Source organism: Niastella sp. sgz303648 (assembly GCF_059587045.1).
In genome coordinates this window covers 115,343-173,013 of sequence record NZ_JCAPSW010000016.1, presented here as the reverse complement: position 1 = coordinate 173,013, position 57,671 = coordinate 115,343, and the positions used below count along the sequence as shown (strand labels likewise).

Sequence of the window (57,671 nt, the reverse complement as noted above, 5' to 3'; positions counted from 1 at the left end):
CAGTTACTGGCCTCTCTGTTACGCACCCCCATTGTTACCAATCATATTGATCTGAATCTGCTGAATACGGCTGCGCTCGACAACGGACAGCTGGATTATATCAAACAACGGTATATGCGTCCGCTGGCTTCATCGCCACTGGCTGCCGGCCGCATTGCCAACGGAACCGATGAACAGGCGGTTAAAGTGCGGTCGAAGCTACAGGAGATCGGCCGTAAATACAATGCCGATATTGAATCCATTGCCGTTGCCTGGCTGGTAAAGCTCGGCGCCCTGCCGCTGATTGGCACCATCAATGAACAGCGCATCAGAAATATTGCCAACGCATTTTCGATCGACCTCGACCACCAGGACTGGTACGAATTGTATGCCGCTTCGCGTGGAGAGCTGTAGCAGTCAATGGGCAATAAGCAATTGACAATAAGCAATAAACATAAGAGTGAGCAGTTTCAGGTTACAGGTTTCAAGTCCCTGTAACCTGAAACTTGTAACCTGTAACTCGCAACCTGGTAACTGGTAACGGGTCACCAGAAACCGGTAACCAATTATCTTAATAACGTTACAGTTCCTTTCCGTGCAAACTGTCCGCCCGAGGGGCATTCCAGCTCGGCAAAATATACGTAAGTGCCTTCTGCTGCCGGATAGCCATTGAAATTACCGTCCCAGCATAACGAACGGTCGCCGGCAATAAAGTTGTTGCGCTCATATACTTTTTGTCCCCACCGGTTATAAATCACCAGGTGTTTTATTATTGAAATTCCTTTAATAATAAACACATCATTTACACCATCGCCATTGGGTGTAAATCCATTGGGTATAGCTACACGGCCTTCATCACAAAATATTTTTACAGTCATATTGTCTGAAGCCTTGCAGCCATATTGATTTTGTACCGTAATGGTGTAAGTGGTTTGCGCCTGCGGCGTACTTACCGGATCGGTACAGTGGGTACAACTAAGATAAGTGGCCGGTGTCCAGTTCCAACTGATCACATCGGGGCTGCCGGTGACATGAAGCTGAGCTTTTTCTCCTACCCAAACTTCAACATCGGTACCCGCTTCAACTGATGGTAATGGTAATATGCCTATGGTTACTTTTGCCGTATCGGTAAAACAATGGTATTTATCTGAGCCGGTAACGGTGTATTCGGTGGTTTCAGCGGGTTGGGCTACCGGGTTTGCAATTTGCGTGTTGTTTAATCCTGAAGTATTATTGATCCAGTTATATAATTCAGCGCCGGTGGCCTGTAATTGAACTGTATTGCCTTTACATACCGAAGTATCTGCATTTACACTTACAGTACCCGGTTGTATAACCGTCACTGTAAGCGGGGCCGCGCTGTAACAGCCAATGGCATCTGTAACTTTTACCGTATAGCTGGTGGTTGTTGCCGGCGATGCTGCAGGAGTGGCCGTATTGGTGTTGCTTAATCCGGTGGCGGGCGACCATTCATACACACTGCCTCCGCCTGCCTGTAAGGTTACAGAAGAACCCAAACAAACAAGTGGTTCAGCCGGTGATAACGTAATAACCGGATTTGCATGAATGTTTATTTTATCAGTCAGTGTAGTGGCGGCGGTGCATCCATTGGGCGTTTCTTTCATCAGCAACATCGGTGAATAAATACCGGGCACATTATATTGATGGGTGGCAAAACTATCAGCCGTTTGTACTACGCTGCCATCGCCAAAATCCCACACATACGAAGCGGTGCTTTGAGTCGAAGCGTTCAGCGTTATCATATGCCCTATACAGCCTTCCGTTGAACTGGTTTGCACATCGGGCTCCGGTTCTTTTATAAATACCGAATCAATATAGGTGCCTGTTAGTCCATTGGGGCCGTATACAAACAAATTAATGATGTATTTGCCGGCCTTTTCATAAATATGAGAAGGATAATTTACATTTTCAAGCGTACTGCCATCGCCAAAATCCCATATTATTTTTGTATAGTTGATCGAGGTATTATTGAATCGCACCAGTACCGGCGGACAACTGCTGGCTGTAATGAAAGAGGTTGTAAAGTTGAATGCTGCATTAAAATTATTTACCACAATCGTCTGCGTATATTCCGACGAACAGGGGTTGGTGGCGTCAGTTGCTACCAGCTTTATAGTATAGGTGCCTGCCTTATCGAATGTATACGACGGGCTATAACCTGATGAAAATGGCACGTCGTTAATGTACCACTGGTAGGTTGTATTAACAACACCGTAGGTATTGGTATTGTTATAAAAATAAACAGTGCTGTTTAACGATACATTGGTTCCCGACGCCCAGAAATATGCTTTTGGTCCTAATGCATTTACTGAAGTGGTTGTGCTGGATGCGGAACATCCGGTGGCGTCTGTTACTTTTAAACTAACATAATAATAACCGGGATTTGAATAGGTATGCGAAACCGTTCCGCTTTGCGTACTGGTTTGGCCATCGCCGAAATCCCACCGCCAGCTTTGGATGGTGGTGTTGGCAACTTTAGATGTATCTTTTAATACCACCGGGTTTTTAAAACATACATTATTGGTTACTACTTCAAATCCGGCCGTGGCGCTTTTTATTTGTAATGGAACATAATTGGTAGTATCGTTACACCCAAAGCCATACGAGGTTGAAATGGCTCTTAAGTTCTGTTTTGCCTTATCAAACAATGTAAGGGAGCCGTTAAAGGTATTGCTCCAGTACCAGTTGTTTGAATTAACTGATATGTAAGAAGTACTTCCGTCGCCGTATTGAAAACTTAAGTAATAATCAGCGGTCCAGATACTGTTATTCTGTGGGTTCTTATCAAAAGGCGACACATTAATGTTAAGTGTGCCATCTGCGCATATGATCGTTTTATCGGCCGTAAGCACGGGGTTTTGTTTAAGCAACACCCGGGCGATGGTGCTGGTAGTTATCACACAGGTATTATTGGTCGCAGAAAGAGACACTGTATAAGTACCGCTTTTAGTATACGTGTGGGTGATAGTAGTTTGGCCGGGCGCCGTGGTGGCTGTACTGCCATCGCCAAAATTCCATGTAATGCTGGTAGCGTTATCTGTTTGCTGGGTGAAAGTAACATCGCCCCTGGTGCCATTACAGGTATTGTTAACCGACAATATATGAGGGAAGGGGGGAAGCACCTTTATATAATTTGTCTTTATTACAGTATCGGTGCACGACCCGTTATAAACAATCAGCTTAATGGTATAAGTACCTTCCTTTGAATATGAATGCACTGCTGCTGAACTATAGTAGAAGCCACTATACCCATCTCCAAAATCCCAGGTATAGCTTAATGAAGGCCATCCCTGCGGTGGCGTTAGGCTCGCAGTGAATATAACGTTGTTATTGCCGCACACCTGTGTTTGCGACGCGGTAAAATCGGCTTCGGGCTTTTTATAAACGGTCATTGAATTATAGTACGCTGTGCCTGTGCAGCCGGCCCGGGTAGTATAATTTAAGCTAACCTGGTAAGTGCCGGGTGTTGTATAGGTATACGACGGGGCTGCGCTGGTTGATGAGTTGCCATCGCCAAAATTCCACTTATACGAAACAATGGGGTCAGATGTGTTGGCTGTAAAACTACATGATAAGGTTCCACAGCCACTGCTGTTATACGTTGTAGGGAAAATGGTTACATAGGGCTTAATGGTTTGAAAATATTTCGAATAGCTGCTGCTGCAACCATCGGTATTGGTAACCTTAAGGTATACAATATAACTGCCATCTGTGGTATAGGTATATACAGGGGCCTGTACTGTTGACTGTACCTTTGGCTGATAATAATTATAATTGAAATCCCATTCCCATTTAACGGCGGTAGGTGTTGTGTCTTTAAATGAAACTTTGGTTGGGGCTCCGCACGAGTCTTTTGTTTCCATGATAAAATCACGCAGGTTGGGAATGTCTTTTACCGATACCTGGTGAACCGCCGAATCGGCACAGGTGCCGAAGGTGTTTAATAGTTTAACGGTATACGTGCCGGGTGTATAAAATGAATACGAAAGATAGTTGCCGTAATAACCGGCGTAGTTATCATCTACCTTCCATACCGAGTAGGTAGGAACGGGCGTGCTTTTTCCTGTAAACGTTGCAGAGCTGTTTTTACAAATGAGCGATGGTACATCAAATTCGGTGCTGTAACTGGCTACATTCAGGTAATTGGTTTGGATGGAAGAGGCCGTACATCCTTCTGAACTGTTTACTGTGAGTTTTACGGAATAAATCCCTTTTTTATTAAAAGCATGGGCAGGATGTGTTGCTGCTGAGTTAGTGCCGTCGCCAAAATCCCAGGTATAGCTTAATGTACCCGGACCGTTGCTGTTGTTCGTAAATTGTACCGCATCGGTTTCCTTACACAATACTCTTTTGTCGGAAGAAAAACCTGCAATAAGTGACGGTAAAATCTGTACAATATCTTTTTTTTGTACTGTATTATAACAGCCGAACGAATTGGTAACCGTTAACATTACAGTGGCTTTCTGAACCATGTTGTAGGTATGCACCTGACTGCTGCCATAACCCTGCTGCGTAATGCCGTCGCCAAAATCCCAGTAATAACTTGCTATGGAGCCGCTGCCGGCCGAGGAATTGCTGGTAAACGTTACCGGTGCCGGCAGGCAGCCTTTAACGGTATTGGCTGTAAAATCAACGGATGGTTTTTTATAAACGGTAATTGTTTGTGTTTTCTGTGCAATTTGACTGCCATCTTCAACTGTAAGTGTAACTGTATAGTCCTGTTCGTTAATGAAAATAGCACCGGGGTTAGGAATGGTGGCGGTATTGCCGTTGCCAAAATTCCATTTATAAACAGCGTTGGCCGAAGCGCCCGTGGTTTTATTGGTAAATGATACAGAAAGGGGGGAGCAGCCGCCGGTTTTATCAACCGTAAAATCGGCTTTTAACTGCGCATAGCCTGTAAGGCTGCATATACACAGGAAAAATACAATATGTAAAAAAGCAAGATTAGCTTTGGTACTACGCTTAATGCACATCGGTTTAGGGTTGCCGCCCTCTGGTTTCAACCAGCAAAATTAGCTGATGAACGTCGCATTCGCAACACCGGTGGTAATAATTTTGGTGAATGGTCAATGGTCAATTGTGAATCGTGAAACGGCAAACGTGAAACGGCAAGGCACTTTGCTATAACCTGTCAACTGTGTCAACCAGTTAACTTTTCAACTTGTTAACCTCAACTTTCTGCTAACCACTACCTCAGCAACGTTACTGTTCCTTTGCGGGTAAATTGTCCGCCCGCGGGGCACTCCATTTCTGCAAAATATACATAAGTGCCTTCTTCTGCCGGATAGCCATTCAATTTGCCATCCCAGCACAGCGAGCGGTCGCCTGCAATAAAATTGTTGCGTTCATATACTTTTTGTCCCCAGCGGTTATATATGATCAGGTGCTTTACGATCGAAATGCCTTTAATAATAAATACATCATTAACGCCATCTCCGTTTGGTGTAAAACCATTGGGAATGGAAACATGGCTTTCTTCGCACATTGTTTTTATGGCAATGCTATCGGTGGCCTTGCATCCATACTGGTTTTTCACTGTTATGGTATAAACAACTGAGGCATGTGGAGTGCTTACCGGATCGGGGCAATTGGTACAACTCAGATAAATTTGGGGCGTCCACTTCCAGTTAACCACATCATTGCTGCCGGTTGCATGCAGGGAAACCGGATCACCGGCCCATACTTCAACATCAGCTCCGGCCTGTATGGCAGGCAGGGGCAGTGCTTGTACAGTGATCGATGCCGTATCGGTAAAACAGCGGTATGCATCTGAACCGGTAACGGTATATTGCGTGGTTTCAGACGGTTGAGCAACCGGGTTAGCAATTTGGGTATTACTTAATCCTGCAGTGTTATTGATCCAGGTATACAATTCAGCCCCTGAAGCCTGTAATTGCACTACATCACCTTTACAAACAGAAGTATCGGATATTACACTTATTGTAACCGGTTGTATCACTGTTACTTTTACCGTGCCGGTACTATTGCATCCAATGGCATCAGCAACTTTTACGCTATACAGCGTGGTTTCAACGGGCGTTGCCACAGGTGAGGCTGTATTTGGATCGCTTAAGCCGGTTACGGGCAACCATTCATAAACGTTACCACCACGTGCCTGCAGGCTGGCATAGGCGCCCAAACAAATAACAGGGTCAACGGGTGTTATGGTTACCACCGGGTTGGCATGAATGTCAATTTTTTCAGTCAGGGTGGTGGCCTTTGCGCAGCCGTTGGTAGTTTCCTTCAATAGCAACGTGGGCGAATATACGCCGGGCCACCTATATTGATGGGTAGCAAAACTATCTGCTGTTTGCAGCATGCTGCCATCGCCAAAGTCCCATATGTATGAGGCGGTATTTTTGCTCGTAGCATTCAGGGTTACCATATGCCCGATACAACCTTCGGTTGAACTGGTTTGCACATCGGCCTGCGGTTGTTTTATAAACAGCGAGTCAATATAAGCACCTTTCAGTACGGTGCCTACGTATACATACAAGGTAATAATGTATTTACCTGCTTTTTCATAAATATGTCTCGGATAGTTTACATTTTCGAGCGTGAAGCCATCGCCAAAATCCCATTTAATGTTTGTATAATTAACAGAGGTATTGGTAAATCGTACCAGTACGGGCGGACAATTACTGGCGGTGATAGATGACGTAGTAAAGCTGAAAGCATAATTAAAATTATTTACTACAATTTGCCGGGTAACTTCGGATAAGCATTGCGACGTAGCGCCGGATGCTACCAGCTTAATGGTGTAGGTGCCGGGCTGTTCGAATAAATAAGATGGACTATTTGCCGAAGAAAACGGAACACCGTTAATGTACCACTGATAAGTTGTATTGTTTACTCCATAGTTGTTGGTCGTATTATAAAAATAAACGGCAGTATTTATATTTACATTCGTTGCCGAAGCTGTAAAGTCGGCTTTGGGGCCCAGCGCATTTATTGTTACGCCTGCAGTAGCAGTAGAAGTACAACCTGCTGCATCGGTTATTTTTAAAGTTGCATTATAAGCGCCGGGGCTGGTATATGTATGCGAAACAAATCCTCCGTTTTGCGTACTGGTTTGTCCGTCGCCAAAATTCCACAGCCAGCTCTGTATAGTATTGTTATACGTTTTGGAAGTATCTTTTAATTCCACCGCGTTTTTGTAACATACATTGTTTGTTACCACCTGAACCCCGGCTGAAACTCCTTTGACCTTGTAAGTTATATAGTTGGAAGTATCCCTGCACCCAAAGTATACCGAAGAGGTAATCACTCTTAATTTTTGCTTTTCTTTTTCAGGGTTCCACACTATGCCTTCGTATACGTTTGTCCAGTACGGGTTGGTTGTATTGATTGCTCCTGCATATAAACTTCCATCGTCGTACTGAAATTGAAGTGAATAATGTGGGGACGATGGGCTGCCCATTGGATTTAGTTCATAGCTGGTAACTTTAACGGGGAGCCCTTCGCCTATACATATAGCTGCTTTATCGGTTGTTAACAATGGCTTTTGTTTCAGCAGAATAGAAACCGGTGTACCGGAACTTGCCGGGCAGGTACCCAGGCTTGTTGAAAGCGTTGCCGTATAATTTCCGGTACTGGCATATGTATGTGTAATAGTTGTTTGCGTTGCAGCTGTGGTTACCGGTGGTGTACCATCACCAAAATTCCAGGTAATATTGGTCGCATTACCGGGGGTGGCATTGAAAATTACTTCGCCACGTGTTCCATTGCAGGTGTTGGAACTCCAGAGATACATTGGGTCGGGGGCGGCAAGTACTGTAATGTAATTGATTTTTGTTATCGTGTCGGAACAGTTACCATTGTAAGCAATAAGTTTAACCGTATAAGTTCCCGGCCGGCTGTACAAATGCTGCACCACCTTATTAACGTTATAACTAACTCCGTCGCCGAAATCCCAAAACAAGCGTAAATCTGTATAGCCCTGATCGGGTGTTAGCGTTGTAGTGAATACAACTGAGTTATTGGCGCATAATGTGGTTCGCGAAGCTGTAAAATCAATGGCCGGTTGCTGGTAAACATTTATCCCATTGAAATACGCAGTGTTTGTGCAGCCGCTTTTGGTTGTATAAGTCAATTTTACCTGGTAATTGCCTGGCTTAATATATGTATGAACAGGTTCTGCATCGGTATATGTGCTGCCATCGCCAAAATTCCAGTTATACGAAACAATCGGTTCCGTTGACGATGCTTTAAAACTGGTTGTTAACGTTTCACAAGCGCTGTATACGGGTGATTTAGGAAATATGGATACATCGGGCTTTATAGTTTTAAAAGATTGCTGAATGCTGTTGGTGCAACCTGCTGCAGTTGTAATCTTAAGTTGTACTGTATAACTGCCATCATTCGTGTAAATATATGTGGGAGCCTGCAGGGTAGACTGAGGTGTGGTAAGTGGAATCATGAAATTCCAGTTCCACTTTACCGCTGTTGAAGTTGTATCCCTGAAGTTAACGGTAACAGGAGCGCCGCAGGAGTCTTTTATATCTATTATAAAACCTCTCAGATCGGGAACCTTATTAACCATAACCTGCTGTACCAGGGAATCGGTACAGGTTCCAAATGTGTTGGTTAGTTTAATGGAATACGTGCCCGCCGTATTAAATGTATAAAAGAGTGTGTTGTTGTAACCGGCTGCAGTACCATTTATCTGCCATTCCGAGGTGTTGGGGGCAGGGGTGCTTTTGCCTGTAAACGTAGTACTGCTTCTTTCGCAAATAACCGGTGGTATATCAAAGGCGGTGCTGTAACCGGCAACATTAATATAACCGGGTTGAACAGAAAAGGCTGTACATCCTTCAGAATTGTTTACGGTAAACTTAACTGTATAAATGCCCTTTTTATTATATACATGCGCGGTATTGGTTGTTGCTGCTGTAGTGCCATCGCCAAAATCCCAGGTATAACTTAACGTACCCGGGCCGTTGCTGCTGTTGGTGAATTGTACTGCATCGGTTTCTTTACATAATATCCTTTTATCGGCGCTGAAGCCGGCAATAAGCCCCGGAACCAGTTCTACAATATCTTTTTTTTGTATCATGTTGTAACAGCCATAGCTGTTGGTAACAGTAAGGCTTACTGTTGCCTTCTGAACCAGGCTGTACGAATGCGCCTGACTATTGCTGAATCCCTGCTGTGTAGTGCCGTCGCCAAAATCCCAATAGTAGCTGGCGATGGTACCATCGCCGGGCTCCGCATTGCTGGTAAACGTTACCGGCGACGATAAACATTGTTTAGCAAGAGGAGTAGTAAAATCAGCTGCAGGTTTTTTATAAACTGTAACAGATTGTGTTTTTGCTGAAGTTTGCGTACTATCCTGAACGGTAAGTGTAATCGTATATGCTTGTTCATTAATAAATATCGCACCGGGATTGGGAGTGGATGCCGTATTACCATTGCCAAAATCCCATTTATAGGTTGCATTCGCCGAAGCGCCTGTTGTTTTATTGGTAAATGATACGGTAAGCGGAGAGCAGCCGCCGGTTTTATCAACCGTAAAGTCGGCTTTTAATTGTGCCAGGCCGGTGAGGCTGCATGAACATAATAGAAAGAATATATGTAAAAAGATAAGATTTGATCGACTGTTGCGATTAATGCACATCGGTTATGGGTTGTTGAAAGTACAGGAATGGCTATACCTGTATCCCGGATTCTGCCGGCAAGATAATTGATGCCAATGGCATTCGCAAATTAATCACGTTACAGGTTACACGCAGCAGGTTACAGGGAGCATCAGGTATAATCACTTCGCGTTAATTGCCTGAAATCTGTAACCTGAAACCTGCAACCTATCTAAGCAAGGTTAACGTTCCCTTACGGGTGAATTGTCCCCCGCCGGGGCATTCCAGTTCGGCAAAATAAACATAGGTTCCTTCTGCTGCCGGGTAGCCATTGAAGTTACCGTTCCAGCATAATGAACGGTCGCCTGCTATGAAGTTGTTACGTTCGTATACTTTTTGTCCCCACCGGTTATAAATCACCAGATGTTTTACTATTGATATGCCTTTAATGATGAATACGTCGTTTATGCCGTCGCCATTAGGCGTAAAGCCATTGGGAATGGCTACGTGGCTTTCATCGCACAATGTTTTTATGGTAATGCTGTCGGCAGCTTTACAACCGTATTGGTTTTTTACGGTCACGGCATAAGTAACCGGCGCCTGCGGCGTACTTACCGGATCGGTACAACTGGTACAGCTGAGCCAGGTTCCGGGCGTCCAGTTATAACTGATCACATCATTGCTGCCGGATGCGTGTAAAGGTACCGGTGTACCGGTCCATACTTCCACATCGGTGCCTGCGTTCACTGCAGGCGATGGATTTACCTGTATGGTTATGGCAGCGGTATCGGTAAAGCAATAATGGGCATCGGAACCGGTAACCGTATATTCGCCGGTAACAGGGGGAGTGGCTATAGGATTGGGAATATTTACATTATCAATGCCGGTGGTATTGTTGATCCATTTATACACTTCGGCTCCGGTTGCCTGAAGCTTTACGGGTTCACCTGCACAAATGCCGGTATTGCCGGTTACCGAAACGGTAACCGGTTGTATAACAGTAATGGTTATATGGCCGGTGTTTTTGCAGCCGATATCGTCGGTTACATTTATTGCATAGGTGCTGGTTTGTGCCGGCGATGCCACCGGGTTGGCTATTGCGGCATTGCTTAAGCCGGTGGCGGGTAGCCATTCATATAGTATTCCGCCGCTTGCCTGCAATGCAACAGAAGATCCCTGGCAAACAAAAGGATCGGCAGGGGTGATGATTACCGTTGGATCGGGCCGTATATTGATTTTGTCAGTAGGCGGGGCCGAACCTGTACATCCGGTGGCCGGGTCTTTCATGATCAGTGCCGGCGAATACAGGCCTGGTGTTGCATACTGATGGGTGGCAAAGGTATCGGTGGTTGATACAATGCTGCCATCGCCAAAATCCCAAACATAGGTGCCGGTATTGGTGGCTGCCGCCTGCAGGGTTATGGCATGCCCTATACAGCCTTGGGTTGAACTGGTTTTAATGCTTGCTTCGGGTTGCTTTATGATAATTGAATCAATATAAGTTCCTTTTATTCCATTGGGCGCGGTTACATACATCGTTATAATGTATTTGCCTGCTTTTTCGTAAACGTGGCTGGGTTGGGCTACATTTTCGATGATAGTGCCATCGCCAAAATCCCAGGTAATACCGGAATAATTTTGCGAAGTATTGTTAAAGCTTACCAACACCGGCGGACAACTGTTGGTCGTTATCATCGTAGTGGTGAAGCGGAAGCCTGCATTAAAATTATTTACCACAATTACCTGGGCAGCGGTTGAGCTGCAACCCGAAACGGTATCGGTGGCTATGAGATTTAACGTATAGGTGCCTGCCTGATTAAAGGTATACGATGCATTGAAGTCGGTTGAAAATGTAATTCCATCTACCTGCCACTGCCAGGTAGTGGCGGGGAGGTTGCTACCGGTGGTAATATTGGTACAGGTAACAGTGGTTGCCAACGGTACATTGGTGCCCGAAGTAGTAAAGGCCGACTGAACGCCGGAAACTTTTATGGGAGGAAGGTAACCGGTGGCGGCAGCTGCACAACCGCTGTTATCTACGACTTTTAATGATACCCAATAGGTGCCGGGGGCTTTATAACTGTACGCAACATCACCGTTGGGTCCTCCGTAAATATGATGGGCGCCGCCATCGCCGAAATCCCAATGCCATTCTTTGATGGTACCGCCAATACTTTTCGATGTGTCTTTGAAAATAACCGGACCATTGTTGCATACACTATTTGAACTTACCTGAAACCCGGGTACCGGCCCTTTAATTTTAAGGGGAACATAATTGGTTGTGTCGGTGCACATAGTAGTGGAACCAACCGAGGAAAGAAATGAGTTGGTAATTATGCGCAGATCTTCCTTTCCTTTTTCAAAATAATTGAGCGTAATATCATACGTGTTTTCAAAATGAATAAACGTATAATTCATGTTGAAATTAGAGCTTCCGTCTTTGTGCTCAATTTTGTTTATCCAGTAATTGTACTGGTTGTTGGTGTAAGGGTTATTTTCAAGATTTGAAATGGTGACCTTTAAAGGTCCTTCGGAGCATACTTCGGTAGCGCTTGCTGTGAGTACAGGATGTTGTTTTAACAATACATAGGCTATGCCCGAATCGCGTACAGAGCATTGTCCGTTGGTGGTGGTAAGTACTACTTTATACGAACCTGTGTTGGCATAGGTGTGTGTAATAACAGGCTGATCGGTTGTAAGGGTAGTGGTGCTGCCATCGCCGAAATCCCAGGTCCAGGTTTGTGCTTTTATTGAGTTTTGTGTAAATGTAACAAGGTTCCTCAACCCATCGCAGGTATTGGCGATGGAAGATATTTTGGGCACGGGGGGAAGCACCTTAATAAAGTTTGTTTTTGTTAATGTGTCGGGGCAATATCCATAACCGGTAACTATTAAGGTAACTGAATAAGTACTGTCTTTGAAATACTGATGATTAACATTCGATGAGTACTGCATACCCGTATTGGTGCCATCGCCAAAGAACCAATAGTAATAAAGGGCGCTGTTGGCGGGAGTTACATTTGCCGAAAGGGTCATTGGTGTATTACCGCAAACAGTACCTGCCGAAGTGAAAATATCATTTATTACCGGCCGGGGATTTATGATGAAGTTAGTAATATAAGAAGTGCCTGTACAACCGTTTTGAAGGGTATACGTTAACGATACCTGATAAGTACCCGGACTGGTATAAACATGTACAGGTTTAGCATCGGTTGAAGTAGCGCCATCGCCGAAGTTCCAGTTATACGATACAATGTTAACCGTGCTGGTTGAGCCAAAACCAATCTGGTATCCGGTGCAATTGCGGTACGATTGCCAGGGATCATCGGGATTGGTTGCATATATGTTTACTTCGGGGCCGCGCACGTTAATGTACTGCTGAAGATCTTTGCTGCAGCCATCGGCATTGGTTACATTGAGGTAAACAATGTAGTTGCCTTTTTGAGTATAGTTTTTAACCGGCGCCTGTACATTCGATGTCGTATTGCCCGAAAAGTCGAAAAATGTCCATGTCCATTTTACTGCATTGGCCGTTGTGTCTTTAAATGCCACATCGGTAGGAGCGCCACATATATTTTTCATTTCGGCCAGAAATCCCTGTGAATTGACTTTTTGTTTGATACTTACCTGCTTTGTTACAGAATCGATGCAGGTGCCAAAAGTGTTTATGAGTTTGATGTTAAAGGTGCCGGGGATATAAAACCAGTAATACAAACTGCTGTTATCGTAGTAGGTCTGCTGATTGTTTATCTGCCACGAATAGTTATTGGGGGCAGGTGTGCTGGTATTATTAAAGATGCCATTCTGTTCGGTGCAAATGAGCGGTGGTACGGCAAAATCCGATTTAAAGGTGGCAACATTCAGGTAATTGGTTTGCGTGGTGGTGGCTGTACAACCATCCGAACTGTTAGCCGTTAATTTTATGGTATAGATCCCCTTTTTGTTGAACGTGTACCGGGGATCTTTTTGGGTAGAAGTATTGCCATCGCCAAAATCCCATATATAGTTTAAAGTACCGGAACCGGTACTTGTATTGGTAAATGTTACAGGATCGGTTTCATGGCATAGAACTGTTTTATCGGCCGAAAAACCTGCTTTTAAAGCAGGCAGGCTGGTTATCATATCCTTTTTGGTAAGCGTGCTGTAACAGCCGTAGCTATTGGTTACAGTAAGGTTCACAGAGGATGTTTGTACCTGGGTATAGTTATGGGGCACGCTGCTGCCGGCGCTTTGCTGGGAGTAACCATCGCCAAAGTCCCAGTAATAACTGAAAATGGAGCCGCTGCCTGCCTGTGAATTACTGGTAAATGTTACCGCAACAGGGATGCACCCTTTTTCAACAGAAGCCGAAAAATCAATTACCGGCTTTTTATAAACGGAGATGGTTTGTGTTTTGGTTGAAGTTTGCGAGCCATCCTGCACGGTAAGTGTAACCGTGTATGTTTTTTCATCGGTATAAACAGCACCGGGATTTACTATAGCCGATGTATTGCCATTGCCAAAATCCCATGTATAAATAGCATTGGCCGAAGCGCCTGAGGTTGTATTGTTGAATGATATTACAAGCGGAGAACACCCACTGGTTTTATCTGCAGCGAAATCTGCTTTTAACTGAGCATAGCCGTTTGACCAGGCAACAGATAAAAGAACACATATATGTACAAATACCAGATTAGTTTTGGCACTACAATAAATGCGCATTGTTTAAGGGGTAATGCGTGTTTAAAATGCCTATGCCTGAAAATCTGGTTTCGTATGACAAGATAGCTGATGAATGCGTCATTAGCAACTGTGGTGGATATTATTTGGTGATTGGAAGCAAGCCGTGCCACGGTTCGTTTTCGCAGAAGGAGAAACCGTGGCACGGCTGTTTTATTCACGATTGCACGTTCACCATTCACCATTGACCACAATTCTGTTATCTTTGTGCTGTTTATGAGAACGTTTGAAGATACTTACCGGCATAAAGGAATGCGAAAGCAACTGGTTGATTTACTGAAACAAAAAGGCATTACCGACGAGCGGGTGCTAACGGCCATTTTACAGGTTCCCCGTCATTATTTTCTCGATTCAGCGTTAGACAGGGTAGCGTACGAAGACCGGGCTTTTCCGATTTCAGAAGGACAAACTATTTCACAACCGTATACTGTAGCGTATCAAAGTCAGTTACTGGATGTAAAACCCTACGAAAAGGTGCTTGAAATAGGAACCGGCAGCGGTTATCAGGCTATTGTGCTGGGCGAAATGGGTGCTCAGGTGTATACCATCGAGCGGCAGAAGAAATTATTTGAGCTGCATCGTGGCTTTATTCTTCGTAATAAATACCCGAACATCAAATATTTTTATGGCGACGGATATGAGGGATTGCCAACCTATGGGCCTTTTGATAAAGTGATTGTTACAGCGGCTGCTCCTTATATTCCTCCCAAACTGATTGAACAGTTAAAAACAGGTGGCAAAATGGTGATACCGGTAGGAGAGGGAAATGTGCAACGAATGCTGCGTTTAACCAAACAACCCGATGGCCATGTTACAGAAGAAATATTCGATAATTTTTCTTTTGTACCTATGCTCGAAGGGAAGAATAGTTGAGTTATAAGTAATAAGTATTAAGTAATAAGAAAATGCAAATTGCATTTACTGATAACTTATAACTTACAGTTTGGTAGTTAGTTCTTTATCTTAAAACTTAATACTTATAACTTAATACTTAACTTGAGAATCGTAATTATAGGTACGGGAAATGTTGCTTCTGTATTGGGAAGAAAAATGCTGGCGGCAGACCATGAAGTGATTCAGGTTTGTGGCCGAAATGCCCTGTTTGCTGCTGAACTGGCCGATTCGCTGGGCGCCGGCTTTACTACCGATATTACCCAACCCGATAAAACCGGCGATTTGTATGTGGTTGCCGTAAGCGATGGCGCTATTGACGCGGTGACTGCCGGTTTACGCCTCGATAAAAAACTGATCGTTCACACGGCGGGTTCAGTGTCGAAAAATGTTTTAAGCCCCTGCAGTAAAAATTATGGCGTATTATACCCGGTGCAAAGTTTGCGCCGCGAAATACCTATACTGCCCGATATTCCTTTTCTCGTAGATGGAAATACCGGAGATGACCTTGCGCTGATCACCGATTTTGCCTGCACTTTATCGAACCAGGTACAACATGCCGGTGATGAACAGCGGTTAAAGCTGCATGTGGCGGCGGTAATGGTAAGCAATTTTACCAACCACCTGTATGCGCTGGCCCAGGATTATTGCCTGCAGGAAAAAGCCGACTTCAATATGCTGTTGCCGCTGATCAATGCCATTGCCGACCGCTTATATCAGTACAATCCCGCCGATGTGCAAACCGGTCCTGCCGTTCGTAATGATGTAAGGACCATTCAAAAACATCTCGAATTGTTGCAGCGCCACGGGCAGTTGCAAAAGTTGTATGCGCTTTTTACTGAGAGCATACAGGCCATGCATAAGAAATAGTTTCCCGTTTCAAGGCTCAGGTTACAAGGCATCTGGTTCAATTACACTCAGTGCATGCCGGCACCCTGTAACCTGAAACCTGTAACCTGTAACTTGTGCCTTCTATCTTGTGCCTTGTTTCTTTTGCTTTGCAGCCTTTTTGCCTTTCTTCTTCTTTTTTACAATTTTTATTTTGACATCATTGCCCGGTTCGTTGAGGTATCTTTCCTTAATAATGCGAATATGATGCGCGGCATGTCCTGCGCATAAAAAGCCCAGTGCGGCTACGCTTACAGGATTGTGGTTGGCGGAACCGGTTTGCCGCAGTTGATCATCATCGAGCGAATTAAAAAAGATTTCGTTGGAAGCGCGAAGCGCTTTGAATTCATCTACCAGGTCGTTCCATTTGCGTTTGGGCGCTTTGGCGGTTATGGCCCAGGTGTTTTCGTCGAAACCGGGAAGCAGGGCAGGGTCCTGGCGGGCAAACGTAAGGGCGCGGTAAATAAATACCCGTTCTGCATCGATAATGTGTTGCAGTAATTCTTTGATGGTCCACTTGCCTTCCGCATAGGCATAGTTGATTTTTTTGTGTGGTATTTGCTTCAGCAGTTTCCTAAAACGGCGGGTGTTGTTGGCCAGGGCTTCCTGCAAATTATCTTCGGGTATTGCGTTTATATAGTTCGTATAGTAATCGGCTACAGTTATTTCATTTTTGTAAACCATAGTTTTTTTCTAAAAATAAAGAAAAGGTTGCAGGTTACAAGGTTACAGGTTTCAAGGTAACAGGGGATATAAAAAAAACAGGTTACAAGGTAATATCCCTGTAACCTGTTTCTTTTATTTTTTACTCTTTGTTTCCTGGTTCTTGTGCCTTGAACCTTGTGCCTTGAGCCTTAACCTTTCTTATTCGTCATTGTAGGCTTGGGGGTGGCAGGCGCAGGCTTTTTGGGCACTGTGCTTTTCGCTGCAGGATCAAGTGTGGCGGCCAATTTGGCTGCTTCGAATGCATTGATCACACCACCGCTTTCGCTCAGGTCAGATAAGTTTACCATTTCATCGGTGCCTGGTTTTCTTACTTTATCAGTTGGCGCCTGGGCCGATTTAACCAAAACTGATTTTAACTGCTGTGGTGTAAGGTAAGGGAAGTATTCCAGCAAAAAGGCAGCTGTACCGGCAACAACCGGGCAGGCCATACTGGTACCCTGCGCATTACCATAGGTGTTACCACCGGGAATGCTTGACCATATTTTAACACCGGGAGCAAATACATCACACTGTTTTTTACCATAGTTCGAGAAAGAGGCGGTTATACCACCTGCTTTGGGGTCGCCGCTGGCGCCTACGGTAATCCAGTTGCCTGCTTTTGTATTGCTGCTTTTATAAACAGGGTTAGGGAAGTTGTCGGCTGTATCGATGTTTTTGGCATCGTTACCTGCTGCATGAACCAGTAACACGCCTTTTGATTCGGCATATTTTACTGCATCATCAACCCATTTTTTCTGGGGCGAAAAATCTTTACCAAAGCTCATGTTCACCACTTTGGCGCCGTTGTCTACCGCATAGCGAATAGCAAGGGCAATATCTTTATCGTGCTCATCACCATCGGGTACAGCACGTATCATCATAATGCGTACGTTATCGGCTACACCGTCCATGCCTTTTCCGTTGTTACGTACGGCGCCGATGATACCGGCTACGTGTGTTCCATGGAATGGGGTAGAAGCCATTACATCGGGATTACCGTAATGACTATCGGTAATATCATTTTCATTGTCTTTGGTTATTTCGCCACGATAATTCTGAGGCGCTTTATCTTTAGCTTCTGCTTTTCTTTCTTCACCACCTACGTATTCATCAAAACCATCCAAAAATTCTTTATTGGTGGTTTCCATCATCTGGTTGGCTTTAAACAGATACAGTAAACTTCCTTTGGCCGATTTTTCTGCACTGCTAACAGCATTGAAAGTATCTACATCGGTGCCTGTATAGGTTTCTTTATTCAGCGCTTTGCGTAAAATGCTGTCGCTTTTCTGGGCGCTGGTCAATGCTCTTTTCAGCATAACCAGGTCAACACCCTGCTCAGCACCTTCGCCTTCGATTTTCTTCTTTGCTTTCAACCACATATTATACTGATCCAGATCATCGGGCGTAAGGGTTTTCGGATCTATATCTTTACCACCAAACTTGTCTTTGAACATATGATATACCCGGGCACCTTCGTACGAATCCTGTTTTACGTTACGACCATCTTTGCCGCCTATAAAATTCCAACCGTGAACATCATCAACATATCCGTTGCCATCATCATCGAGGCCATTGCCCGGAATTTCTTTCGGGTTGGTCCACAAAATTTCTTTTAAATCTTCGTGCAACGTATCAATTCCTGAATCGATGATCGCTACAACTACGGTTTTTCCTTTTAGGTTTTTGGTGCGAATAAAATCGTACGCTTTATTAATGCTGATGCCGTAATAGCCGTCTTTTGTTTTGTCGAGCAGATGCCACCCCTTCGGCACATCGCCGGATTTTGTGTTTTTATCCTGCTGCGCTACAGCCGTATGGCCCGCAATCACAAAGGCAGATACTATTCCTGCTGCTTTTACCAGTTTGTTCATTTACGATTGTTTTTTTGCTTTACAGATGTGTAACGTAAGTTTAATAGTGGTATATAATATCCAAATATCTGTTTTTTTAATTATTCTTAACAATTAAGTCCGAATGTCGGTAAGTCAGTAAAGTCACTTCCGGTCTTTCCGTCTTTTCTCGTCGATCTCGATAAAAATATAAAATTAAAAACCACTCGTGTAGCATATTACATGAGTGGCTGGCAAATTGTTTTTCGGGCGATTGGATTATTTCCTTTTTTAAAGGTTTTTTGTATTACCAACCCCTCATTATCTGCCACCACTTTTTCTATGCCGCAACTATTGCTGCGACAGCTTCAGTTCAACGCGCCGGTTGGCTGCTCTGCCTTCCGGTGTATTATTATCAGCCACAGGTTTTTCCTGTCCGTAACCTTTGGCTTCTAATCTGTTAACATCAATACCTTTTTGAATCAGGTAGTCCTTAACGGCATCGGCACGTTTTTGCGATAATGTTAAATTGATTGCCACATTACCTACATTATCAGAATGTCCTTCCACAGCCAGTTTCAGCGTAGGATTGTTTTTCAGAATGGCAGCCACTTCATCGAGCGGGCCAAACGAACCGGTTGCAATTTTATCACTACCTGTTGCAAAGAATATCTTCCTCGCTGCATAATTCACTTTTTCAATGATCTCGCGCTTAATAGGCGGCGGACAACCATTGTACTCGGCAGTACCTTTTACTGTGGGACATTTATCATCTTTATCATTTATTCCATCACCGTCGGTATCCGGCACAGGACAACCATTGAATTCCGGTGGTCCTTTTTTATCAGGACAAAGATCTACTTCATCATTTACGCCATCACCATCGGTATCCGGTATGGGACATCCATGGTATTTAACAGGGCCCGGTTTATCGGGGCATTGGTCGTCTTTATCGAAGATGCCATCATGATCAGTATCGGGCGGACATCCGTGGTTCTTAATGCTACCGGCGATATCGGGACAGTTGTCGAGCGCATCCTGAATTCCATCTCCATCGCGATCGGGACAGCCGCCTGTTTTTGCCGAACCGGCTGAATCGGGGCACATGTCGATTTTATCGGGCACACCATCATTATCGCGGTCAGATGGTTTGGGATCAACCCGTTTGCTAAGCCAAAAACCAACAGAGGCGCCTATTACCTTATGCTTAAAAGTACCATCATAGGATGCGTGATAAAAGTTAGTCAGTCCCTGACTGATGAAACCGGTAAGCAATATGCTGCCCAGCTCAAAACCTGCCCGGGCATTAAAACCAATATCAAACGTATTCGCTTTGCCCGAAACCTTACCAACCTCGATATTTGATTCGGCTTTTGAATAATTAACCGATGAATCATTTAATGCAACTCTTGTTTCAGACGTTTGCTTTCCATTGTAAAAGAAAGAAACGTAGGGCCCCGCACTCAGCATAAAACTGCTTTTTTTACCCATGCGCAGTTTCAATACGAGGTTAAGCGGAATATCGAAATAGTTGGTATAAAATGTATTGGTACGATATAAGGTGTCGGTCTTTACGGTAAGCGTATCAAAAAAGCGTTCAAACTTTCTGCCTTTGGTCGTATAAAAAAGGCCGGGCTGAAAATAGAACCGTCTTGATGTGCCAATCGGTATTTCGCCAATAATACCCAGGTTAAAACCGCTTCTGCTGGTATAATATGGTTTGGTATTGGTACTCCAGCCCTGAATACTATTTGTTTCGATCACTGACGAAGATTGAGGGCCTCCCAAAATTCCCAAACGCATTTGAGAACTGGCAGCGCAATAAATAGCAGTAAAAAACAACAGGGTAAAGAGTTTCTTCATACCGGTTTCAGCTTTCCAGACAGGTATTAACGTTTTGACTCAGGTTATATTGTTGAAGTCTGAAGTCGGAGGTCTGAAGTCAGAAGAATCTGAGTTTCAGGGCTGTTATTGTTTATCAAGGCTCTCTATTTTAAAACCTTTACAATCAAATTTACTTGTACTTTCCAAATTTCGACCTCTTCTGACTTCAGACCTCCGACTTCGGCTTCTGACTTCCGGCTTCAGACTTCTGACTTCGTCATCAGACGTGAAACTTAATTCCCTGAGCCAGAGGTAATTGTGATGAATAATTGATGGTGTTGGTTTGCCGGCGCATGTAGGCTTTCCAGGCATCGCTGCCGCTTTCGCGACCGCCACCGGTTTCTTTTTCACCGCCAAAGGCGCCGCCGATTTCGGCCCCAGAGGTGCCGATATTTACATTCGCAATACCGCAATCACTTCCGGTAGCGCTCAAAAATTGTTCTGCTTCGCGCAGGTTCAGGGTCATAATGCTGGATGATAAACCCTGTGGCACACCATTTTGAATGGCGATCGCTTCATCGAGCGTGTTATATTTCATCAGGTACAAAATGGGGGCGAAGGTTTCCTGTTCAACTATTTTATAATGCGGGTCTGCTTCGGCAATGCAGGGCTGAACATAGCAACCGCTTTCGTAACCGTCGCCGTCTAACAGGCCGCCTTCAACAATAAAACGGCCGCCTTCTTTTTTACAGGCATCCAGGGCCTGCCGGTACAATGCAACCGCATCTTTATCGATCAGCGGGCCCACATGATTATTTTCATCGAGCGGGTTGCCGATACGCAATTGCTTATACGCAGCTACCAGTTTATCTTTTATGGGATTGTAAACCTGTTCCTGAACAATCAGGCGGCGGGTGGATGTGCAACGTTGACCGGCGGTGCCAACGGCGCCAAATACAGCCCCTCTGATGGCAATGTCGAGGTCGGCATGTTCCGAAACAATGATGGCGTTGTTACCGCCCAGCTCAAGCAGAACCCTTCCGAGGCGGGCGCCTACAGTGGCAGCTACGGCTTTGCCCATGCGGGTTGAACCGGTAGCCGATACCAGCGGAACACGCGCATCAGCGGCCAGCCATTCGCCCACATTACGGCCGCCTGTTACCAGTCCGTTGATGCCATCGGGCACATTGTTCTTTTTAAATACTTCTGAAATAATATGATCACAGGCTATAGCGCACAAAGGTGTTTTTTCGGAAGGCTTCCATACGCATACATTACCGCAAACCCAGGCAAGCATCGTGTTCCAGCTCCATACGGCAACCGGAAAATTAAAGGCCGATACAATACCCACAATACCTAACGGGTGCCATTGTTCGTACATGCGGTGACCGGGCCGTTCGCTGTGCATGGTTAAACCATAAAGTTGCCGGGATAATCCCACGGCAAAATCGCAGATATCGATCATTTCCTGCACCTCGCCATATCCTTCCTGCAGGCTTTTTCCCATTTCGTAGGAAACGAGTTTGCCCAGCGGTTCTTTATAGGCACGCAATGCTTCACCAATCTGCCTCACTATTTCGCCGCGTTTGGGCGCCGGCCAGGTGCGCCATTCGGCAAAAGCATGTTGGGCTTTGGCAATAACTGCTTCATAATCGTTTTTATCGGCAGCCTGTACAATGCCTATCAGTTTACCATCTACGGGAGAATAAGACTCAATTTTTTCGCCATGTGCTGGTAAGGTGCTGATGCCGGTGGATACGCCTGAATTAAGTGCCTCAATTTTTAATGGTGCCAGAAAATCCATATGGTGCATTTTCGGGCAAAAGTAACTAACAATTGTGAGTTTTTAGCATTGAGTGAGCAGAATGCTGGTTTCAGGTTGCCGTTACGCGTGTTACCAGTTACCAGTTGCCGGTTGCCGGGTACCAGGAAACCGGTAACTTCTTCAATTAGCACATTAGCTAATTGGCACATTAGCCAATTGTCTTCTGCAGTATTCATTAAACTCATCTTCATCTGCTTCGGGGTCGTCATCGTCTTCAACTTCGCGTTGCAGAATGCGGTTATTGGTAAAGTCGAGGGTGAGCAAACCATCTTTCAGCACAATGTTGCTGAACTGATTCCATTGATATCTTTTTTTGAAAAGGGAGTTGATGAGAATTTCTTTATCGGAGAATCCAATCTCTACAGCATGTTTAGCCTGGTATTCGAGCAGGGCAAGAATAACAAAAACAAACAGCAGCCCTTGAAAGTAAGGCATTTTCATCCATACCAGCCCGGCTAAAAGCAATGCCCGGCTGTAATATACTTTTTGTTTTTTACCAGCCTGGTAAAGGTTCCATATTATAAATCCCAAAACGGCAACAATACCGATGGGATATGCGGGACTTGGACTGTGTGTTTGAAGCGATTGAACAAATTGCCAGGTGAAACATACAACCGAAAAAAGGCTCAGCAAAATGCCTGTTATATCAATATAGCGATTGGTTTGATTCTTTAACGTAACAACATACTGGTATACCATCTGATTTTTGGATTTTGTGATTTTCTTCTACCGCAGCCACCTAAATAAATCATAAAATCTAAAAATTCCGAAATCTCAAAATTTCTAAATTACTGGTTGCTTGCCACAAGCAGGTTGGCTAATTTCCATAAAATATGAGCGCCCACGTTGGCATCCCATTCGTTATTGTCGCCTATACCTATTTCACTCAAATCGAAGCCGATGAAGCTGCGGCCGCTGTTCACTATTTTTTTCAGCAGGTAAAAAATTTGTTCTGTTTCAAAACCACCCTGTACCGGCGTGCCTGTGTTGGGGCATAATTTAGGATCGAGGCCGTCGATATCAAAACTTACCAGCACTTTATTGGGTAAGTTGCTCACTATTTCATCGGTGATCTGTTTCCAGGTTTCTCCTTCGTACTGGCGTTTTTTAATATCGCTGTCGAAGTAGGTGACCACCCTGTCTTTATTGTTGTTGATGTATTCCCATTCTTCCTGGCAGTAATCGCGGGCGCCGATCTGTAGTAAACGGGTAAGCGAAGGAATTTCGGTCAGTGCATTGTACATCACACTGGCATGGCTGTATTTAAAAAACTCGTATCCCTTGCGCAGATCGCAATGGGCGTCGATTTGTAGTATACCAAACTCGCCGTGTTTTTCGGCTATTGCTTTAAAAAAACCAAGTGAGGTGCTGTGGTCGCCGCCCAGCAGGGCTACCAGTTTTCCTTTGTTGAGCAATTGCCGGGCCTGATCAAATACCCAGTTATTGAGGTAAAGGCTTCCTTCGTTGATATCCTTCAGCGATTTGCACATGAAGAGATTCTTCTCCAGAATTTCGCCATGGGAAATATAGTCGATGTATAATTCTGCTTCTTTGCGCAGATAATCGCTTTTTAACAAAATCTTTTTATCGGGCACACGCATAAAAAAACCCTGTCGCCACGAATCCCGGGTGTCAGGGTCAAAAAGATCAACCTGCATGCTGGCTTTAAAAATATGATCTGCTGCGCGGGCAGTTCCGGCATTATAACTTACGGTTACCTCCCAGGGAACCGGTAAAATAACCAAACGCGCATCTTCTTCAGTGAAGGGCAAACCAAAAATGTTGTTATTGGGATTACTTGCCGCGTTGGGATCAAAATGAGATAGGTCTGTCATATATCATACATACGTAAAAAAAACGGGCTGCAAGTTAGTACAGGAACGGAATGTGGCAAAAAAATTATAGAAAGCGAGCTTACGTTTGTTAGTAATTCCTGTAACCGGTTACCGGTTCCCTGTTTCCTGGTAACGGGCAACTGGTATCCGGTAACTGGTAACCAGCTCCTGACAAAAATCATTCGGCTGCGTGATGCATTTTGAACTAACTTTGCCAGGCATAAAAGATTTATGAAAAAGATCCATATTGTTATTCTTGTGGGAATTGCGGCCTGTATCATGATTCTGTTGAGTTTCATGGGCGATTTAAGTACCTACGAAACCCTGGCATCGGCCCGTCAGAAACAAGGAAAAACGGTAACTATTATCGCGAAGCTCGATAAATCGGCCGCCACACCTATTGAATATGACCCCGCCAGAAATCCGAACCTTACCCAATTTTATGTAACCGATTCACTCGGAAATAAAGCTCAGGTTAGATATTATTTCGAAAAGCCTTTTGATATGGAGAAAAGCGATCGCATTGTGCTGAAGGGAAAAATGAAAGGCGATGTGTTTGAAATTACCCGCAAAGATGGTATTCTGATCAAATGTCCTTCCAAGTATAAAGACGATCCCAAAGCCGCACAGAACAACCTGAGTCAAAAATAAAAATACGTAATGAAGTATATCGGTGAACACCTGTTACCCGGTCAGTTGGGACATTTGCTGGTAGTGCTTTCTCTTGTTGCTTCGCTGGTAGCTACCATTGCTTATTTCAAGGCTTCCAATGCCACCTCGCCCGCCGACCACGACAGCTGGAAAAAACTGGCCCGTATTGCGTTTTATATCGACGCATTTTCGGTGCTTTCTGTTTTCAGCATCCTTTTCACAGTCATTGCACAACATTATCACGAATATTTTTACGCCTGGAACCATTCCGACAGGTCGCTGGCTCCCAAATACCTGCTCAGTAGCATCTGGGAAGGGCAGGAGGGCAGCTTTTTATTGTGGACTTTCTGGCATGCGGTAATGGGGATTCTTTTGATGCGAACCGCCAAAAAATGGGAAGCGCCGGTAATGACTGTCATTAGTTTTGCGCAGGTGTGCCTGGCTACCATGATACTGGGGGTTTATTTATTTGATATTAAAGTAGGCAGCAGTCCGTTTTTGTTAACACGATATCAATTTCAGGATGCACCCATTTTCAGCGGTCCTAATTACCTGAGCGTATCTAAAATACATAATGGCAACGGATTGAACCAGTTATTGCAAAACTACTGGATGGTAATTCACCCGCCTGTGCTGTTTTTGGGTTTTGCCAGCACCATAGTTCCGTTTGCCTATTCGATTGCCGGTTTATGGAAAAAAGATTTTAGCGGCTGGACGAAGGCGGCGATGCCCTGGTCGTTATTTTCAGGGGGCATTTTGGGATTGGGCATTATGATGGGCGCTGCCTGGGCTTATGAATCGCTTTCTTTTGGCGGCTACTGGGCATGGGACCCGGTTGAAAACGCATCTCTGGTGCCCTGGCTGGTTTTAGTGGCCGGCATTCATACCCAGGTTGTATATAACTCAACCAGACATTCATTGCGGGCTACGCACGTATTGTTTATACTAAGCTTTTTGCTGGTATTATATTCAACCTATCTTACCCGCAGCGGCGATCTGCAGGATACCTCGGTACACGCTTTTGTTGATTCGGGTATGAACTGGCAATTGCGTGTATGGCTATTAATATTTGTGATCCCATCACTGGCATTGCTGATAATCAGGTATAAAAAAATACCCCATATTGCCAAAGAAGAAGAGTTTAACAGCCGTGAATTCTGGATGTTCATCGGGGCGCTGGTATTATTTCTGTCGGCCATGGCCATCATCGTTCCTACTTCTTTCCCGATAATCAATAAACTGTTTGGCACTAAACTGGTGATCGGTGAAGACAAAGAGTTTCCCTATAACCGTATTCAGATATTCGTAGCCGTGGTAATAGGTATTTTAACCGCCATAGGGCAATACCTTAAATACAAAAACACTTCGAAGTCATATTTCAATAAAAAGATATTGTGGGCTACCGCAATTGCTTTGCTGGTATCGGTGAGCATCAGTTACTTCGGACATATCGATTATAATAAATACGGCATCGGTTTTCTTTCGGCCATACACCTGGCGCTTTTTGCCGCTGTTTATGCGGTAATTGCCAACGCCGGTTATATTTATACAGGTTTGGGAGGAAAACTAAAGGCGGCGGGCGCGTCAGTAGCGCATGCCGGTTTTGGCTTATTGCTGGTGGGCATACTCATTTCTTCTTCCAAAAAAGAAATTCTGTCGGTAAACACCTTTAATCCGCTGAATTTTGGCCCCGAAAAACCCAAAGAGGGTTTCGAGAACCTGACCCTGTTCAAGGATATCCGTACCGATATGGGTAAATACTGGGCTACCTATGAAAAGGATACAGTAAATGAAACCGGGCGGATCACTTACTTTAAGGTGAACATGGAAAGAAAGGATGGTAAAGAAAAGTTTGCCCTGTACCCCGATCTGATCAAAAATTCCAAAGGGCAGGAGGGGATGTCGAACAACCCCGATAAGCGGCACTACTGGAACCGGGATATTTTTGTATATGTGAACCACGCCAGTTCGGTTATGGAAGACAAGGATACGGCCCAGTTCAAAAATCACCTGGTGGCTGCCGGCGATACCATTTTTTATTCCGAAGGATTTATGATCTTCGACAGCGTTACGGTAAATCCCAACAATAACAAATACAAATTCACCCACAACGATACGGCCATTATGGCCAACCTCACGGTAATAACCCGTGAAAATCAAAAGCTCACCGCCCGGCCGGTGTTATATGTTCAGAATAATGAAGCGAAACTGATTTTAGATACGCTGTATTCGCAGGGGCTGGCTATCAGTCTTGCCCGTGTTGCCGAAGACAAGCACCTCGAAATAGGGGTAAAAGAATCTTCACGCTTAGCACCCTTCCTGGCGCTCAAGGTGTTGCAGTTCCCATTCATTAACCTGGTTTGGCTGGGAACAATTGTAATGATCATCGGGTTTGTGATGAGTATGATACGGAGGATTAAGTTGTTGTGATAATCTGATTTTCGGCCTGTTTTCACCATCTCTGTTATTATCGCTAAACTATATTGGGTGTATATGGGATCGTATCGTCATTGTACCATGTTCTCAAATGTATCGTACTTATCAGGTATCTCTGCAGTAGATAAATCGTACATGTCCCGATCCTTTAAGGAACGGGATATGTACGGAATATATACGAAATATGTACGGGACAAGTACGGGAAACAGCAAAAGCAGGTACAACCCTGACCCAACCCCGGTTACTTCCGGACCAAAGTATTTTTAAATAAGGACCCACAGGTAACCCACTCATAATCTACTCCTTTAAACGATCCTCTATAAGTTATGGGTAGCTTATCGATAGCTTATACTTATCGTGAAGGGGCTATTTTCCCTGATCATCTCTTAAATTTGAAATCGTAAATTCTGTAGTCTTGAATCTTGAGTACTGGCCTTACGCCTTCTTATCTTGTGCCTTGATCCTTGTGCCTTGAACCTTGTGCCTTGAACCTTTTTTAAGATTTCCTTTACAACCAAACAGGGTTACATTTTTTGTCTTTGAGGTATTTATTATTACAGACAAATTTTATTAATTTAGTAATTCCTGATGACTGCGAATAAGAAAATATTATCCTGTGTGTTAGCGATTTGGGCGATGGTAGCTGTATCCGTAAGCTCCGCATTTGGCCAAACAGCCCCCGATTCGATCCCAATGCCGCAATTAGGGCCCAACGATACCATTCCGGTACCGGCTCAGGTGGTTGATCACCAGTATGTGCCGGCTAAAACGCTTGAATGGGTATGGGTTCAGGTTCCCTATCCCAAACAGTTGCTGGCAAAACGCGAGGCCTGGACCCGTTTGCGCAATGCCATTTACGTTACTTACCCATACGCCCGCAAGGCAGGCGCTATCATGAACGATATCAACGCCAAAATTGCCAACATGCCCGAAGATGAAAAGAAGAAGTATATCCATTCACGTGAGAAGGAGTTGAAAAAGCAATTTGCCGAACCGCTCAGCGATCTGTCGATATATCAGGGTAAAGTATTAATGAAACTCATCAACCGGCAAACCGGTAATAACTGCTATAATATCATCAAAGAGTACAAAGGCGGATTTACCGCACGTTGCTGGCAAACCGTTGCCTTTGTATTTGGCAGCAATCTTAAACAGCCGTATAACCCCAATGGTGATGAACGCGAAATGGAAAGGATTGTGCTGGAAGTTGAAAGAATGTACCGAATGTAAGTTGTAAGTTTTAAGTAATAAGTTATAAGTAAAAACAGGAATTTTGGACGACTTATAATTTACGACTTGTTACTTATAACTTCAATAATTCCCGTAGTCGAAAATCCTTCCACAATCGGATTAATAACCACTTTACCACCGGCGGCCTGCACTTCTTTGGCGCCTACGATTTGATCAATGGTATAATCGCCGCCTTTTACCAGTACATCGGGTTGCAGCGTTGTGATCAGGTTCAGCGGAGTATCTTCTTCAAATATAACCACCATATCAACCATCAGTAACGAAGCCAGCACCAGCGCACGCGATTGTTCGTCGTTTACGGGGCGGCTATCGCCTTTTAATCGTTTGGTAGAAGCATCGGAGTTGAGGCCTACCACTAAAAAATCGGCTTCAACAGCAGCCTGTGATAAAGAAAAAATATGTCCGCGATGAAGTATGTCGAATACGCCGTTGGTAAAAGCTACTGTTTTGCCGGGTACACGCCATTGCCGTACTTTATGCAATGCTTCGCTCAGGTTGCAAATTTTTGTGCTAATGATATCAGCTTTTCTCATTAATGGTTCTTTTATTAAAATACGGTAATAAAGTCAACGCAATAAATCCACTTATTATGGCAAAGAAGAACTGAACCGACCACATCAACTGGCCAAAAGCAAATCCAAGACTTTCTTTTAAACCGTATATCAGCATGGTGTTTTGTACAAACCAGGCATATACACCAATGCCGCCACCGGGCGCCGGTACAATCATGGCCAGGCTGCCCATGGTTAAAACCGATAATGCGTGGGGAATGCTATAAACAGCGGTTTCTTTCATAGCCCAGAAACCTATCTGAACGCTCAGCAGGTACATCGACCATATGAATATAGTATGAAACACAAACCAGCCTTTATTCTTCAGATAACGTACGCTGGTTATGCCATGCCATATTCCCTCGAAAATTGTTTTTATTTTTTGAATGAACCCTATATGCGTAAACTTTTTGAAAACAAACACCACACCGATAACCACCGCCAGTAATACGCCAAAAAGAATGATCAGCCGGGGGGCGCTAAGTGAGCTGGTTTTCGACTGAACGATCTTGTTCAGGGTTTCATTAATGTAACCGCCAATAACATCGAACTGCGTAAAAAGGGTAATTATAATAACCAGTGCCAGGCACAGCACATCAAAGGCGCGTTCGGCAACAATGGTGCCCACCAGTTTATCGGCCGGAACCTTTTCATAACGGGCAAGTATAGTACATTTAAGCACTTCGCCCAGCCGTGGTACGGCCAGGTTGGCCATATAACCAATAAGCACGGCCATATAGGTATTGAAAATTCTTGGTTTATAGCCGAGGGGCTCCATCAAAATCTTCCAGCGTAAAGCCCTGCTGTAGTGGCTGAGCAGTAAAGTGATCATTACAGGAATAATCAGCAGGTAATTGGCATTGCGGAATGCGTTCTTAATATCTTCCCAGCCTTTATCGGAGATCTTTCGCACCGACCACCAAACCAAAAAAATACTGAGCCCCAGAAAAAGGAGATACTGTAAAACGCTCAGGATTTTTTTATTCATATGGTGGTCGGTTATTTAGCAAATTTACGTTAACTGGGTTACATGTTAATAACCTTATGAGTTAACAAGTTGACAAGTTTATTAGTTGACGGGTTGAAAAGTTGACAAGTTAACCTGTTAACTGGTTAACTTGTCAACATATTAACTTTTTAACTATTAACTGAACTTAACTCAACTTATTTCCCGCCTGCGGAAATACTACCCACGGTTTGAATGATTTCGCTTTTTCAAAATCCAGGGTGGCATAGGAAATAACAATCACAATATCACCAACAGCGCCCTGACGTGCAGCAGGTCCGTTTAAACAACAAACACCTGAACCACGTTTTCCTTTAATGAGATATGTTTCGATGCGTGTGCCGTTGTTTACATTCACGATCTGCACTTTTTCGTACTCGATCATGTTCGCCGCGTCCATCAGATCTTCGTCGAGCGTAAGGCTACCCACATAGTTCAGGTTCGCTTCTGTAATTACTACGCGATGTATTTTGGATTTTAATATTTCGATTTCCATGTTCTTCTTTTTCGTAAAAAGTAGTTTTTGTTTAAAACGGGCGCAAGGTAAGGAAATTGGATTGTTTAATGGTTCGATTGTTTGATGGTTGGAAATTCAGTTTCCGGGTTTTCCGATTATTGACTGACGGTCCGAAAATCGGGCTGCCCGGCCATCAAACAATAAATCCATCAAACAATCAAATTATCAATCAACCTTACATCACCCAAAAATGCAGCGATGAGCGCTACGTGCGGTTGGGCGTCGCTGCAGGTATCAACCGGTGTTAGGCTAGTGGCATCGGCCAGTTCAACATAATCTATTTTAAAACCGGCGGTGGTGAGCAGGTTTTCGGCCTTTTCCTTGATGCTTTTCCAGTTATGTCCCTCTGTGCATAGCTGTTTAATAAGTGTAAGACTCTGGTAAATGGCGGTGGCTTTTTTGCGGTCATCGGGTGGCAGCCTGAGGTTGCGGCTGCTCATGGCCAGTCCGTCGGCCTCGCGTATAGTAGGGCAGGTGACCAGCTCTATAGACGATTGCATCAGCTGTAACAGTTTGCTTACTACCATGCATTGCTGAAAATCTTTCTGGCCCATGAATAATTTATGTGGCTTAACCATGGTGAGCAGGCGGTTCATTACCTGGCAAACCCCCTGAAAATGTCCGGGGCGGTATTTGCCTTCGAGCAGGGTTTCAAGATATCCCAGCTCGTATTGTTCAAGACTGGTGGTACCATTGGGGTACATTTCCTGTATCGCGGGTAGGAACAGGATATCGGTACCTGCGGCTTCCAGCGCCACTATATCTTTTTCAATAGTGTTGGGATAAAGCTGGTAGTCGCTCGGGTTATTGAATTGTGTAGGGTTTACGAAAATACTGCAAACCGTTAGGGATGTGGCCTTTTTCGACTGTTCAATCAGGGCAATATGTCCGCTATGCAGGGCCCCCATGGTGGGTACAAAACCAATTTGTTTTCCTGCGGCTTTTTGCTGCTGAATATACTCCGCCAGGTGCGGGGCATATTTGAATATGATCATTTAACTAAATTTTAAGTTTTAACGCTTTGTTGAGGGCCAGCTTCCTGGTTCATTTATGAAATATAGTTCATATGCTGCTGTTTCCCGAACCCCAACCGGGGACCGGGATGGTAGAACATAGAACTAAGAACTTAGAACTAATTAAAAAAACCTTAACTTTGCACCCTGATTTTTAAAAGTTAGCTCATTAATTACCATCTATAATGCTGACAAAGAAAAGAATTTTATTTATTGCTAACGAAATGTCCCCCTACCTGGAACTAACTGAATTTTCTGAAACGGTTAACCGGTTGGCAATAAAGGCAAATGAAAATGGCTTTGAGGTACGTTGTATTATGCCCAGGTTTGGGGTGATCAACGAAAGACGTCATCGCCTGCATGAAGTGGTTCGTTTGTCGGGTATTAATGTATCGGTTGGTAATGATGATTATCCCTTACAAATTAAAGTAGCTTCTTTACCCAATGCCCGTTTGCAGGTTTATTTTCTCGATAATGAAGACCTGTTCAAACGCAAGTTTATATTCCACGACGAAGGCGAAAAATGGTTCGATGATAACGGTTTGCGCACTGTATTTTTCTGCAAAGGCGCCCTGGAAACCGTGAAAAAATTCGGCTGGCCGCCCGATATTATCCACTGCAGCGGCTGGATGACCGGTTTAATTCCCCTGTATCAAAAAACAGCTTATAAAAAGGAACCGGTGTTTTCGCATAGTAAAGTGATTTATACTATCGGTAACAACAATCTCAAAGAAAAGCTGGGCCCCGATTTTCAGAAAATGGCTACCATCAGCTCTTTTGTAAAAGAAAAAGACCTTGAACCATTTAAAGAGGGTACTACAACCGCAATGATGAAAGGCGGTGCAGCGTATGCCGATGCGATTACTTTTGGCGCAGACAAAGTTGATAAAAAACTGGTGGAAGAATTCGGAAAAGTAAAAGGCAAAAAAGTGCTTACCTATAATGCAGAATCGGATTTAACAGACTATTTGCAATTGTATGCCGACCTTGCTAAGTAGTCTTTAAAAAAACACCCATTGCTGCGTGAATAGGAAAACCCTTATTTCGCTAACCGCATTATTTGCGACCGGCCTGTTAATTTATTCATCCTGCACTAAAGTCGACACTACCGATCTTGGGAATAAACTTATTCCGGCGGTTGATAATGTTCATACGTTCGACACGGTTATTGACGTTATAACTGATAACAAGTTATACCCCGATACCACCCGCATGTATGGCCGTCAGCCAATTGCCGTTGGGGTAATAGGCGATGATCCTGAGTTTGGGAAAACCAATTCATCAATATATTTCTCTATTTCCCCGTCTTCGTTCGGTACGCATCCATTCATAAAAAAAGATTCAGTTGTAATAGACTCGGTAGTACTATCGCTTGCATATACACAGTTGTATGGCGATTCGTTGTCGAGCCAGAAATTTGAAGTGTTTCAGATAGATCCCAATTCGGCGTTCAGAGATTCGTTCTATCGCATTAACGAACCTGAGTTTCCGGTAGTACCCACACCGGTGGGCAGCAAAGTGGTTGACTTTACCAGCCTGAACGACAGCGTTTATTATGTTAATGTAAAAGATACTATAAGAACCATAAATGAATTGCGTATTCGCCTCGATACGTCGTTCGGAAGAATGTTCGTGAATTACGATACGGCAGTGCAATACAAAAATGATTCTGTTTACCGCACCAACTTCAAAGGGCTTGCCGTAAAAGTAAATGAAGGCGCCTCGGCCATTAAAAATGGTTTGGCTTATTTTGATTTAACAGGCAGCAATACCAAACTTACTTTTTACTGCCGTATTCAAAACAATGGTAAAACCGATACCATTGCACCCGCCTTTACATTCAGCGGCTACCAGGCCAACCATATACAGCGCGACCCTGCACATGATTTTCTTACTTACCTGAATAACGGTCCGGGCAGCGATGATAAAGTTTACCTGCAAAGCACGCCTGGTTCATTTGGATTGATAAAGATCCCCGGTTTGGAAAATATGACCAATCGAACCATTCACCGGGCCGAACTGATCATTGAAAAAATACCTTCTGCACTGGATAATATTTATACCCCGCCTTCGGTTTTGTTTATTGATGGCGTTAATTCAACGGCCGATTCAACATTTACCGTACGGGGCGATTTTGTATATACCGGTCAGGGTTTCGGATACGATCTGGGATCGCTCGAAGGCGCGTTTAAAAACAACAGGTATGTATTTAATTTATCGCGCCATGTGCAAAGCATTGTATCCAAAAAGCAACGTAACCATGCATTGCGCATTTACGCACCGTTTTATACCTACCCCTGGTTTGAGTCAATAACCGGTGTTACGCAGTCATTACCAACATTATTATTCATTAACTCCCCCATAGCAAGCGGAAGGGTGGTAGTAGGCGGCGGAACCCATCCCTCACAAAAAATGCGACTTCGGATTATTTATTCTAAAATTTGAGTACGTCTTGTATATTTGCGCCTGATTTAATTTTACCCATTTTAAATTCAAATCTATTTTTTCAAACTAATTAATTATGCCTTATTTATTTACTTCTGAGAGTGTTTCGGAAGGTCATCCTGATAAAGTAGCCGACCAGATTTCTGATGCCCTGATTGATAACTTCCTGGCTTTCGACGCCCAGTCGAAGGTTGCTTGTGAAACGCTGGTAACGACCGGTCAGGTAGTGCTGGCAGGAGAAGTAAAATCAAAGGCATATCTCGATGTACAGGAAATTGCCCGTGAAGTAATTCGTAAAATTGGTTATACCAAAAGCGAATACATGTTCGAAGCCAGCTCATGCGGCGTTTTATCGGCCATTCACGAGCAATCGTCAGACATTAACCAGGGCGTTGACCGTTCGAAAAAAGAAGATCAGGGCGCCGGCGACCAGGGTATGATGTTTGGTTATGCATCAAACGAAACAGAAGACTACATGCCTTTGGCATTGGATATTGCCCACAAACTGCTGATCGAACTGGCAGCTTTGCGCAGAGAAAATAAACAAATTAAATACCTGCGTCCTGATGCAAAAAGCCAGGTAACGCTCGAGTATGATGATAACAACAAACCGGTTCGTATCGATGCTATTGTGGTATCAACACAGCACGATGACTTTGATACCGAAACCAAAATGGCCAAAAAGATCAAAGAAGATGTTATCAGCATCCTGATACCCCGCGTAAAAGCAAAATATAAGAAATACGCTCACCTGTTCAACGATAAAATTAAATACCATGTAAACCCCACCGGTAAATTTGTAATTGGTGGTCCGCATGGCGATACGGGTTTAACAGGCCGTAAAATTATCGTTGATACCTACGGCGGTAAAGGTGCACACGGCGGTGGTGCATTCAGCGGGAAAGATCCTTCGAAAGTTGACCGTTCTGCTGCCTATGCTACCCGTCATATTGCCAAGAACCTCGTAGCTGCAGGCTTATGCGACGAAGTACTGGTACAGGTTTCATATGCTATTGGTGTTGCCCAGCCAATGGGTTTGTACATCAATACCTATGGCACTGCCAAAGTTGATTTAACCGATGGCGATATTGCTAAAAGAGTAGGCCAGATCTTCGATATGCGTCCTTACTTTATTGAGCAACGCTTAAAACTGCGCAATCCGATTTACAGTGAAACAGCTGCATACGGACATATGGGCCGCCAGCCTGAAGTGGTTGAAAAAACATTCACGGCGCCTGATGGAAAAACAGTTAAAAAGAAAGTTGAGTTGTTTACCTGGGAGAAACTGGATTATGTGAGGAAGATCAAACAGGCATTCGGCATCCGCTAAGACATATTTCTGATTTCGGGATTTATTGATTTTGAGATTTTGTGATTTTCAAATCACAAAATCTCAAAATCCCGAAATCTCAAAATTCTTCCTGCCTTAGGGCGGGATTTTTTATTTTCGACAAATGAATGAACTACACAATCCGTGGAAGGTATTAGCCGAAAAAAAGGTTTATGAAAATCCCTGGATAAAACTCACCGAGTACGATGTATTGAATCCATCGGGTGGCAAGGGCATTTATGGTAAAGTACATTTTAAAAATATTGCTGTAGGCGCGCTGCCGCTCGACTCAGCCCTGAACACTTATCTCGTAGGCCAGTACCGTTTTACCGTTGACCAGTACAGTTGGGAAATACCCGAAGGCGGCGGCGCATTTGGCGTTGACCCCGTTGAATCGGCCAAACGCGAACTGCTCGAGGAAACAGGGCTGGTGGCCGGTGAATGGACGAAGATCGTAGAGATGCATTTGTCGAATTCGGTATCGGACGAATATGCGGTGGTTTACCTGGCGCGCGGATTAAGTCAGCATACGGCCAGTCCCGAAGAAACCGAACAGCTGCAGGTAAAAAAGATTCCGTTCGAAGAAGCCTACCGCATGGTAGAACGGGGCGAAATCACCGACTCCATGTCGGTAGCAGCTATTTTAAAAGTAAAACTTATGTTGGCAGATGGACGGTTATCATAAAAAAAAGCCCGGAATCAATAAATCGTCGCTGATCATAGGGCGGCAACCCATTATCGAGGCCATTGAATCGGGCAGGGCGATAGATAAGATCTTATTTCAGCGTAATGTAAGCGGTGAATCAATTGGCACTATACGCCAGCTGGCGCGCGATCATAATATTCCCATTCAGCAGGTACCACCCGAAAAACTGAACTCATTTACCAAAGCCAATCACCAGGGCTGTATTGCTATTGCCGGACTGGTGCAGTATATGGACCTGCAGCAGGTCATTGATCATGTGCTGGGCAACGGGCAATCGCCTTACTTCGTGATACTCGATGGCATAACCGATGTTCGAAATATCGGCGCTATTGCCCGCAGTGCGGTTTGCTGCGGGGCGCAGGCTATTATTATTCCCGATAAAGGAGTAGGGGCCCTGAATGAAGAAGCCATGAAATCATCGGCCGGTGCGCTTGAAAAGATCAACATATGCCGTGTAAACAGTTTAATGAAAGCGGTAGATACCCTGCACCTGAACGGCATAAAAGTATTCGCCACCGAAATGACCGCCGAAAAAATGTTGTTCGATGTTGATTTCACCGAGCCCTGTTGTATTGTAATGGGCAGTGAAGACAAAGGCGTATTTGCCCCTTTGCTGAAAATATGCGATGAAAAAATTAATATACCTATGGCCGGAAACTTTGAATCGTTCAATGTTTCGGTAGCTACGGGCATTGTGTTGTTCGAAGGGTTGAAGCAGCGGATGGCAATTAACAACAGGCAATAGGCAATGGGCAATAGGCAATAGAGTAACGTTGCCAGTTACCGGTTACCAGGTACCCGGAAACAGGTAACAAGGCAACAGGTAACAGGTAACCTGCTACCTCCCATACATTTTTTCCAATACAGTTAATCTATACTGCATATTCTTAAACTTATCCCTGTTGCCGTTAATAGTGAATTTCATTGTGGTCGATATGCCTTTAATGCTGCCGATAACGCCACCCGTTACAAAGCCGGCCACAGCGCCAAACCCTGCTCTTGTGCTCGCAGGTAAGCCAATTATATTCGATGAACTGTAATCGGGAATGACAATCAAAGCAAGCACAGCGCCTGCAATTGTTCCGATTACTACACCTGATAAAAATTGCCTGCCAAACGTTCCTTTGCGTTTAATTTCTGCCATTTTTATGTGTGAATAATCAATCTGCATCCACTGTGAAGCCTTTGCAGGCTGCGCGTTGAATGCAACGCTAACCGGCGACACATATATTATTGAATCATTTATACCACCTATGTAACCGGTATTTATTGAACCGTTGGTATTAGTTATCATAACCCTGAATTTTACCGGGTTTGCAGAAAGCGAATCCTGCGAAAGGGTTTGAAGGGTTAATGATAAAAGCAGCACGCTTGTAATGAGGAGTAATTTCATGGTGAATGGTGAATGGTGAATAGGCAATGGGCAATGGGCAATAGGCAAAGGTTTCAGTTTCGGTTAACTTGTGAACTTGTCAACCTGTTAACCTGTTAACTTTTTAACTTACTACTTATTACACTTACTTCCCATATACTTTCTCAATTACGCTCAACTGCATCGCATCGAACTTTTCCTTACTGCCGTTAATGATAAATTTCTTTTTGGCAACGGCGCCTATGATGCCGCCGATCAGTGTACCCGCCACCATGCCTGTGGCGCCTCCTGCGATTGCTTTTTCACCCGCAGTGATATAGATGGGTTTCATAACAGAAAGTTTAGGAGTAAAGAGATACCACAAAGCTATTTTGCTTTTGGAGGCAGCACAAATGGGTTCATGCAATGATAATTTATAAAGTAGTGATTTGCCCCTAATGGTGCATGTTAAAACCCACATTGCTATTGGCATTTACCAAAAAACCGGTTACTTTTAAGGTGAACTTGCATTTTTTGCCAAACCCTGCTGTGCCCGCTGGCAGAAATTACTAAACTGATTAAGGAATGGAACCGACCAGCGTTCAGGTGTTGTTCTTTCAACATCTTAAATTATCGTTGCCTGCCCATATTTCAATGGTAGATAATGTAGCCGATCTGCTGCAGATAAGTACCGATAGTGCCTACCGCAGGATAAGAGGCGAAAAACCCATTTCATTCGATGAACTGAAAAAACTATGTACGCATTTTAAAATATCGCTCGACCAGTTTGTACATCTTGAAACAGATGCCGTTGTTTTCAATGGTAAAACCGTTACATCGGCCGATTTTAATTTTGAACAATACCTTGGCAGTGTGTTGCAGAATGTACAATTCATGAACTCGTTCACCCGCAGGGAAATGCTGTACCTGAATAAAGACATTCCGATTTTTTATCATTTTAATTTTCCTGAGCTGGCTGCCTTCAAATCATTTTTCTGGATGCGCAGTATTTTGAACTATCCTGAATATGCCGGTAAACAATTTAAATTATCTGAACAGTTAAGCGATGGTATACGCGAAACCGGACAAAAACTGGCCACCGCCTATAGCCAGCTGCCTTCGCAGGAAATATGGAATATCGAAAGCATTAACAGCACCATACGGCAGATTGAATATTATAAAGACACGCATGTGTTTGCTACCCGTAACGATATCGCTATTCTGTATGAATGTCTTGAAAAAACAATGGAATATATCAGGCAACAGGCCGAAGCAGGATGCAAGTTCAGTCCCGATGGTAAACAAATCAACCGGCATGTGCCGTACAAAATGTATGTAAACGAGTTTATTCTTGGCGATAATTCAATATTGGCTATACTGAACGATACTAAGGTTGCTTATGTAAATCACTCGGTCATCAATTACCTGCTTACCAAAGACCCGGTATTTTGCGAGTACACTTACCAGCATTTTCAAAACATCATTAAAAAAAGTACACTGATCAGTGAAGTAGGCGAAAAAGAACGCAGCAGGTTTTTTAATATGATTAAAGAGAAGATCAATGCCCGGAAGAACGCACTTTAACCAATTGGCAACAGGCAATGAGCAATTGGCAAAGTGTTTTAGGCTGTTTGTCTGTTGTCTGTTGCTTATTGCCTACTGCCTATTGACTATTGCCTATTTTTGTGCTAAATGTATCCAAACGTGCAAACTCCCAACTCCCCCTTACAACTGGTCGAATGTCCGCGCGATGCCATGCAGGGCTGGCCATCTTTCATTGCTACCGAAAAAAAGATCGCCTACCTCAATGCTTTATTAAAGGTAGGATTCCATACGCTCGATTTTGGCAGCTTTGTATCGCCCAAAGCCATTCCGCAAATGGCCGATACAAAAGAGGTGGTAAAAAGTTTACAGCTAACATCTGCTACAAAACTGTTGGCCATTATAGCCAATGTGCGTGGAGCCGAAGAAGCCGCTGCATTTGATGAAATAACCTACCTCGGATTCCCCTTTTCGGTTTCTGAAACTTTTCAGCTGCGCAATACCAACAGCACCATCGAACAATCACTGCAGCGGGTAGAAGAAATACAACGTATTTGTATCCAAAGAGGCAAACAACTGGTGATCTACATCTCCATGGGTTTTGGCAATCCTTATGGCGATGCGTATTCAGAAGAGATTGTGTTTGATTGGGTTAATAAAATTGCCGGGCTTGGTGTATCCATAATTTCACTGGCCGATACCGTAGGACTGGCTTCGCCCGAACAGGTTTTTTCGGTTACCAGCTATTTGATAAACAAGCTTTCGCAACATACAATCGGCGTTCACCTGCACAGCAATACCCAAAACCGCGAGGCCAAGATAGAAGCCGCATGGCGGGCGGGTTGCCGGCGTTTCGACGGCGCTTTAAAAGGCATTGGCGGTTGCCCCATGGCCAATGATGAACTGGTTGGCAACATCGATACAGAATGGCTCATATCTTATTTGGAACAATATGAAATTTTAGGTGATTTGAATAAAACAGCGCTGGCTAAAAGTAGTAACTTAGCTAACGAAATATTTACCTTATGAAAATCACAATTAGCCGTGCCTCGGTTTTCCCGGTCACGCTAACAAATTGTGGCACGGCTTGCCGCCACGTTATCTCCTGCGCACGGAGCAACCCATCCGATGGGTACGCTCATAAGGTCAATTTCCGCGGGTCACCTATCGGATGGGTATACTGCAACTGCCAACGACCTTATCGTTAATAATAAACCTTACTAAAGTGATTATGGACCTTCAGATTCCGATACATATTTCAACCCTTTCTTCGCCTATTAACTACGAGCATAACATTATGCTCATGGGCTCCTGTTTTACTGAGCATATCGGCGAAAAGCTCGACGAGTTAAAGTTTAGTGTGCTGCAAAATCCCAATGGTATTTTGTTCGACCCGGCGAGTGTGGTGAGCAGTTTGGTTTCGTACATTCAAAATAAACAATACCAGAGCGAAGAGCTTTTTTATTATAATGAAGTATGGCAAAGCTGGCAACATCACAGCCGCTTTTCAAAAACCGATCTGCAGGAATGTTTGCGCGGCATTAACGCTTCGCAACAGGAGGCCCATCATTATCTCAAAACCGCCAACTGGCTTATTATAACCCTCGGCACATCGTTTTCGTACAGGCTTACCGAACAGGCGCCCATTTCGTTCAGGCGGGGCGCTGTACGCGGTGCGGTTGCCAACAATCACCGTACACCGGCAGCTTGGTTCAATAAACACCTGATGACAATTGAAGACACTACTTCGCAGCTTGATAATTGTTTGCATCAGTTGTTTCAGTTCAATCCCGGTTTGAAAGTGATTTTTACGGTTAGTCCGGTAAGGCATATACGCGATGGCGTTATAGATAATAACCGCAGCAAAGCACGGCTGATAGAAGTAGTACATCATCTCGTAAACAAATTCGACAGGTTGTATTATTTTCCTGCCTATGAACTGGTGATAGATGTGTTGCGCGATTACCGTTTTTACGATATCGATATGGTGCATCCCAATTACCAGGCTACGCAGTTTGTATTGGATAAGTTCATGCGCCATTTTGTTGATGAAAAAGCGCAGCAACTGGCCGAGGAAATTAAAAAGATCGTTATCGCCCGTAAACACAAACCTTTTCAGCCATCTACCGAAGCACATAAAAAGTTTTTACAGTCGCACCTCGAAAAGGCCCGGGAATTACAAAGAAAATACCCCTTTTTGAACCTGGATGATGACATACGGTATTTTCTCCAATAAAAAATATCGAATAATGAATGTCCAATGTCGAATGTAGAAGTTGTATTCACTTCATAATTCAAAATTCATTATTCGACATTCGATATTTAATACTCATCATTCAGGGCAAACGTATTCTTCCTATACATCCACTGTCCGCTGGTGAAATCAGGGAAATCCACCGTTTGGTTACCCATCTCAATACTTTGCTCGCTCAGGGGTGTAATGGCGCTCCAGGCGGCTGCATCATATACATCCATCGGTGTGGCGGTTTTGCGTTTTACCGATTCAATAAAGGCGTGCAATACAAAAAAGTCCATACCCCCATGACCGGCGCCTTCGGTGCCGGCGCCCCAGCGTTTCCATAATGGATGATCGTATTTGTCGAGGTATGCTTTGGCATCTTCCCAGGCGTCGTTGGTGGTGCTTACGCCTTCGATATACAGCGAATGATTAACATCCATCCAAATACCTTTGGTACCCTGCACCCTGAAGCCGAGCGAATAGGGGCGTGGTAAATTGGTATCGTGTTGTAATAAAATGGTTTCACCATTGGCGCAACGGATCATGGTGGTAACCACATCGCCTAATTGGAAACTTACTTTCGCATTGGGATGTTGTTCGCCGCCGTTCTTTACAATATATTCATGCAAGCCACGCGATTTGGTGGCAAATGACGAAAGCGATACAAACCGGTTACCCCGGTTGATGTTGATCATTTCGGCTACGGGGCCAATGCCGTGGGTAGGATACAGGTCGCCGTTACGGTGAACGGAATGTTCGGTTCGCCAGCGAGCCTCTGAAAATGCTTTTTCGCCAAACTCAACGCCGCCGCCATAAGCTGTTTGTCCGTTATTGAATTTTACACGCCGCAGATCGTGCTGGTAACCGGCCTGCATGTGTATCAGTTCGCCGAATAAACCCTGCCGAACCATATTCAGTATTGCCATTACATCGCGGCGGTAGCACACATTTTCGAGCATCATTACATGGGCGTTATGGTGTTCTGCCGCTTTTACCACATCCCAGTGGTCCTGCATGGTAATGCCCAGTATCACTTCGGTGCCTACATATTTTATTCCGGCTTCAACACAACCGATGATCATGGGCGCATGCCATTCCCAGGGCGTGGCAATGATCACGGCATCCAGCTCTTTCAGTTCGAGCATCTTTTTCCAGGCATAGGGATCGCCTTTAAATACTTTGGGCATCGGTTTGCCCGATTTTTTAAAAATATCACCGGCCATATCAAGCATACGGTCATCAATATCACAAATGGCAATTACATTTACATCTTTACGCCGAAGCGCATTGTCGAGATGATTTTGCCCGCGTAATCCCACGCCTATAAAGCCCAGTTTAACAACGGGGTCGGCGGCTGCGTATATCCGGGCACCAGGTAAAACGGCATAACCGGCTGTTAACAGCCCGGTATTTTTGACAAATGTTCTTCGGTTCATAAACTTAAATTTGTTTTGAGGTGTGCCACACTTTCAAAGTGTGGCACACCTGAACCACCAAAATACCAAATTTGATGTAATGAAAACCGCTGCGCAAAATCTTACGCAATCGTATGCAATACTAAAATTTTATAAAAGTCTTTCGCCTGATATCAAATTGCCAAAAGATGTAGGCATTATGAACCCTTTTACCGATGCGGGTTCGTGGCAATTGACCGAAACTTTCTATAATAAATTTTATAACGACCATCATCCGCGTGTATTTATATTCGGTATCAATCCCGGCCGTTTTGGCGGCGGTATAACCGGTATTCCGTTTACAGATCCTGTTCGTTTAAAGGAAGTATGTGGTATTGATAACGATCTGCCGAAAAAAGCCGAGTTGTCGTCGTTGTTTGTTTATGCGGTTATTGAAGCGTATGGCGGCGTCAAATCATTTTACCACGATTTTTTCATCACCGCCTTATCGCCTTTGGGATTTACCAAAAACGGCATCAACCTGAATTATTATGATGATAAGGAGTTGCTCAAAAACAGCGAGCCGTTTATCATTCATTGCATTCAACAACAGATTAAAACAATTGCTACCACCACCGATGTGTGTTATTGTTTGGGCGAAGGCACCAACTACAAAATATTTCAGCGGCTGAATGAAAAACATCAGTTCTTTAAAAAGATCATTCCATTGCCGCATCCACGTTGGATTATGCAATATCGCAGAAAGAAGCTGGATGAGTATGTGAAGCTGTATGTTGAAAAACTTAACGCTTAACGCTTAATGCTGAACGCGTAACGCGTAACACTTAACGCAGGTTCCAGGCGTTATGCCTGCTGCATTTTGCGTTAAGCCTTTAGCGTTTTGCGTTCGGCGTTCAGCATTTTTAATGCATTCTATCACCTCGTATTTCTAACTTTTTCATGATTTCCGCTTCATATGTGAGCCACTGCTGCCAGCGTTTGCGTACAGTGGATTTTTCCATATACGTTTCGGCCAGTTCAATAAACAGGTGGTAGTGGCCTGCTTCGCTTTCCATAAAACGGCGGTAAAAATTACGCAGGTATTCATCGTCGAGCCCTTCGCTCAGGCGTTTAAAGCGTTCGCAGCTGCGGGCTTCAATAAGGGCGCATATGAGTAATTTATCGAGCAACCGTTGTTCTTCACTGCCGCCTTTGGTTTCGAAGGCAAGCAACAGGTTCACGTATTCATCTTTGCGTTGCTTTCCCAGTTTCAGGTTGCGTTTTTGTAATTCGGCCAGCACCAGGCGAAAATGGCCCCATTCTTCTGTAACAATGGGCGACAGCTCGTTCACCAGCTTTTCTTTATCGCTGTAACGCTGTATCAGTGAAATGCAGCTGGTAGCCGCTTTCTGCTCGCAATAAGCATGATCGGTGAGAATATGTTCCAGTGACATTTCGGCCAGGTTCACCCAGCGCGGATCGGTGGGCAGGTGCAACCCTAATATATTTTTGGTGTCGTTTGCAGTGCTCATAAAGGTGCATAAAGGTACTTTATAAGTCCGAAAGACCGAAAGACCGGAAGTCGGAATGGAAGACCGAAAGTCCGAAAGTCCGAAAGACCGAAAGACCGGAAGTCCGGAAGAAATACGATCTAAGGTCAAGTCTTTCGAACTTTCCTCCCGATAGCTATCGGGACCGACTTTCGGACTATTTATCTATCTTTCGGACTTTACTGACTTTCCGACTTCCGGACTAATATATGAATGACGATTTTTTATTAAAGAAGCTGAACGAACGAAAGCTGCAAAATGCATTTCGTCAGTTGAGGTTGCCCGAAGGCAAAACAGATTTTTGCTCAAACGACTACCTGGGCATTGTACACAACCGGCTGATCGAAAAAAAACTGGCATCGCAACCGCATGAAACGTATACACATGGTGCTACAGGATCGCGGTTGCTGGCAGGCAATTACCCGCTGATAGAAGCAACCGAAAAAATGATGGCCGCTTTTCATGAAGCAGCCGCCGGACTTATATACAATTCGGGATATGATGCCAATCTGGGTTTATTAAGTTGTGTGCCGCAGCGCGGTGATACAATTATATATGATTATCTCAGTCATGCTTCGCTGCGTGATGGCATCAGGTTAAGCTTTGCACAATCGTTTTCATTTAAACATAATGATCTTGCCGACCTCGAAAAAAGATTGCAGGCGGCAACGGGTACCATATTCGTGGTTACCGAATCGGTTTTTTCGATGGATGGCGATATGGCGCCGTTGCAAGCCATCAGTACATTATGCGACCAGTACGGTGCGCATCTGATCGTTGATGAAGCGCATGCAACCGGTGTAGTAGGAGAGCAGGGACAGGGGCTGGTGCAGCATTTACAACTGCAGGCAAAATGTTTTGCCCGTATTCATACATTCGGAAAAGCCGTAGGCTGTCATGGCGCTATTGTGCTGGGCAGCGCCTTATTAAGAGATTACCTCATTAATTTTTCGCGTTCTTTTATTTACAGCACTGCATTGCCCGAAGACAGTGTTGCAGCCATGCGCAGTGCCTATGAATTGTTTCCCGGTATGCATACCGAACGCAGCCATTTGCAGCAGCTGATCAGCTTTTTTCAGCAGGCAGAGGGCGTTTATGAAAAGTTACCTTCGGTTACGCCTATACAAATAGTTATCATTCCCGGTAACGACGAGGTTAAACAGGTAGCCGCCACACTACAGGCCGGTGGCCTTGATGTACGTGCTATTTTATATCCTACGGTTCCGGCCGGAAAGGAGCGGTTGCGGATTGTGTTGCATGCGTTTAACAGTATGGATGAGCTGCAACGGGTGGTAAAGGTGTTAAAAAGGTGAAGATATTATTTACGGTTACCTGATACCGGTACCAGGTGACAGGCAACCGGTATCCGGTACCTGGCATCAGCTTTTCTTCTTTCCCTGCTCTTCGGATAAATAGTAGGTTTCATTAGGGCCAATACCTGCTACCTGCATAGTACATTGCTGAGTAAACCATTCATAATGCGGCTGGTCGGCCTTGATAATGACAAAGCTTCCGGGGCCATAGGCTTTTGTTGCTACGGTAGTATCGAATGTTTTTTCCATTACAATATGGGCGGCGCCACTGATAATGGTAACGTATAGATCAGAATTATGTACGTGCGGCATTCCTTTATAACCCGGAGGAAAAATATAGCGTTCAATAAAAAATCCGGGTTGATTGCGCAGACCGGCCAGGTAAATGTTTCGTCTGCCACTGGGAAGTAAGGTGTCTTTTACGGGCGGGAGTATCATATCGGCTTTTTCGCCGGCCACCATCGGAGGCTGATTTGCAAGGTTCTGTACCGGATGATTGGTGCAGGACAGCCATGGAACCAGTAGCATTGCCATGGCATATTGGGCTGTCTTTTTCATAGCAAACAATATTTAGGTGACGAATAAAGAAAAGAACTGATAGGTAAGTTACTAAATTTTAATCAGTTTATGGTTTGTGGTTTGGAGTTTGTGCAAACAAAAAATCCCGCCAGTGAAGGCGGGATTGGTACCACGGACTGTAACCTCTAAGGTTGTTGAACTAAACGATTGCTGATGACTACTGAACTGTGAAACGAGATTATGTATGATATTTATACAAATAGCGCTATTAATAACAACCCGGCAAATAATATAGCCAGTATCCACTTTTGTCTCTGATAAATCCGGGCTTCCATATCTTTCTGTTTTCAGGTATTTATTGCCTGTATTGCCTTACAAAATTCAGCATTAGTTGTATATGAGGCAATACAACTTTGTGGTAATTCTAACCTCACCCCATTCCCCTCTCCTCAAGGAGAGGGGAATGGGGTGAGGTTTTTAAAAAAAATATCCTACTTTTAAAAATACTCTAACCCCGATGTGAATATAGCCATATGCGCATTATCCCATTAATCGTAACCGCCGTTGTTACTTTAACCCTGATCATTGTATTAAGCATTCCTTTAGGAAGTTTGCCGCCATTGGGGCGCTTTCTCAGCCCGCAGCACGGCTTCTGGCAAAATGCTGAGCCGGTTGATGGCCAGCCCGATCTTGATCTGAACTTTCCGCAACTAAAAGATAAAGTACAGGTATATTTTGATGACAGAATGGTGCCGCATGTATTTGCGCAAAACGACGACGACCTGTATTTTGTTCAGGGATATTTACATGCAAAGTTCCGCCTGTGGCAAATGGAATTTCAAACCTATGCTGCAGCAGGCCGGTTATCAGAAATACTGGGTTCGGGGCCAAACGGTGCCTATTTGAATTACGACCGTAATATGCGGCGCGTAGGCATGGTATATGGCGCCCGCCGTTCCCTCGATTTCATGGAAAGCGATACAGCTACCCACAATATGCTCAATGCCTATACAGCAGGTGTAAACGCTTATATCGATCATTTGCCGGCCAACGAACTGCCGCTTGAATACCGCCTGCTGAATTATGTGCCCGAACACTGGAACAACCTTAAAACGGCGCTGTTCCTGAAATACATGAGCTACGATTTAACCGGAGCCGAAAATGATATCGAATATACCAATGTACGCAATGTGCTAAGTAAGCAGGATTTTGAGGAACTGTATCCCATTATGCAGGATTCGCTCGATCCCATTGTGCCCAAAGGCACCACTTTTTATAAACAACCGGCGGCACGCCCAAAGATGCCGGTGAACTCCGACTCTATTTATTTTTTATGGAACACGTTTGCCAATATATTTCCCATAGATAAACCCGATAAAGACAATGGCAGCAATAACTGGGCGGTTGATAGTTCAAAAACAAAAAGCGGCCGGCCTATTTTGTGTAACGATCCGCACCTCGGGCTGAACCTGCCATCGCTTTGGTTCGAAATGCAGTTGCACACGCCGAAGTACAATGTATACGGTGTTACGTTTCCCGGCGCACCGTCAGTGGTAATCGGGTTTAACGACAGCTGCGCCTGGGGTGTTACCAATGCAGGCCGCGATGTGAAAGATTATTTTAACATCCAGTTTCGCGACGAAAGCAAAAAAGAATACCGGTTCAACGGCGAATGGAGAAAAAGCGAATTGCATATCGATACGTTTAAAATAAAAGGGAAAGAACTTTTTTATGATACCGTAGCCTATACCATTTTTGGCCCCGTTCAATACGATGGCTCCTTTACCGGAAACAGCCGCACCGAATATGGAAACTTTGCTGTTCGGTGGAGAGCGCACGACCCATCGAATGAATTGAAAACATTCTACCTGCTCAACCGCATGACCAATTACAGCGATTACCTGCAGGCCATCAGGAATTATTCATGCCCCGGCCAAAATTTTGTATTTGCTTCTAAAAAAGGCGATATAGCCCTCTGGCAGCAGGGAAAATTCCCCGCCAAATGGAGGCGCCAGGGCGATTTTATAATGCCGGGAACCGATACCACCTATTTATGGCAGGGATCTATTGCGGCCGAAAACAATCCGCATGTTGATTCGGTTAAACCCGACCGTGGATTTGTAAGCAGCGCCAACCAGATGCCCACCGATACCACTTATCCCTGGTACCTGGGTGGCAGTTATCCGCTGTACCGCGGCATTATCATCAACCGGTACCTGCGGCAGATGAATAATATCACCATCGACGACATGAAAAAAATGCAAACCGACAACTACAATGTATTTGCCGAAACAGCCTTGCCGGTATTGCTGCAGAATATTGACGTGAGTACTTTAAGCAACGACGAAAAAAAATATTTAGACATAGTTCGAAACTGGAAGTTCAACAGCGATCCTGCCGAAAAAGCACCAACCATTTTTCAGATGTGGTTCGATATGCTTCAAAACGAAGTATGGAACGATGATTTTGATGTGGCCCATAAACCGGTGGCTATACCCGAAGAAGCCACGCTGGTGAAATGCCTGAGAAACCCCAACTTTAAATTTGCCGATAATATCAGCACCACACAGGTTGAAACCGTACAGGATGTGGTAACGGCTTCCTTTAAAAAAGCAGTGCCCCAGATGGCAATGGCCGATGGAGAAGGAACGCTTGAATGGGGCAAATACAAAGATACCGGCATACGCCATTTGCTTCGGCTGGCGCCTTTGAGCCGCTTTCACATAAACATCGGAGGCGGCGCCAATATCATTAATGCCACCAAACAATTTCACGGACCCAGCTGGCGCATGATCGTTGAATTAACCGATAAAACCGAAGCCTGGGGCGTGTATCCCGGCGGACAAAGCGGCAACCCTGGTAGTAAGTATTATGATAATTTTATTAACCAGTGGGCAGGTGGCAAATACAACCGGTTATGGGTGATGACCGATGCCGACAAAAACGACAAACGGATCAAATTCAAAATGAACTTTAATTAATGTGCAAATGTGCCAATTAGCTGATGTGCTAATGAACATTTAAGACAGCACATTCTGCTTTTACATTAGCAAATTAGCACATTAGCAAATTATCACATTAGCAAATTATGAAGATCGCAGTAACCATACTTTTAACCATCATATTAAGTTTTGCAGCCGGATTATATTTACCCTGGCAAAGCCTGGCGCTGGTTTCGTTTGGGATGGCCATATTTATGCATCAAAAACCCGGCATGGCTTATTTAACCGGTTTTGTAAGCATGTTTCTCTTCTGGGCTTTACTGGCCTGGTGGATAGATGCTCAAAATGACCACATTTTATCGGCCCGTATGGCCACGCTGTTCCCGCTGGGCGGTTCTTCATTACTGTTAATTCTTGTTACAGGACTGGTAGCTGGTATCATTGGTGGTTGTGCTGCATTGACCGGAAGCTATCTGCGAAAATACCTGCAATTGTACAAAGCAATAAACAAATAGCAGTAGAAGGTAAAATGTTACCGGGTACCTGTTACCTGTTTTCCCGGAATACACACCACCGGCAACCGGCAACCGGTGACTGGTAACTGGTAACTGGTAACCAGCAACCAGCAACCCGATATCTTTTGCTTTGTATTTTGTATATTTATTCATAATCTAAGTACCCTTATGGAAGATTTACTGACCGACCTGCTGGCAACTCCCGTGCCGGCATCCAAAACCAAACGCTGGCTGGCGTGTATTATCGACTACATTATTTTTATTGTAGTGTTTGGCATTATTACTTTCTGTTTTGGTAAACCCGTGATTGATGAAGATGGCGACCACGTTTCGCAACTGACCGGAGCACCTGCATTTTTTGCGGTGGTGTTACCCTGGTTTTTATTGCTGCCGGTTATTGAATTTTATAATAAAGGACAAACCATTGGCAAAGCCATCTTTCGCCTGAGAACAGTTAATGAAGATGGGTCGCCATTAACCTTTGGCAAAGCGGTGCTAAGGCACTTATTCGATTTCATAGATTATCTGCCTTTTTTGGGTGTTACCGGAATAGTAGTTGCTTCTAACAATAAAAACAAACAGCGTATAGGCGATTTGGTTGCCAAAACTGTTGTTACAGAAGTAAAATAAGCTTCAATCGATTTATTTAATAAGATGGTCGATTGCACACCTCATATTTAGGGGAGGTATATTCTTTTCGCTGAACTTTTTTAACTATTTAAATTACTGCTGCTCAACATTTGGCCTTATTTTCGCCGTTCCCCGTCGCAGTATGAGAATATTGATATTTTTTACTCTTTTTATTATAATAAACTACTCAACAGCATTTGCTGCGCGTATCAGCGGAAAGATAACAGACGAAAAAGGACAAATACTGGCATATGCATCCATTCTCATAAAAGGCACTACCCGGGGCACTACGGCCAATAAAGAAGGCAATTATTTTTTAGAAGTGAATGCCGGTGCCTACACAATTGTTGCCCAGTTTGTAGGGTACAGCCGGCAGGAAAAAGCCATTACCGTTGAGAATGCGGATGTGACCCTCGACTTTCAGCTTTCATTACAACAACTGAGTTTAAAGGAAGTGGTGGTAAGGCCGGGTGGGGAAGACCCCGCCTATGACATCATTCGTAATGCCATTAAAAAAAGACCATTCTACCTGAACAAGCCCGAAAAATTTCAGTGCGAAGTATATATCAAAGGCCAGTTTCAGCTGCGCGACTATCCCAAAAAGTTCATGGGCGAAAAGGTAGATTTTGAAGATGGCGATACCAGCAAAAAGAAAATGCTTTTTTTGTCGGAAACCATTGCCCGCTACTCCGTTGAAATTCCCAATAAAAACAAGATAGAAGTGCTTTCAACCAAAGTCAGCGGTAACAGCGATGGTTTTGGATTAAGCACTCCCAATATAGTTTCGTTTTACGAAAACAACATTCAGATCGGCCGTAACCTGAACCCGCGCGGATTTATATCGCCCATTGCCCATAATGCATTGAATTTTTACAGGTACCATTACGAAGGAAGTTTTATTGAAGACGGACGCGAGATCAATCGTATAAAAGTTATTCCCAAACGACGGTACGAGCCCTTATTCAGCGGTTATATAAACATTACCGAAGGCGACTGGCGCATACACAGTTTGCAGTTGCAGCTTACCAAAACCTCGCAAATGGAGCTGATCGACTCGCTGACCATTGAACAATTATATGTGCCCTGGAATAATGATTTATGGGTAATAAAAACACAGGTAGTGTATCCTGCAGTTAAATTACTGGGCTTTGATGCGTACGGAAGTTTTGTAAACGTGTATTCACAGTTCAATGTAGATCCCCTGTTTGGCAAAAAGTTTTTTAACAACACCTGGCTGAAGGTGTACCAGGGTTCCAATAAAAAGCCGGCCGATTACTGGGATTCTGTTCGACCCGTTCCGTTGCAGGCCGAAGAAATAGCCGATTATCGAAAAAAAGACAGTCTGGAAAAAGTGCGTAAAGACCCGCATTATCTCGATTCGCTCGACCGGCGTCGTAATAAACCTAACTTTTGGGGAATAGCTGTATTTGGACAAAACTTCTATCGTGAAAAAAGACGGGAAACGTTTTATATCAATCCGCTTATTCAAACCATTGCTTATAATACGGTGGAAGGATGGTTGGGCAATTTTGGCGCCCGTTTTGTAAAGCGGCTCGATACCATACCTACCTCACGGCGTGCTATAATCATTGAACCGATGGCGCGATACGGGCTCAGCAATCATCATTTTAATTCGGGCGCTACGCTTACCTACACGCATGGTCATAAATACTTTTCTTCTTTTTCCATAGCGGGCGGTAAATGGGTATACCAGATCAATAATGCCAATCCCATTGGCCAGTTGAGTAATACCATTCGCAGCTGGTTGTTCGAACGTAACTATGCCAAATTTTATGAGGCATGGTTCGCAACAATGAACTTTTCGAAAGAGGTGGGCAGTGGTTTACGGTTTTTTGGCGAATTGAAATACGAAGACCGTATACCGCTTGAAAATACAACCTCATATTCGATCCGCGACAGAAAGGATGTTGAGTTCACACCGAACTATCCGATTGAACTGATGGCGGAAAATTTTCACCGGCACCAGGCTTTTATCGGCAATATCGGATTCAGCTGGCGGCCCGGCACAAAGTATATCGAATTTCCCGACAGGATCGTTAATACGGGTTCCCGCTTTCCTACATTAACTTTCACATACTGGCAGGGTTTTCATAATGTGCTGGGAAGCGATATCAATTATTCAAAATGGCGTGTAGAGGTGAACGATAACCTGAATTTAAAACTGGGTGGAAATTTCAAATACCGGCTGGCCATCGGCGGGTTTTTAAAACGCGACAGTGTTGAAGTGATAGACTATACGCATTTTAACGGCAACCAGATCCTTGCATCAGTTGAATACCTCAACGGCTTTCAGTTATTATCATACTATAAATACAGTAACAAAAACCGCGGGTACCTCGAAGGGCACATCGAACATCATTTCAATGGGTTGCTTACCAACAAAATTCCATTGATCCGCAACCTGAACTGCTATCTTGTAATGGGCTCCAATGCGTTTTATGCCGATAAAGACCGCCAGTATGTAGAAGTGTTCGCCGGCCTTGAAAACCTGCTTAAAATAGCCCGTATCGACTGGGTGTGGGGCTTCGACAAGGGGCGCCATGGTTTAACGGGGGTACGGCTGGGTATCAGAGGGTTTGGGAAATTATAATATCGAATATCGAACGCTGAACGCTGAACGCCGAACGCCGAATGCCGAACGCTGAACGCTGAAGTTGATTTCACTTCGAAATTCAATATTCATAATTCAATATTCGATATTCGATATTCGTATTTACGCAGCCACTCACTTCTTCTTCAAAATAGTAACCACCTCCTGCACCAGCAATGTGTCTTTTTCCGCTAAACTGGTATATCCATTTCCATTTAATGAATTATTATAGATCTGAATGGTTGGATTCCAGTTGGGCGGAAATAGCAGCGAGTTGATAAACGGCACTTTCAGGCCCTCAGGTGTTCGCCTCATATAATACAAAGGTTTAAAGCGGCGTTTGGGATACAGATCGCCGGTCAATGTTTCGTATAGGGGCTGATAATCAGAAAAAGTATTTCGCACCTGCATCAGGTACTGTTGATTGTTGTAATCGCTATTGGTGTACATCGAGAAAGTATCTTTTGGGATCAGGTACCGGTCGTTGCCCCATTCAAATAAACTACAATTAACAAAACCGCCCGTCATAAATCGCACGGAATCCTGTTTGAAAAGCTCAACATAGCAGTAAAAATCCCATTGCGGCGTTTGTGTGGTGTTAAAATAAAGTAGTTTACCGGCATCGCGCCGTTCAATAAAACCGCCGATGGTTTTCTCATCTTTTACTTCTCCGTTTTTGGTAAATAGCCGCACAGTGCCCGGCCGTGATTCTGAATAGTCATACCGGGCAGGATAAGTTTCTGTGTCGTATTTGTGGGTGTTTTTATTGCAGGCCGAAAAGGCCAGCATAGCCAGCAGGGGTAAATAAATTCTTTTCATCGATAATGGTAGGTTTTTGGTCGTAATAACCGGGCTCAATATACGAAAGAAGGTTTAAGGTATAAAGTTTAAGGTTTAAGGTGCGTTGAAAATTATAAAGGCCTGTTATTTGTAACACGCTGATATTCTGAAAAAGGGAATTATATGTTTTTTTATCAGGAGGGGTATAAATTAACAGATAAAAATATACTTATCCTTTCCAAACCGCGGTATCCAACCACAAACTACAAACCCCGTCCGACCGGGTCATCCGGGCGGGCATAAACCACAAACTTTTTGCCTATCTTTGCGGCGTTTAAAATTTTTGACTGCCCTGCAAGCAGTCGCAAAAATTAATATATGGCTATTTTACACAACCGCGTCTCCCAGAAGGAGTTGAAAGAACGTTTGTACCAGGAAACCGAACCGCGTACCACCATTTCGTTTTACCAGTATTTCCCCATTGCCGATCCTGAGCAATTCCGCAACGAGCTGTACAAAAATTTAGAGGCACTGAAAGTATTTGGTCGCATTTACGTGGCCCATGAAGGAATCAATGCTCAAATCAGCGTGCCGCAAAGTAATGTAGAGGCATTCAGAAATTACCTGTATTCCATAGAACCACTTAACGAGCTGCGACTGAATATTGCGGTAGATGATGACGGCAAATCGTTTTGGGTGCTGAAGGTAAAAGTGCGTGAAAAAATAGTTGCCGATGGCATTACCGATTCTACCTTTAACATGAATCAAAAGGGTAAATATGTAAATGCCCGGCAAATGAATGTGCTGATGAAAGACCCCGAAACGATTGTGGTCGACATGCGCAATCATTACGAGTATGAAGTAGGTCATTTTGAAAAAGCCATTGAAGTGCCCAGCGATACTTTCAGAGATCAATTGCCGATGGCGGTTGATATGCTGAAAGATCAAAAAGATAAAAATATTATCATGTATTGCACGGGTGGCATTCGTTGTGAAAAAGCCAGCGCCTACATGCTGCATCACGGGTTTCAGAACGTGTTTCACCTCGAAGGCGGCATCATCAACTATGCACAGCAGATAAAAGACAAAGGGCTCGACAGCAAATTCATTGGTAAAAATTTCGTGTTCGACAACAGGCTGGGAGAGCGCATCACGCCTGATATTATTGCCAGATGCCACCAGTGCGGCCATGCGGCCGATACGCATGTTAACTGCGCCAATGATGGTTGCCATCTGTTATTCATACAATGCGAAAACTGCCGGCAGCAATATGAAGGTTGCTGCAGCAAAGAATGCCAGGATACCATTCATTTACCCGACGAAAGAAGAAAGGAACTGCGCAAAGGCATCGATAAAGGCAGAAATATTTTTAATAAATCGCGCGTGCGTTTGAGGCCGAAATTGAATGAGGGTAAGTTCAATGATAAGGAAGGGAGTGAGAAGCAGGATATATGATGTAAGAAGTATGAAGTATGCAATTAGAGGAAGAAGCGGGAAGTATGAATCGCAGGTTCTTCTGACTTCCGACCTCAGACTTCCGACTTCACTTCACAGAAATCCACTTTAGGCAAACCGGATTACCCACCTGAATCTGCTTCCCCGTATCAGTTAATAAACCTGTTTTTTTATCGCGTTTAAAGATCACCACATTGTCGGTTTCCTGATTGGCAACCAGTAAAAAATTGCCCGACGGATCGATGGAGAAATTACGTGGCACATCGCCTTTTGTAGGTGTAAAACCTATTGGTGTAACTTTTCCGTTTTTATTATTGATCTTAAAAACAGCAATGGTATTGGATGGCGTTCGGTTAGAGGCATACAGGAATTTGCCATCGGGCGAAATATGTATATCGGCTGCCCACTTTTTACCTGTAAAACCGGCTGGTAAAGAAGATGCACGTTGTATCAGCGTTAACTTTCCATCGTTGTATTTATAAGCAGCTACTTCGCCGCCCATTTCCTCAATCAGATAAGCAAACCTACCATTGGGATGAAATGTAAAATGGCGGGGGCCGGTACCGGGTGGTGTGGCGGCAAAAGGCGTTGGCGCAGGTTCTGGTTTTCCGCTTCCTGCATTAAAAGAATAGATCATCACTTTATCGAGCCCTAAATCGGGCACAAAAATATATTTGTCATCAGGCGAAAACACGGTTGAATGCACATGCGGTTTATCCTGCCGCTCTTTGTTTACACTGCTGCCGGTATGCTGAATGGTATTGGGAACGCCTAACGTGCCATTGGCCATTACGGGCAATGTAGAAAAACTACCCCCTGAATAGTTGGCAGCTGCTACCCACTTACCGGTTTTGTTAACGGCTACGTAACAGGGGTGATCGCCTCCGCTGGTTTGTTTATCGATGTATTGAAGGATGCCATTGCTTTTATTAAATGAAAAAGCCGATACGCTGCCTTTATCGTCACCGCCTTCATTTACCGCGTATACAAATTTTTCATCGGGCGAAATATCGAGATACGAAGGATTTGAAGCGGCGACTTTGCTTACCATATTTATCTCACCGGTTTCGGTATTCATTTTATACACATAAATACCTTCGCTTTTACCTTTTGTGTAGGTGCCTATCAGCAAATAATATTCAGTTTGCGCGTAACTCATAACGGGAAATACAAGCAATAAAATTTTATACCATATCTTTTTCATAAAGGGAAGATAGGAAAAAAGGTACAAGTTTCAAGATGCAAGGCTCAAGGCTTGCGGTTCAGTATGTATTATCAAATCACTCCTGTTCAAATTTCAACCACTTGTACCTTATGCCTTGTTTCTTGTGCCTTCTTATGTTGTATCTTGTGCCTTCTTTACTGCATCTTCATCCTAAAGAATCGACCGGTATTGAGTTATCAAAATGCATTAGCTAATGAAGAACTTTATTGTCATTTTTCGCGAACCCGACGGAAGAACGCATCAGCACACACCAGAAGAAATTCAGCAACACCAGCAAAACTGGAAAGCCTGGTTTGAGAAATGGGGAAAAGAAGGCAAACTCAACGGCGGCAGCGGCTTAACATTGAATGGAAAAATATTAAAAGGTAATCCCATACAGGTTTCAGATGATATTCACAAAGTGGGTACCGAAATAGTGGGTGGATTCCTGTTATTAAAAGCAAGTGATATATCCGAAGCATCCGATATCATGCAATCATGCCCCATATTTGAATTTGATGGGTATGCCGAAATAAGAGAAATGCAGAATTAATTATAACATTAATTAAGCTATGGGGCCTCGCGCAAACAGCGGGGCCGAAACGGATATATTGAACAGCCCGCCGGCTGGCGGGTTAAATAACCTCGCGCGCTATTCACACATTGCGCAAACATACATACAGCCCCAAAACGTTCATCCCGCCATAATTATATAACGTTCCTGCATAATTATATAACAAATAAATCTGCTGCCTGAATTATATACAATTAACCCCGAATAGTGTAACAATGAGGCGGCCGCTACCTGTGAAATTTGTGTGAAATCTTACAACTATGATATCCGTTACTGCAGATCGTTCGAAAACTGTTACAACAAAACAAAGCAGAACAAATATTATAAAAGAAACATTTCCGGTATTGGAAATGACCTGTGCTGCCTGTGCGGTAAGCGTTGAATCGATGCTTCGATCGGTGCCGGGCGTTAGCAGTGCAGGGGTGAACTTTGCCAGTCAAACCGCCTGGGCCGAATACGATCAAACCCTGGTTACGCCCGAAATGCTGCAAAGCACTATTCGTTCCATAGGTTACGATCTGGTTATTACAAAAGAAAATCAGGACGAAGTAAAAGAAGCTGCCCGCCAAAAGCACTATCACAACCTGGTTCAAAGAACCATTTGGTCGTCGTTATTGTCGCTTCCCATTGTTATTATAGGAATGTTTCTTATGAATATGCCCCATGCCAATTACATCATGATGGCGCTGGCAACACCGGTAGTGTTTTATTTTGGCCGAAGTTTTTTTGTGAATGCATTTAAACAGGCAAAGCATAAAAAAGCCAATATGGATACCCTGGTTGCATTGAGCACCGGTATTGCCTGGCTGTTTAGTGCATTTAACACCATTTATCCCGGGTTCTGGCACCAGCGTGGCCTGCATGCACATGTATATTTCGAAGCGGCCGCTGTGGTCATTGCATTTATATCACTTGGAAAATTGCTCGAGGAAAAAGCAAAATCAAATACTTCATCGGCCATTAAAAAGCTAATGGGGCTGCAACCAAAAACCGTATGGCTGGTTTATGAAAATGGCAGTACGCGTGAAATTGCCATTGCAGCAGTAAAAGC

43 protein-coding genes (2 of these 43 running past the window's edge) are annotated in these 57,671 nt (G+C 44.1%); 23 read left to right on the top strand and 20 right to left on the bottom strand.

Translation table 11 applies throughout. From position 1 onward, the window contains the following. Window positions 1-393 carry the final stretch of an aldo/keto reductase gene (locus AC59IL_RS32080; protein ID WP_496556344.1) on the top strand. The gene continues 501 nt to the left of window position 1, outside the view, so the window shows 393 of its 894 coding nt (coding positions 502-894); its start codon lies off the left edge, out of view; the stop codon is at window positions 391-393. 152 nt (window positions 394-545) lie between these two features. Here AC59IL_RS32080 and AC59IL_RS32075 read toward each other — a convergent pair whose 3' ends face one another. From AC59IL_RS32075 to AC59IL_RS32065, 3 genes are all read right to left on the bottom strand, one after another. Continuing rightward, window positions 546-4,976, bottom strand: a complete 4,431-nt coding sequence (locus tag AC59IL_RS32075; protein WP_496556343.1) for a PKD domain-containing protein — start codon at window positions 4,974-4,976, stop codon at window positions 546-548. A gap of 215 nt (window positions 4,977-5,191) precedes the next feature. Next, window positions 5,192-9,619: a T9SS type B sorting domain-containing protein gene (locus tag AC59IL_RS32070; RefSeq protein WP_496556342.1), complete on the bottom strand. Its 4,428-nt coding sequence runs from the start codon at window positions 9,617-9,619 to the stop codon at window positions 5,192-5,194. Window positions 9,620-9,806: 187 nt separating this feature from the next. Continuing rightward, window positions 9,807-14,279, bottom strand: a complete 4,473-nt coding sequence (locus AC59IL_RS32065) for a PKD domain-containing protein (protein WP_496556341.1) — start codon at window positions 14,277-14,279, stop codon at window positions 9,807-9,809. Between the two features lie 234 nt (window positions 14,280-14,513). Here AC59IL_RS32065 and AC59IL_RS32060 point away from each other — a divergent pair, with 234 nt between their 5' ends. Together AC59IL_RS32060 and AC59IL_RS32055 are read left to right on the top strand one after the other, a co-directional pair. After that, the gene (locus AC59IL_RS32060; RefSeq protein ID WP_496556340.1) at window positions 14,514-15,170 is read left to right on the top strand and encodes a protein-L-isoaspartate(D-aspartate) O-methyltransferase; all 657 of its coding nucleotides are present in this window, start codon (window positions 14,514-14,516) and stop codon (window positions 15,168-15,170) included. Between the two features lie 123 nt (window positions 15,171-15,293). Then, entirely contained in the window at window positions 15,294-16,058 is a 765-nt protein-coding gene (locus AC59IL_RS32055) for a Rossmann-like and DUF2520 domain-containing protein (protein WP_496556339.1), read from the top strand. 102 nt (window positions 16,059-16,160) lie between these two features. Here AC59IL_RS32055 and AC59IL_RS32050 read toward each other — a convergent pair whose 3' ends face one another. From AC59IL_RS32050 to AC59IL_RS32025, 6 genes are all read right to left on the bottom strand, one after another. Beyond that, entirely contained in the window at window positions 16,161-16,760 is a 600-nt protein-coding gene (locus tag AC59IL_RS32050; RefSeq protein ID WP_496556338.1) for a DinB family protein, read from the bottom strand. Between the two features lie 170 nt (window positions 16,761-16,930). After that, window positions 16,931-18,652 carry a S8 family peptidase gene (locus AC59IL_RS32045; RefSeq protein WP_496556337.1) on the bottom strand — a complete coding sequence of 574 codons (1,722 nt, stop codon included), beginning with the start codon at window positions 18,650-18,652 and terminating at the stop codon, window positions 16,931-16,933. A 309-nt stretch (window positions 18,653-18,961) separates the two neighbouring features. Then, window positions 18,962-20,473, bottom strand: coding sequence for an OmpA family protein (locus tag AC59IL_RS32040; RefSeq protein WP_496556336.1), 1,512 nt, complete (start codon window positions 20,471-20,473; stop codon window positions 18,962-18,964). 241 nt (window positions 20,474-20,714) lie between these two features. After that, complete coding sequence (gene amaB / locus AC59IL_RS32035; RefSeq protein WP_496556335.1) at window positions 20,715-22,238, bottom strand: L-piperidine-6-carboxylate dehydrogenase; 1,524 nt, start codon at window positions 22,236-22,238, stop codon at window positions 20,715-20,717. A 153-nt stretch (window positions 22,239-22,391) separates the two neighbouring features. After that, window positions 22,392-22,958, bottom strand: a complete 567-nt coding sequence (locus AC59IL_RS32030) for a hypothetical protein (RefSeq protein ID WP_496556334.1) — start codon at window positions 22,956-22,958, stop codon at window positions 22,392-22,394. An 89-nt stretch (window positions 22,959-23,047) separates the two neighbouring features. Then, entirely contained in the window at window positions 23,048-24,094 is a 1,047-nt protein-coding gene (locus AC59IL_RS32025; RefSeq protein ID WP_496556333.1) for an agmatinase family protein, read from the bottom strand. A 231-nt stretch (window positions 24,095-24,325) separates the two neighbouring features. Here AC59IL_RS32025 and AC59IL_RS32020 point away from each other — a divergent pair, with 231 nt between their 5' ends. The 3 genes from AC59IL_RS32020 (at window position 24,326) to AC59IL_RS32010 (ending at window position 28,412) form a co-directional block, all read left to right on the top strand. Next, complete coding sequence (locus tag AC59IL_RS32020) at window positions 24,326-24,745, top strand: cytochrome c maturation protein CcmE domain-containing protein (RefSeq protein ID WP_496556332.1); 420 nt, start codon at window positions 24,326-24,328, stop codon at window positions 24,743-24,745. Window positions 24,746-24,754: 9 nt separating this feature from the next. Then, window positions 24,755-27,175: a cytochrome c biogenesis protein CcsA gene (ccsA, locus tag AC59IL_RS32015; RefSeq protein ID WP_496556331.1), complete on the top strand. Its 2,421-nt coding sequence runs from the start codon at window positions 24,755-24,757 to the stop codon at window positions 27,173-27,175. A 625-nt stretch (window positions 27,176-27,800) separates the two neighbouring features. Further along, window positions 27,801-28,412, top strand: coding sequence for a DUF4294 domain-containing protein (locus tag AC59IL_RS32010; protein ID WP_496556330.1), 612 nt, complete (start codon window positions 27,801-27,803; stop codon window positions 28,410-28,412). Window positions 28,413-28,471: 59 nt separating this feature from the next. Here the strand turns inward: AC59IL_RS32010 and rfaE2 are convergent, their stop codons facing one another. The 4 genes from rfaE2 to panC form a co-directional block, all read right to left on the bottom strand. Further along, the gene (gene rfaE2, locus AC59IL_RS32005; protein WP_496556329.1) at window positions 28,472-28,966 is read right to left on the bottom strand and encodes a D-glycero-beta-D-manno-heptose 1-phosphate adenylyltransferase; all 495 of its coding nucleotides are present in this window, start codon (window positions 28,964-28,966) and stop codon (window positions 28,472-28,474) included. After that, window positions 28,953-29,972: a lysylphosphatidylglycerol synthase transmembrane domain-containing protein gene (locus AC59IL_RS32000; protein WP_496556328.1), complete on the bottom strand. Its 1,020-nt coding sequence runs from the start codon at window positions 29,970-29,972 to the stop codon at window positions 28,953-28,955. The genes rfaE2 and AC59IL_RS32000 overlap by 14 nt, the downstream gene beginning before the upstream one ends. 166 nt (window positions 29,973-30,138) lie before the next feature. Further along, a complete protein-coding gene (gene panD / locus AC59IL_RS31995) occupies window positions 30,139-30,486 on the bottom strand; it encodes an aspartate 1-decarboxylase (protein ID WP_496556327.1) in 348 nt (115 codons plus the stop codon). Window positions 30,487-30,656: 170 nt separating this feature from the next. Further along, a complete protein-coding gene (gene panC / locus AC59IL_RS31990; protein WP_496556326.1) occupies window positions 30,657-31,502 on the bottom strand; it encodes a pantoate--beta-alanine ligase in 846 nt (281 codons plus the stop codon). A 203-nt stretch (window positions 31,503-31,705) separates the two neighbouring features. Here panC and AC59IL_RS31985 point away from each other — a divergent pair, with 203 nt between their 5' ends. From AC59IL_RS31985 to rlmB, 5 genes are all read left to right on the top strand, one after another. Beyond that, window positions 31,706-32,518 carry a glycogen/starch synthase gene (locus AC59IL_RS31985; RefSeq protein ID WP_496556325.1) on the top strand — a complete coding sequence of 271 codons (813 nt, stop codon included), beginning with the start codon at window positions 31,706-31,708 and terminating at the stop codon, window positions 32,516-32,518. Between the two features lie 25 nt (window positions 32,519-32,543). Beyond that, window positions 32,544-33,965: a DUF4270 family protein gene (locus AC59IL_RS31980; RefSeq protein ID WP_496556324.1), complete on the top strand. Its 1,422-nt coding sequence runs from the start codon at window positions 32,544-32,546 to the stop codon at window positions 33,963-33,965. A gap of 76 nt (window positions 33,966-34,041) precedes the next feature. Continuing rightward, a complete protein-coding gene (gene metK, locus AC59IL_RS31975) occupies window positions 34,042-35,295 on the top strand; it encodes a methionine adenosyltransferase (RefSeq protein WP_496556323.1) in 1,254 nt (417 codons plus the stop codon). Window positions 35,296-35,419: 124 nt separating this feature from the next. Beyond that, entirely contained in the window at window positions 35,420-35,980 is a 561-nt protein-coding gene (locus AC59IL_RS31970; RefSeq protein WP_496556322.1) for an NUDIX domain-containing protein, read from the top strand. Then, window positions 35,964-36,746, top strand: coding sequence for a 23S rRNA (guanosine(2251)-2'-O)-methyltransferase RlmB (gene rlmB / locus AC59IL_RS31965; protein WP_496556321.1), 783 nt, complete (start codon window positions 35,964-35,966; stop codon window positions 36,744-36,746). Before AC59IL_RS31970 ends, rlmB begins: the two co-directional genes overlap by 17 nt. Window positions 36,747-36,839: 93 nt before the next feature. On the opposite strand, the gene AC59IL_RS31960 is transcribed toward rlmB, so the two are convergent. Further along, window positions 36,840-37,394: a hypothetical protein gene (locus AC59IL_RS31960; RefSeq protein WP_496556320.1), complete on the bottom strand. Its 555-nt coding sequence runs from the start codon at window positions 37,392-37,394 to the stop codon at window positions 36,840-36,842. 124 nt (window positions 37,395-37,518) lie between these two features. Next, window positions 37,519-37,704, bottom strand: a complete 186-nt coding sequence (locus tag AC59IL_RS31955) for a hypothetical protein (protein WP_496556319.1) — start codon at window positions 37,702-37,704, stop codon at window positions 37,519-37,521. A 233-nt stretch (window positions 37,705-37,937) separates the two neighbouring features. On the opposite strand from AC59IL_RS31955, the gene AC59IL_RS31950 reads away from it, so the two are divergent. From AC59IL_RS31950 to AC59IL_RS31940, 3 genes are all read left to right on the top strand, one after another. After that, a complete protein-coding gene (locus AC59IL_RS31950; protein ID WP_496556318.1) occupies window positions 37,938-38,936 on the top strand; it encodes a hypothetical protein in 999 nt (332 codons plus the stop codon). A gap of 120 nt (window positions 38,937-39,056) precedes the next feature. Next, window positions 39,057-39,923, top strand: coding sequence for a hydroxymethylglutaryl-CoA lyase (locus AC59IL_RS31945; protein WP_496556317.1), 867 nt, complete (start codon window positions 39,057-39,059; stop codon window positions 39,921-39,923). A gap of 202 nt (window positions 39,924-40,125) precedes the next feature. Then, complete coding sequence (locus AC59IL_RS31940; RefSeq protein WP_496556316.1) at window positions 40,126-41,130, top strand: GSCFA domain-containing protein; 1,005 nt, start codon at window positions 40,126-40,128, stop codon at window positions 41,128-41,130. A gap of 86 nt (window positions 41,131-41,216) precedes the next feature. Here the strand turns inward: AC59IL_RS31940 and AC59IL_RS31935 are convergent, their stop codons facing one another. Then, window positions 41,217-42,569, bottom strand: a complete 1,353-nt coding sequence (locus AC59IL_RS31935; RefSeq protein ID WP_496556315.1) for a Gfo/Idh/MocA family protein — start codon at window positions 42,567-42,569, stop codon at window positions 41,217-41,219. Between the two features lie 79 nt (window positions 42,570-42,648). Between AC59IL_RS31935 and AC59IL_RS31930 the strand changes: the two genes are divergently transcribed. Further along, entirely contained in the window at window positions 42,649-43,341 is a 693-nt protein-coding gene (locus tag AC59IL_RS31930) for a uracil-DNA glycosylase family protein (RefSeq protein ID WP_496556314.1), read from the top strand. A 109-nt stretch (window positions 43,342-43,450) separates the two neighbouring features. Here the strand turns inward: AC59IL_RS31930 and AC59IL_RS31925 are convergent, their stop codons facing one another. Next, window positions 43,451-44,059 carry a MiaE family protein gene (locus tag AC59IL_RS31925; RefSeq protein ID WP_496556313.1) on the bottom strand — a complete coding sequence of 203 codons (609 nt, stop codon included), beginning with the start codon at window positions 44,057-44,059 and terminating at the stop codon, window positions 43,451-43,453. Between the two features lie 227 nt (window positions 44,060-44,286). Between AC59IL_RS31925 and AC59IL_RS31920 the strand changes: the two genes are divergently transcribed. Next, window positions 44,287-45,390: an aminotransferase class I/II-fold pyridoxal phosphate-dependent enzyme gene (locus AC59IL_RS31920; protein WP_496556312.1), complete on the top strand. Its 1,104-nt coding sequence runs from the start codon at window positions 44,287-44,289 to the stop codon at window positions 45,388-45,390. Between the two features lie 66 nt (window positions 45,391-45,456). On the opposite strand, the gene AC59IL_RS31915 is transcribed toward AC59IL_RS31920, so the two are convergent. Further along, window positions 45,457-45,948, bottom strand: coding sequence for a cupin domain-containing protein (locus tag AC59IL_RS31915; RefSeq protein WP_496556311.1), 492 nt, complete (start codon window positions 45,946-45,948; stop codon window positions 45,457-45,459). A gap of 494 nt (window positions 45,949-46,442) precedes the next feature. Here AC59IL_RS31915 and AC59IL_RS31910 point away from each other — a divergent pair, with 494 nt between their 5' ends. The 4 genes from AC59IL_RS31910 to AC59IL_RS31895 all read left to right on the top strand — a co-directional run bounded on the left by AC59IL_RS31910 (window position 46,443) and on the right by AC59IL_RS31895 (window position 52,607). Further along, on the top strand, window positions 46,443-48,890 hold the full coding sequence (locus tag AC59IL_RS31910) for a penicillin acylase family protein (RefSeq protein WP_496556310.1): 2,448 nt from the start codon (window positions 46,443-46,445) through the stop codon (window positions 48,888-48,890). Between the two features lie 107 nt (window positions 48,891-48,997). Further along, on the top strand, window positions 48,998-49,366 hold the full coding sequence (locus AC59IL_RS31905) for a hypothetical protein (protein ID WP_496556309.1): 369 nt from the start codon (window positions 48,998-49,000) through the stop codon (window positions 49,364-49,366). A gap of 168 nt (window positions 49,367-49,534) precedes the next feature. Beyond that, window positions 49,535-49,996 (top strand): RDD family protein, encoded by a 462-nt coding sequence (locus AC59IL_RS31900; protein WP_496556308.1) that lies wholly within the window; start codon window positions 49,535-49,537, stop codon window positions 49,994-49,996. A gap of 142 nt (window positions 49,997-50,138) precedes the next feature. After that, the gene (locus tag AC59IL_RS31895; RefSeq protein ID WP_496556307.1) at window positions 50,139-52,607 is read left to right on the top strand and encodes a DUF5686 and carboxypeptidase regulatory-like domain-containing protein; all 2,469 of its coding nucleotides are present in this window, start codon (window positions 50,139-50,141) and stop codon (window positions 52,605-52,607) included. A gap of 135 nt (window positions 52,608-52,742) precedes the next feature. On the opposite strand, the gene AC59IL_RS31890 is transcribed toward AC59IL_RS31895, so the two are convergent. Continuing rightward, window positions 52,743-53,426, bottom strand: coding sequence for a hypothetical protein (locus AC59IL_RS31890; RefSeq protein ID WP_496556306.1), 684 nt, complete (start codon window positions 53,424-53,426; stop codon window positions 52,743-52,745). 339 nt (window positions 53,427-53,765) lie between these two features. Between AC59IL_RS31890 and trhO the strand changes: the two genes are divergently transcribed. Next, complete coding sequence (trhO, locus tag AC59IL_RS31885) at window positions 53,766-54,842, top strand: oxygen-dependent tRNA uridine(34) hydroxylase TrhO (protein ID WP_496556305.1); 1,077 nt, start codon at window positions 53,766-53,768, stop codon at window positions 54,840-54,842. Window positions 54,843-54,930: 88 nt separating this feature from the next. On the opposite strand, the gene AC59IL_RS31880 is transcribed toward trhO, so the two are convergent. Next, window positions 54,931-56,046, bottom strand: a complete 1,116-nt coding sequence (locus AC59IL_RS31880; RefSeq protein WP_496556304.1) for a lactonase family protein — start codon at window positions 56,044-56,046, stop codon at window positions 54,931-54,933. A 214-nt stretch (window positions 56,047-56,260) separates the two neighbouring features. On the opposite strand from AC59IL_RS31880, the gene AC59IL_RS31875 reads away from it, so the two are divergent. Together AC59IL_RS31875 and AC59IL_RS31870 are read left to right on the top strand one after the other, a co-directional pair. Next, a complete protein-coding gene (locus AC59IL_RS31875; RefSeq protein ID WP_496556303.1) occupies window positions 56,261-56,599 on the top strand; it encodes a YciI family protein in 339 nt (112 codons plus the stop codon). 281 nt (window positions 56,600-56,880) lie between these two features. Then, window positions 56,881-57,671: the start of a heavy metal translocating P-type ATPase gene (locus AC59IL_RS31870; protein ID WP_496556302.1), read on the top strand. 1,483 nt of this gene lie beyond the right edge of the window; 791 of the gene's 2,274 nt are visible here — the first part of the coding sequence; it begins with the start codon at window positions 56,881-56,883; the stop codon falls past the right edge of the window.

Bases quoted from the DNA above. Each gene is read 5' to 3' on its own strand.
- AC59IL_RS32075 (WP_496556343.1), bottom strand. From the start codon at position 4,976: ATGTGCATTAAGCGTAGTACCAAAGCTAATCTTGCTTTTTTACATATT.
- AC59IL_RS32070 (WP_496556342.1), bottom strand. From the start codon at position 9,619: ATGTGCATTAATCGCAACAGTCGATCAAATCTTATCTTTTTACATATA.
- AC59IL_RS32065 (WP_496556341.1), bottom strand. From the start codon at position 14,279: ATGCGCATTTATTGTAGTGCCAAAACTAATCTGGTATTTGTACATATA.
- AC59IL_RS32060 (WP_496556340.1), top strand. From the start codon at position 14,514: ATGAGAACGTTTGAAGATACTTACCGGCATAAAGGAATGCGAAAGCAA.
- AC59IL_RS32050 (WP_496556338.1), bottom strand. From the start codon at position 16,760: ATGGTTTACAAAAATGAAATAACTGTAGCCGATTACTATACGAACTAT.
- AC59IL_RS32045 (WP_496556337.1), bottom strand. From the start codon at position 18,652: ATGAACAAACTGGTAAAAGCAGCAGGAATAGTATCTGCCTTTGTGATT.
- AC59IL_RS32040 (WP_496556336.1), bottom strand. From the start codon at position 20,473: ATGAAGAAACTCTTTACCCTGTTGTTTTTTACTGCTATTTATTGCGCT.
- amaB (WP_496556335.1), bottom strand. From the start codon at position 22,238: ATGGATTTTCTGGCACCATTAAAAATTGAGGCACTTAATTCAGGCGTA.
- AC59IL_RS32030 (WP_496556334.1), bottom strand. From the start codon at position 22,958: ATGGTATACCAGTATGTTGTTACGTTAAAGAATCAAACCAATCGCTAT.
- AC59IL_RS32025 (WP_496556333.1), bottom strand. From the start codon at position 24,094: ATGACAGACCTATCTCATTTTGATCCCAACGCGGCAAGTAATCCCAAT.
- AC59IL_RS32020 (WP_496556332.1), top strand. From the start codon at position 24,326: ATGAAAAAGATCCATATTGTTATTCTTGTGGGAATTGCGGCCTGTATC.
- ccsA (WP_496556331.1), top strand. From the start codon at position 24,755: ATGAAGTATATCGGTGAACACCTGTTACCCGGTCAGTTGGGACATTTG.
- rfaE2 (WP_496556329.1), bottom strand. From the start codon at position 28,966: ATGAGAAAAGCTGATATCATTAGCACAAAAATTTGCAACCTGAGCGAA.
- AC59IL_RS32000 (WP_496556328.1), bottom strand. From the start codon at position 29,972: ATGAATAAAAAAATCCTGAGCGTTTTACAGTATCTCCTTTTTCTGGGG.
- panD (WP_496556327.1), bottom strand. From the start codon at position 30,486: ATGGAAATCGAAATATTAAAATCCAAAATACATCGCGTAGTAATTACA.
- panC (WP_496556326.1), bottom strand. From the start codon at position 31,502: ATGATCATATTCAAATATGCCCCGCACCTGGCGGAGTATATTCAGCAG.
- AC59IL_RS31985 (WP_496556325.1), top strand. From the start codon at position 31,706: ATGCTGACAAAGAAAAGAATTTTATTTATTGCTAACGAAATGTCCCCC.
- metK (WP_496556323.1), top strand. From the start codon at position 34,042: ATGCCTTATTTATTTACTTCTGAGAGTGTTTCGGAAGGTCATCCTGAT.
- AC59IL_RS31970 (WP_496556322.1), top strand. From the start codon at position 35,420: ATGAATGAACTACACAATCCGTGGAAGGTATTAGCCGAAAAAAAGGTT.
- rlmB (WP_496556321.1), top strand. From the start codon at position 35,964: ATGGACGGTTATCATAAAAAAAAGCCCGGAATCAATAAATCGTCGCTG.
- AC59IL_RS31960 (WP_496556320.1), bottom strand. From the start codon at position 37,394: ATGAAATTACTCCTCATTACAAGCGTGCTGCTTTTATCATTAACCCTT.
- AC59IL_RS31955 (WP_496556319.1), bottom strand. From the start codon at position 37,704: ATGAAACCCATCTATATCACTGCGGGTGAAAAAGCAATCGCAGGAGGC.
- AC59IL_RS31950 (WP_496556318.1), top strand. From the start codon at position 37,938: ATGGAACCGACCAGCGTTCAGGTGTTGTTCTTTCAACATCTTAAATTA.
- AC59IL_RS31940 (WP_496556316.1), top strand. From the start codon at position 40,126: ATGGACCTTCAGATTCCGATACATATTTCAACCCTTTCTTCGCCTATT.
- AC59IL_RS31935 (WP_496556315.1), bottom strand. From the start codon at position 42,569: ATGAACCGAAGAACATTTGTCAAAAATACCGGGCTGTTAACAGCCGGT.
- AC59IL_RS31930 (WP_496556314.1), top strand. From the start codon at position 42,649: ATGAAAACCGCTGCGCAAAATCTTACGCAATCGTATGCAATACTAAAA.
- AC59IL_RS31925 (WP_496556313.1), bottom strand. From the start codon at position 44,059: ATGAGCACTGCAAACGACACCAAAAATATATTAGGGTTGCACCTGCCC.
- AC59IL_RS31920 (WP_496556312.1), top strand. From the start codon at position 44,287: ATGAATGACGATTTTTTATTAAAGAAGCTGAACGAACGAAAGCTGCAA.
- AC59IL_RS31915 (WP_496556311.1), bottom strand. From the start codon at position 45,948: ATGAAAAAGACAGCCCAATATGCCATGGCAATGCTACTGGTTCCATGG.
- AC59IL_RS31910 (WP_496556310.1), top strand. From the start codon at position 46,443: ATGCGCATTATCCCATTAATCGTAACCGCCGTTGTTACTTTAACCCTG.
- AC59IL_RS31905 (WP_496556309.1), top strand. From the start codon at position 48,998: ATGAAGATCGCAGTAACCATACTTTTAACCATCATATTAAGTTTTGCA.
- AC59IL_RS31900 (WP_496556308.1), top strand. From the start codon at position 49,535: ATGGAAGATTTACTGACCGACCTGCTGGCAACTCCCGTGCCGGCATCC.
- AC59IL_RS31895 (WP_496556307.1), top strand. From the start codon at position 50,139: ATGAGAATATTGATATTTTTTACTCTTTTTATTATAATAAACTACTCA.
- AC59IL_RS31890 (WP_496556306.1), bottom strand. From the start codon at position 53,426: ATGAAAAGAATTTATTTACCCCTGCTGGCTATGCTGGCCTTTTCGGCC.
- trhO (WP_496556305.1), top strand. From the start codon at position 53,766: ATGGCTATTTTACACAACCGCGTCTCCCAGAAGGAGTTGAAAGAACGT.
- AC59IL_RS31880 (WP_496556304.1), bottom strand. From the start codon at position 56,046: ATGAAAAAGATATGGTATAAAATTTTATTGCTTGTATTTCCCGTTATG.
- AC59IL_RS31875 (WP_496556303.1), top strand. From the start codon at position 56,261: ATGAAGAACTTTATTGTCATTTTTCGCGAACCCGACGGAAGAACGCAT.